The sequence below is a fragment of the Achromobacter arsenitoxydans SY8 genome (genome assembly GCF_000236785.1).
Taxonomy (GTDB): Bacteria; Pseudomonadota; Gammaproteobacteria; order Burkholderiales; family Burkholderiaceae_B; genus Achromobacter; species Achromobacter arsenitoxydans.
This window is the reverse complement of the sequence record NZ_AGUF01000007.1, coordinates 1-55,559: the sequence shown is the minus strand read 5'-3', so window position 1 is coordinate 55,559 and position 55,559 is coordinate 1. Positions and strand designations below refer to the sequence as shown.

The 55,559-nt window shown below is 65.1% G+C and carries 55 protein-coding genes and 1 pseudogene (1 of these 56 running past the window's edge); 35 read left to right on the top strand and 21 right to left on the bottom strand.

Features of this window, described 5'->3' with window-relative positions:
- The 7 genes from KYC_RS28525 to KYC_RS01230 all read left to right on the top strand — a co-directional run.
- Positions 1-490 carry the 3' portion of a fimbrial protein gene (locus tag KYC_RS28525; protein WP_081477965.1) on the top strand. The gene continues 53 nt to the left of window position 1, outside the view, so only the last 490 of its 543 coding nucleotides appear in the window; the start codon falls outside the window, past its left edge; the stop codon is at positions 488-490.
- Between the two features lie 98 nt (positions 491-588).
- A complete protein-coding gene (locus KYC_RS01255; protein WP_008158022.1) occupies positions 589-1,329 on the top strand; it encodes a fimbrial biogenesis chaperone in 741 nt (246 codons plus the stop codon).
- Positions 1,326-3,827, top strand: a complete 2,502-nt coding sequence (locus KYC_RS01250) for a fimbria/pilus outer membrane usher protein (protein ID WP_238531867.1) — start codon at positions 1,326-1,328, stop codon at positions 3,825-3,827. Before KYC_RS01255 ends, KYC_RS01250 begins: the two co-directional genes overlap by 4 nt.
- Positions 3,818-4,987: a fimbrial protein gene (locus KYC_RS01245; RefSeq protein ID WP_008158018.1), complete on the top strand. Its 1,170-nt coding sequence runs from the start codon at positions 3,818-3,820 to the stop codon at positions 4,985-4,987. Before KYC_RS01250 ends, KYC_RS01245 begins: the two co-directional genes overlap by 10 nt.
- A gap of 40 nt (positions 4,988-5,027) precedes the next feature.
- On the top strand, positions 5,028-5,459 hold the full coding sequence (locus tag KYC_RS29800) for an acyl carrier protein (RefSeq protein ID WP_008158016.1): 432 nt from the start codon (positions 5,028-5,030) through the stop codon (positions 5,457-5,459).
- Between the two features lie 15 nt (positions 5,460-5,474).
- Positions 5,475-6,692 (top strand): beta-ketoacyl-[acyl-carrier-protein] synthase family protein, encoded by a 1,218-nt coding sequence (locus KYC_RS01235; RefSeq protein WP_008158015.1) that lies wholly within the window; start codon positions 5,475-5,477, stop codon positions 6,690-6,692.
- 54 nt (positions 6,693-6,746) lie between these two features.
- Complete coding sequence (locus KYC_RS01230) at positions 6,747-7,829, top strand: flavodoxin family protein (RefSeq protein ID WP_043517259.1); 1,083 nt, start codon at positions 6,747-6,749, stop codon at positions 7,827-7,829.
- Between the two features lie 15 nt (positions 7,830-7,844).
- On the opposite strand, the gene KYC_RS01225 is transcribed toward KYC_RS01230, so the two are convergent.
- Positions 7,845-8,756 (bottom strand): DNA/RNA non-specific endonuclease, encoded by a 912-nt coding sequence (locus KYC_RS01225; RefSeq protein WP_081477964.1) that lies wholly within the window; start codon positions 8,754-8,756, stop codon positions 7,845-7,847.
- A 213-nt stretch (positions 8,757-8,969) separates the two neighbouring features.
- On the opposite strand from KYC_RS01225, the gene KYC_RS01220 reads away from it, so the two are divergent.
- Positions 8,970-9,296 (top strand): hypothetical protein, encoded by a 327-nt coding sequence (locus tag KYC_RS01220; RefSeq protein ID WP_043517229.1) that lies wholly within the window; start codon positions 8,970-8,972, stop codon positions 9,294-9,296.
- A gap of 29 nt (positions 9,297-9,325) precedes the next feature.
- Here KYC_RS01220 and KYC_RS01215 read toward each other — a convergent pair whose 3' ends face one another.
- Both KYC_RS01215 and KYC_RS01210 read right to left on the bottom strand, forming a co-directional pair.
- Entirely contained in the window at positions 9,326-9,664 is a 339-nt protein-coding gene (locus KYC_RS01215; RefSeq protein ID WP_139026483.1) for a hypothetical protein, read from the bottom strand.
- 168 nt (positions 9,665-9,832) lie between these two features.
- On the bottom strand, positions 9,833-10,759 hold the full coding sequence (locus tag KYC_RS01210) for a LysR family transcriptional regulator (protein ID WP_043517254.1): 927 nt from the start codon (positions 10,757-10,759) through the stop codon (positions 9,833-9,835).
- A gap of 119 nt (positions 10,760-10,878) precedes the next feature.
- Between KYC_RS01210 and KYC_RS01205 the strand changes: the two genes are divergently transcribed.
- The 3 genes from KYC_RS01205 (at position 10,879) to KYC_RS01195 (ending at position 14,208) form a co-directional block, all read left to right on the top strand.
- A complete protein-coding gene (locus KYC_RS01205) occupies positions 10,879-11,835 on the top strand; it encodes a hydroxymethylglutaryl-CoA lyase (RefSeq protein ID WP_008157998.1) in 957 nt (318 codons plus the stop codon).
- Between the two features lie 33 nt (positions 11,836-11,868).
- The gene (locus KYC_RS01200; protein WP_008157996.1) at positions 11,869-13,092 is read left to right on the top strand and encodes a CaiB/BaiF CoA transferase family protein; all 1,224 of its coding nucleotides are present in this window, start codon (positions 11,869-11,871) and stop codon (positions 13,090-13,092) included.
- 123 nt (positions 13,093-13,215) lie between these two features.
- Positions 13,216-14,208: a Bug family tripartite tricarboxylate transporter substrate binding protein gene (locus KYC_RS01195; RefSeq protein WP_043517225.1), complete on the top strand. Its 993-nt coding sequence runs from the start codon at positions 13,216-13,218 to the stop codon at positions 14,206-14,208.
- Between the two features lie 18 nt (positions 14,209-14,226).
- On the opposite strand, the gene KYC_RS01190 is transcribed toward KYC_RS01195, so the two are convergent.
- Complete coding sequence (locus tag KYC_RS01190; protein ID WP_008157991.1) at positions 14,227-14,451, bottom strand: HP1242/YdcH family protein; 225 nt, start codon at positions 14,449-14,451, stop codon at positions 14,227-14,229.
- 252 nt (positions 14,452-14,703) lie between these two features.
- Between KYC_RS01190 and KYC_RS01185 the strand changes: the two genes are divergently transcribed.
- The gene (locus KYC_RS01185) at positions 14,704-15,852 is read left to right on the top strand and encodes a sterol desaturase family protein (RefSeq protein ID WP_008157989.1); all 1,149 of its coding nucleotides are present in this window, start codon (positions 14,704-14,706) and stop codon (positions 15,850-15,852) included.
- 93 nt (positions 15,853-15,945) lie between these two features.
- Here KYC_RS01185 and ycaC read toward each other — a convergent pair whose 3' ends face one another.
- Entirely contained in the window at positions 15,946-16,572 is a 627-nt protein-coding gene (gene ycaC / locus KYC_RS01180) for an isochorismate family cysteine hydrolase YcaC (protein ID WP_008157986.1), read from the bottom strand.
- A gap of 130 nt (positions 16,573-16,702) precedes the next feature.
- Positions 16,703-17,674 carry a LysR substrate-binding domain-containing protein gene (locus KYC_RS01175; RefSeq protein WP_008157984.1) on the bottom strand — a complete coding sequence of 324 codons (972 nt, stop codon included), beginning with the start codon at positions 17,672-17,674 and terminating at the stop codon, positions 16,703-16,705.
- A 208-nt stretch (positions 17,675-17,882) separates the two neighbouring features.
- On the opposite strand from KYC_RS01175, the gene KYC_RS01170 reads away from it, so the two are divergent.
- On the top strand, positions 17,883-18,698 hold the full coding sequence (locus tag KYC_RS01170; protein WP_008157982.1) for a 2-keto-4-pentenoate hydratase: 816 nt from the start codon (positions 17,883-17,885) through the stop codon (positions 18,696-18,698).
- 26 nt (positions 18,699-18,724) lie between these two features.
- On the opposite strand, the gene KYC_RS01165 is transcribed toward KYC_RS01170, so the two are convergent.
- Entirely contained in the window at positions 18,725-19,684 is a 960-nt protein-coding gene (locus KYC_RS01165) for an AraC family transcriptional regulator (protein ID WP_008157980.1), read from the bottom strand.
- A gap of 321 nt (positions 19,685-20,005) precedes the next feature.
- On the opposite strand from KYC_RS01165, the gene KYC_RS01160 reads away from it, so the two are divergent.
- Positions 20,006-21,052, top strand: coding sequence for an aldo/keto reductase (locus KYC_RS01160; RefSeq protein ID WP_008157978.1), 1,047 nt, complete (start codon positions 20,006-20,008; stop codon positions 21,050-21,052).
- 12 nt (positions 21,053-21,064) lie between these two features.
- Here the strand turns inward: KYC_RS01160 and KYC_RS28355 are convergent, their stop codons facing one another.
- Entirely contained in the window at positions 21,065-21,715 is a 651-nt protein-coding gene (locus KYC_RS28355) for a hypothetical protein (RefSeq protein ID WP_008157976.1), read from the bottom strand.
- A gap of 101 nt (positions 21,716-21,816) precedes the next feature.
- Here KYC_RS28355 and KYC_RS01150 point away from each other — a divergent pair, with 101 nt between their 5' ends.
- The 3 genes and pseudogenes from KYC_RS01150 to KYC_RS01140 all read left to right on the top strand — a co-directional run.
- A complete protein-coding gene (locus tag KYC_RS01150; protein WP_008157974.1) occupies positions 21,817-23,046 on the top strand; it encodes an SMI1/KNR4 family protein in 1,230 nt (409 codons plus the stop codon).
- Positions 23,043-23,723: a lysozyme inhibitor LprI family protein gene (locus tag KYC_RS01145; RefSeq protein ID WP_008157972.1), complete on the top strand. Its 681-nt coding sequence runs from the start codon at positions 23,043-23,045 to the stop codon at positions 23,721-23,723. The genes KYC_RS01150 and KYC_RS01145 overlap by 4 nt, the downstream gene beginning before the upstream one ends.
- Before the next feature lie 78 nt (positions 23,724-23,801).
- A pseudogene (locus KYC_RS01140) lies at positions 23,802-24,539 on the top strand (YoaK family protein); the annotation flags it as partial.
- Positions 24,540-24,556: 17 nt separating this feature from the next.
- Here KYC_RS01140 and KYC_RS01135 read toward each other — a convergent pair.
- On the bottom strand, positions 24,557-25,339 hold the full coding sequence (locus KYC_RS01135) for a hypothetical protein (protein ID WP_008157968.1): 783 nt from the start codon (positions 25,337-25,339) through the stop codon (positions 24,557-24,559).
- 198 nt (positions 25,340-25,537) lie between these two features.
- Between KYC_RS01135 and KYC_RS01130 the strand changes: the two genes are divergently transcribed.
- Complete coding sequence (locus tag KYC_RS01130) at positions 25,538-26,197, top strand: thiopurine S-methyltransferase (RefSeq protein ID WP_008157966.1); 660 nt, start codon at positions 25,538-25,540, stop codon at positions 26,195-26,197.
- 54 nt (positions 26,198-26,251) lie between these two features.
- Here the strand turns inward: KYC_RS01130 and KYC_RS01125 are convergent, their stop codons facing one another.
- The 6 genes from KYC_RS01125 to KYC_RS01100 form a co-directional block, all read right to left on the bottom strand.
- Entirely contained in the window at positions 26,252-27,019 is a 768-nt protein-coding gene (locus KYC_RS01125; protein WP_008157964.1) for an SDR family oxidoreductase, read from the bottom strand.
- Positions 27,016-28,011, bottom strand: coding sequence for an NAD(P)H-quinone oxidoreductase (locus KYC_RS01120; RefSeq protein ID WP_043517223.1), 996 nt, complete (start codon positions 28,009-28,011; stop codon positions 27,016-27,018). The genes KYC_RS01125 and KYC_RS01120 overlap by 4 nt, the downstream gene beginning before the upstream one ends.
- Before the next feature lie 19 nt (positions 28,012-28,030).
- Positions 28,031-28,735 carry an ABC transporter ATP-binding protein gene (locus KYC_RS01115; RefSeq protein WP_008157960.1) on the bottom strand — a complete coding sequence of 235 codons (705 nt, stop codon included), beginning with the start codon at positions 28,733-28,735 and terminating at the stop codon, positions 28,031-28,033.
- On the bottom strand, positions 28,728-30,509 hold the full coding sequence (locus tag KYC_RS01110) for a branched-chain amino acid ABC transporter ATP-binding protein/permease (protein WP_008157958.1): 1,782 nt from the start codon (positions 30,507-30,509) through the stop codon (positions 28,728-28,730). The genes KYC_RS01115 and KYC_RS01110 overlap by 8 nt, the downstream gene beginning before the upstream one ends.
- A 22-nt stretch (positions 30,510-30,531) precedes the next feature.
- Positions 30,532-31,398 carry a branched-chain amino acid ABC transporter permease gene (locus KYC_RS01105; RefSeq protein WP_008157957.1) on the bottom strand — a complete coding sequence of 289 codons (867 nt, stop codon included), beginning with the start codon at positions 31,396-31,398 and terminating at the stop codon, positions 30,532-30,534.
- A 139-nt stretch (positions 31,399-31,537) separates the two neighbouring features.
- Entirely contained in the window at positions 31,538-32,737 is a 1,200-nt protein-coding gene (locus KYC_RS01100; protein ID WP_008157955.1) for an ABC transporter substrate-binding protein, read from the bottom strand.
- A gap of 331 nt (positions 32,738-33,068) precedes the next feature.
- Here KYC_RS01100 and KYC_RS01095 point away from each other — a divergent pair, with 331 nt between their 5' ends.
- The 3 genes from KYC_RS01095 to kce are packed head-to-tail and all read left to right on the top strand — an operon-like array spanning position 33,069 to position 35,735.
- Positions 33,069-33,851 carry an SDR family oxidoreductase gene (locus tag KYC_RS01095; RefSeq protein WP_008157953.1) on the top strand — a complete coding sequence of 261 codons (783 nt, stop codon included), beginning with the start codon at positions 33,069-33,071 and terminating at the stop codon, positions 33,849-33,851.
- Complete coding sequence (locus KYC_RS01090) at positions 33,851-34,807, top strand: 3-hydroxyacyl-CoA dehydrogenase (protein ID WP_008157951.1); 957 nt, start codon at positions 33,851-33,853, stop codon at positions 34,805-34,807. The genes KYC_RS01095 and KYC_RS01090 overlap by 1 nt, the downstream gene beginning before the upstream one ends.
- Positions 34,800-35,735: a 3,5-dioxohexanoate:acetyl-CoA acetone transferase gene (gene kce / locus KYC_RS01085; RefSeq protein WP_008157949.1), complete on the top strand. Its 936-nt coding sequence runs from the start codon at positions 34,800-34,802 to the stop codon at positions 35,733-35,735. Before KYC_RS01090 ends, kce begins: the two co-directional genes overlap by 8 nt.
- Before the next feature lie 62 nt (positions 35,736-35,797).
- On the opposite strand, the gene KYC_RS01080 is transcribed toward kce, so the two are convergent.
- Both KYC_RS01080 and KYC_RS01075 read right to left on the bottom strand, forming a co-directional pair.
- Positions 35,798-36,868 (bottom strand): glycerol dehydrogenase, encoded by a 1,071-nt coding sequence (locus tag KYC_RS01080; protein WP_008157947.1) that lies wholly within the window; start codon positions 36,866-36,868, stop codon positions 35,798-35,800.
- 9 nt (positions 36,869-36,877) lie between these two features.
- Complete coding sequence (locus KYC_RS01075; protein ID WP_008157945.1) at positions 36,878-37,582, bottom strand: GntR family transcriptional regulator; 705 nt, start codon at positions 37,580-37,582, stop codon at positions 36,878-36,880.
- A 123-nt stretch (positions 37,583-37,705) separates the two neighbouring features.
- On the opposite strand from KYC_RS01075, the gene KYC_RS01070 reads away from it, so the two are divergent.
- The 9 genes from KYC_RS01070 to KYC_RS01030 all read left to right on the top strand — a co-directional run bounded on the left by KYC_RS01070 (position 37,706) and on the right by KYC_RS01030 (position 45,608).
- Complete coding sequence (locus KYC_RS01070; RefSeq protein ID WP_043517220.1) at positions 37,706-38,563, top strand: transketolase; 858 nt, start codon at positions 37,706-37,708, stop codon at positions 38,561-38,563.
- A complete protein-coding gene (locus tag KYC_RS01065) occupies positions 38,564-39,547 on the top strand; it encodes a transketolase family protein (protein ID WP_008157942.1) in 984 nt (327 codons plus the stop codon). It begins immediately after the preceding gene.
- 14 nt (positions 39,548-39,561) lie between these two features.
- Positions 39,562-40,365, top strand: coding sequence for a shikimate dehydrogenase family protein (locus KYC_RS01060; protein ID WP_008157940.1), 804 nt, complete (start codon positions 39,562-39,564; stop codon positions 40,363-40,365).
- Positions 40,366-40,402: 37 nt separating this feature from the next.
- The gene (locus KYC_RS01055) at positions 40,403-42,001 is read left to right on the top strand and encodes a GMC family oxidoreductase (protein ID WP_008157938.1); all 1,599 of its coding nucleotides are present in this window, start codon (positions 40,403-40,405) and stop codon (positions 41,999-42,001) included.
- Positions 42,002-42,067: 66 nt separating this feature from the next.
- Entirely contained in the window at positions 42,068-42,778 is a 711-nt protein-coding gene (locus KYC_RS01050) for a glutathione S-transferase (protein WP_008157936.1), read from the top strand.
- Positions 42,779-42,904: 126 nt separating this feature from the next.
- On the top strand, positions 42,905-44,248 hold the full coding sequence (locus tag KYC_RS30025) for a methyl-accepting chemotaxis protein (RefSeq protein ID WP_050814817.1): 1,344 nt from the start codon (positions 42,905-42,907) through the stop codon (positions 44,246-44,248).
- 139 nt (positions 44,249-44,387) lie between these two features.
- Positions 44,388-44,612 carry a DUF1653 domain-containing protein gene (locus tag KYC_RS01040; RefSeq protein ID WP_008157932.1) on the top strand — a complete coding sequence of 75 codons (225 nt, stop codon included), beginning with the start codon at positions 44,388-44,390 and terminating at the stop codon, positions 44,610-44,612.
- 3 nt (positions 44,613-44,615) lie between these two features.
- The gene (locus KYC_RS01035) at positions 44,616-45,227 is read left to right on the top strand and encodes a 3'-5' exonuclease (RefSeq protein ID WP_008157929.1); all 612 of its coding nucleotides are present in this window, start codon (positions 44,616-44,618) and stop codon (positions 45,225-45,227) included.
- A 24-nt stretch (positions 45,228-45,251) separates the two neighbouring features.
- On the top strand, positions 45,252-45,608 hold the full coding sequence (locus tag KYC_RS01030) for a nucleotide pyrophosphohydrolase (protein WP_008157927.1): 357 nt from the start codon (positions 45,252-45,254) through the stop codon (positions 45,606-45,608).
- A 38-nt stretch (positions 45,609-45,646) separates the two neighbouring features.
- On the opposite strand, the gene KYC_RS01025 is transcribed toward KYC_RS01030, so the two are convergent.
- Positions 45,647-45,937, bottom strand: a complete 291-nt coding sequence (locus KYC_RS01025; protein ID WP_008157925.1) for an antibiotic biosynthesis monooxygenase family protein — start codon at positions 45,935-45,937, stop codon at positions 45,647-45,649.
- A gap of 76 nt (positions 45,938-46,013) precedes the next feature.
- Here KYC_RS01025 and KYC_RS01020 point away from each other — a divergent pair, with 76 nt between their 5' ends.
- The 3 genes from KYC_RS01020 to KYC_RS01010 all read left to right on the top strand — a co-directional run bounded on the left by KYC_RS01020 (position 46,014) and on the right by KYC_RS01010 (position 48,003).
- Positions 46,014-46,427 carry a hypothetical protein gene (locus tag KYC_RS01020; protein ID WP_008157923.1) on the top strand — a complete coding sequence of 138 codons (414 nt, stop codon included), beginning with the start codon at positions 46,014-46,016 and terminating at the stop codon, positions 46,425-46,427.
- A 370-nt stretch (positions 46,428-46,797) separates the two neighbouring features.
- Positions 46,798-47,274, top strand: coding sequence for a hypothetical protein (locus tag KYC_RS01015; RefSeq protein WP_043517217.1), 477 nt, complete (start codon positions 46,798-46,800; stop codon positions 47,272-47,274).
- A gap of 45 nt (positions 47,275-47,319) precedes the next feature.
- Entirely contained in the window at positions 47,320-48,003 is a 684-nt protein-coding gene (locus KYC_RS01010) for a hypothetical protein (protein ID WP_008157919.1), read from the top strand.
- 8 nt (positions 48,004-48,011) lie between these two features.
- On the opposite strand, the gene KYC_RS01005 is transcribed toward KYC_RS01010, so the two are convergent.
- The gene (locus tag KYC_RS01005; protein ID WP_008157917.1) at positions 48,012-50,426 is read right to left on the bottom strand and encodes a DUF3772 domain-containing protein; all 2,415 of its coding nucleotides are present in this window, start codon (positions 50,424-50,426) and stop codon (positions 48,012-48,014) included.
- A 225-nt stretch (positions 50,427-50,651) separates the two neighbouring features.
- A complete protein-coding gene (locus tag KYC_RS01000) occupies positions 50,652-51,578 on the bottom strand; it encodes a LysR family transcriptional regulator (RefSeq protein WP_008157916.1) in 927 nt (308 codons plus the stop codon).
- 244 nt (positions 51,579-51,822) lie between these two features.
- On the opposite strand from KYC_RS01000, the gene KYC_RS00995 reads away from it, so the two are divergent.
- Positions 51,823-53,340 carry an acetyl-CoA hydrolase/transferase family protein gene (locus KYC_RS00995; protein WP_008157914.1) on the top strand — a complete coding sequence of 506 codons (1,518 nt, stop codon included), beginning with the start codon at positions 51,823-51,825 and terminating at the stop codon, positions 53,338-53,340.
- A 140-nt stretch (positions 53,341-53,480) separates the two neighbouring features.
- On the opposite strand, the gene KYC_RS00990 is transcribed toward KYC_RS00995, so the two are convergent.
- A complete protein-coding gene (locus tag KYC_RS00990; RefSeq protein WP_008157912.1) occupies positions 53,481-54,410 on the bottom strand; it encodes a LysR substrate-binding domain-containing protein in 930 nt (309 codons plus the stop codon).
- Between the two features lie 124 nt (positions 54,411-54,534).
- On the opposite strand from KYC_RS00990, the gene KYC_RS29390 reads away from it, so the two are divergent.
- Positions 54,535-54,837: a DUF1127 domain-containing protein gene (locus tag KYC_RS29390; protein WP_139026482.1), complete on the top strand. Its 303-nt coding sequence runs from the start codon at positions 54,535-54,537 to the stop codon at positions 54,835-54,837.
- Positions 54,838-55,559: the final 722 nt, after the last annotated feature.

Here is a 55,559-nt window from a genome sequence, read left to right as displayed (position 1 = left end):
ATGTGTTGCGCACGGCCAGACGGCAACCTTGAACATCACGGGGCGTATCACCGCCACGCCATGCTCCATATCGGTGAACGCGGTCGCCATGGGTGATGTGCCGATTTCGGAGTTCACGGCTTCAAGCACCCCGGCCTCGCAATACTGGAAGCCGTTCACGGTGACCCTGAATGCTTGCGACATCACCACGCTGCAGTCGGCGAACCTTAAGTTCAATGGCACCCTCGCGTATGGAAGCAACACTTCTCTTGCGTTGACGGCGGGCGCGGGAACCGCTACGGGATTCGGCGTACAGGTTCGCACGAATGACAGTGTGCATGGTTCGGGAATCACCGTGCGCATGGATGGCGGGGCGTCATATCCCTTCAATGTGAACTCGACGCAGAACACATTCACGTTCACGAGTCTTTATGTCAAGCCTGTAGGCGCCCCGGCGATGCGATCCGGAACGGCCAATGCCACCGCGACGATAACGCTGACGTACTCCTGATTCCCGTTTGCGCCCGTTCTGGCCGGCTTGCCTGGGCGCACGCCTTCTTCACTGCAAACTTTGGCGGGGTCGCTTTACGCGAGCCGCTAGACAGACTCATGAACAAATTCCTCAGAAATCTGCTCCCCGTTATCGCCGCGCTCGGGACGTTGGCGGCCGGTTCCGCGGAGGCGGCCGTGCAACTGTCCAGCACTCGCGTCATCTTCAACGAGAAGGACAAGAACGTATCTGTTTTCGCAAAAAACCATGGCGGTGATCCCTTTGTCGTCCAGGCATGGATCGACGGCGAGTCCGAGGAAATGGAAACGCCGTTCTTCGTGACCCCGCCCTTGAGCCGCTTCGATGGCGGCGCCGAGCGCAGCCTCAGCATCTCTCGCGTCGGCGCGGACCTTCCGGGCGACCGAGAGAGCTATTACTGGCTGAACGTGCTGGAGATTCCGCAAAAGAAGGCGGGCGCCAATGAAAACAGCCTGACGCTTGCCACGCGCACGCGCATCAAGCTCTTCTATCGTCCGGAAGCCATCCGGGAATCGCCGCGCGGCGCGTCATTGATGCAATGGTCGTGGGTGAAAGACGGCTCGGGTTGTCAGCTCGCGGCCAGGAATGCGTCGGTCTTCACCGTCAATTTCTCGGCGATCGAGGTGGCCGGCGAAGGCGGCGGGTTTGGACGCACTGTCGTGGCTAAGCCGCTAGCCACGACCAGGCTGCCGCTTGCCAAATGTCCGAATGGGACCTTGGCCGTGCGGGCGAAAGTCGTCAACGACTACGGTGTGGTGGAAGATTGGCCGGAGGCCTCCGCACAGTTTGAGGCAGAGGCTTCCGACGGGCGCAAACCGTGAAACAGAATCTGATCCGTACTGCCGTTGATGTATCGGCAGTCGCGATCCTGGCCGTAAGCGCCAGCTGCAGCATCGCGGCTGAGACAACCCAGGAAGCGGCCACATTCGACAGCAGCTTTTTGCACCAGAAGGCAGGTTCAACCGGTGTTGACCTGTCTGTGTTCGCATTCTCGAATCGCGTGCTTCCGGGCAGGAAGTCGGTACTTATCAGCTTGAATCGCCAGACCTTCGGTGTGCGTGAAATCGAATTCACCTCCCAAGAGGGCAAGGAAGACGCGCAGCCTTGTTTCACCGTGGCGCTGTTGAAGGAAATGGGAGTCAAGGTCGAGGCCTTTCCCGCGTTGCAGGATCTGGATCCGGCGAACTGCGCCGCCGTGTTGCGGGCTCTGCCGACGGCCGAAGCGCACTATGACCAGGACAAGAACGTACTGAACTTGTCCATTGCGCAGGCCGCTATGGACCGCAAGGCCCGTGGAGCCATTGCCCCCGAACTCTGGGACAACGGCACGACTGCATTCTGGTCCTCGTACCGCGTTTCCCATAACGCGGCCAGGTTCTCTGGTGAAGCGGGCGGCGGGGCCAGCAATTCCACCTTCGCGAGCTTCCGGAATGGATTCAATCTTGGCGCGTGGCGTCTGAGGGCCAATGGCAGCTACTACGGTAGCGCGGCGCGTTCCGAATGGGACCTGAGCGATTTGTACGCCGAGCGCGACATTGCGCGGTGGCGAGGCTGGCTGCGCGTGGGCGATAGCTCGACGCCCGGGAATATTTTCTATGCCTCGCGGTTCCGCGGAGTGCTCCTGCAATCCGACGATGGGATGCTGCCGGACAGCCAGCGCGGTTACGCGCCGGTGGTGCGGGGCGTAGCGCCCTCCAACGCCAAGGTCACCATCCGGCAGAACGGCTATGCGATCTACACGACCTTCGTGCCGGCGGGCCCTTTCGTTATCGACGACTTGTTCTCCACGCCGGGCGCCGGCGATCTCGAAGTGACGATTGAAGAACTGGGCGGCCGCACTACCCGCCTTTCCCAGCCGTTTTCGGCATTGCCCACGATGCTGCGCGAGGGAACGTGGAACTACAGCTTTGCTGTGGGCCAGCATCGCCAAGCCTATGTTGACGATCGTCCCTTGATGGCGCAGCTGACGTTGGCGCATGGCCTGCCGCTGGGCATGACTGCATATGGCGGGCTGACGAGCGCGCAGGGGGGATATCATGCAGGCGCCGCGGGCCTGGCCCTGAATCTCAGGGAACTGGGTGCGGTGTCTGCCGACGTAACGTCCTCGCGCACGCAAGCGGCGGATGGCGGGAAACTGGTGGGCGCCGCGGCGCGGATCCAGTACGCCAAGGCGTTTCCCGAAATGGGAACCGACCTGACGCTGGCTGGATACCGGTACAACTCCGACGGCTACCGGAGCCTGGATGAGGCGGTGCGGGAGCGCAGCGAGATCGGCCGCTTCAGGGGCTACGAGCGGATGCACGAGTACCAGCTGTGGCTATCCCAGCGCATCGGCAAGGCGAGCTCATTGTCGTTCAACTATTACGGCATTACTTATCGGAACGCGCCGCGCAATGCATCCTTTGCGCAGTTTTCCTTTTCCAGCGCGGTTGGGCAAGTGGGTTATGCGCTGAACTATGGCGTCAACACCAGCCCGTGGCAGAAGCGTCAGTCGACAGTCATGCTGACGCTCAGCCTGCCATTGGGCGGCAGGCACAACGCAAGCTACACCATGAGCCGCATCCAGGGCCAGGGGACCGCCCACGACGCCAACTTGAGCGGCGCGTTAACGGACGACTATGCCCTGACCTATGCGGTGCAGGCAGGCGTCGGCGGCGGCTCTCAGGGCGGCGGGCGGGGCTATGCCGCGGTGGGCTACGCGTCACCGGTGGGCCAGGCGAACCTGAGCCACGGCTATAACGCCGGGGCGTCCAACACAAACGTCGATTTCAGCGGCGCGGTGGTGGTCGACAGCAAGGGAGTGCTGTTTGGGCAGAACATCGGCGAAACAGCCGTCATCGTGGAGGCCCCCGGCGCCGCCAACCTGATCGTGGAGGCCTATCCGGGCGTCCGGACGAATAGCGCGGGCAGGGCGCTGGTGCCTTCAGCCACGCCTTACCGGGAAAACCGGATTTCGTTACGCCCCGATTTCGACAATATCGAAGCGATGCTCGGGCGGAACGTGGCGACGGTCGTTCCCACGCGCGGCGCGATCGTGGTCGCGAAATTCGAGACAGAACTGGGCCGGACGATTCTGGTGGTGCTCAAGAGTCCTACGGGCGCCACCATCCCGTTCGGTTCCGCCATCCACGAGGCCGATGGGAAGCAGCGGGGCATTGTTGGTCCCGTCGGCCGCGCCTGGCTGACCGGCCTGCAGGGGGTGAGCCGGTTTACCGTGAAGTGGGGCGGAGCCAGCGAGCAGCATTGTTCATTTGAAATCGACACTTCCGCGCAGGAGACTGGCGCTGATGAGGCGGGCAAGGAGCTGATATGCGCCTGAATGCAATGATTCCGGCTGCGACGCAAGGGGCGGGGCCACGGAGATCCTGCCGCGCGATTGCCGCGCTGTGCTGCGCAATGTTGGGCGTCATGGGCGCCGTTCAGGAGGTGTCGGCGGGGCCGCTGGATGGTCGGGCGGTCAGGTGTTCAGTCAACACCAACGGCGGGCGCGGACCCAGCGGAACATGGTACGACGCATTCACGAGCAATCAGCATTGGCTGCCGATCGGGCGGTCCTCGTGGGCGCCGACCGAGCCGAAAAGCCGTGGCGAAGTGCTGTTTGCAGCACAGACGTCGTTATACAGTTTGGACGGCGGGGCACAAGGGCAGGTCTCGCCGTTGTACAACTGTCCGCCCGGGGTCATGGAGCAATTCCAGGGCAACGGATCGCTGTTGTCCGGGTCCACAGATATCTACAAGACCAATATTCAGGGGATAGGCTATCGCGTCTACTACTACTACATCGACGCTAACGATAATCAGCTTGCGCCCGTAACGTACTCGAATCCTTATGCCTCCGGGGTGTTGGCGTTTCCGTTCGACTCCGACCGGTCGCGGGGCGCCATGGCGCGGATTGAATTCGTCGCCACCGGAGAAGAGATCGTCCCGGGCACATTAAGCACGGTGAATGTCTATGGCTCGACCACGGTGACGGGCGCGGGCGTGACGCTTCCCGCAGGCCTGTACCGGATAGGAGTCCTTGGCAACGTCGCGATTACGCGTCCGACCTGTGCGGTTACGAACACAGCAGCACTAAACCTGACGTTGCCGGATGCCACGATTGCTGCAGTGAAAGGCGGCAACGCCGGGTTCAAGTCCACCACGTTGCAGGTTCGCTGTACCGCCAAGGGAAGCGCCGCGCCCACCATGTCAATCTCCGGCACCACGATAAGCGGCTATCCCGCGACACTATCCAATGTGGACGCGTCCGGCACGCGCGCGACAGGCGTGGGAGTCAAGCTGTGGGTCTATGACGTTACGTCGGGTGTTTTTCGTGTACCCACCATGGGGTTGGCGGAGCGCAACCTGGGATCGGCGGTCGGCGCGCTTCCCACGACTGACTGGACGTATCAGGTCGGCGCCAGCTACCAGCAGGTGAACACCACCCTCACGGCGGGCCCTGTGCGTGCGACGGCGACTTTGACTTTCACCTATAGTTGAACAGAGGTATCCGGACATGCCGACTCCCCCTGAAATTCCTATGCTGCCCGATGACGCCGTCTTGCGCGCAAGGCTCGCCGCCATCATTGCCAACGTGTGCCGGTGCGAGCCCGCCCCGTTGCTCGAGGACCAACCGTTTTACGCAGTGATTACGCAGTTCGATTCCCTGGCCATTCTGGAAATCCTGCTGGAAATCGAAACCGAGTTCCATATCCCGACCGACGAAATGCTGCCCAAGGATCATGCATCGGGCGCGCAGGAGATCACCAGTGCGTTCCCCGGCGATCTATCCGAGTTGATGGCCTACATGCGTATCGTGGCCGGGCGCCTTGCGTTGGGGCCTGAAGAGGGCAGCGTCGCGGCGCGGATGGCGCTTGCGGCTGAGCGCCGCGCCGCGCAGGCCGACGGCAAGGCTGCCCGCGCAGCGGCGCCCACGGTAGCGGCAGACCCGGGCGCGGCGCCGAAGGATTAGCGGGAACGGACCATCATGGAACGCAGGAAAGTCGTGATCACCGCCATCGGCATGGTGACGCCCGTCGGCGGCACGGCCGGCCAGACATTCAGCGCGCTGCTTGCGGGCAACTGCGGCGTGGATCGGCTGGACGGCAGCGGCATTGATCGTCGCGTCGGTTACGTGCGGGAGGACGTCAGCGCCGGATTGCATCCGGCCCAGGTGCGTATGATGGATCGCGTTACGCTGATGGCGCAGCATGCGGCAGGCGAGGCAATGGCGCAGGCCGGTCTTGACGACTCCCAGAAGGTCCGTTGCGGCGTGTTCGTGGGAACGGGCATAGGCGGGGTCTCGACGTTGTGCGAGGCGGTCGAGGCCTATCACGGTGTCGTCCCCAGGCGCACCGTGCTGGTCGTGCCCGCAACCATGCCGAATGCCCCGGCGGCGCACATCGCGCAGCAGCTCAGGACACAGGCGGAAGCGCAGACCTACACAACCGCCTGTTCGGCGGGGGCGGTCGCCATCGGCGAGGCCTTCCGCCGTATTCGAGACGGCTATCTGGACGTGGCGATTGCCGGCGGAACCGAGTCCATGCTGACGCCGATCATCATGGCGGCCTGGGCCCAGTTGCACGTGCTGTGCGCGGATCCCGACAACGCGCATGACGGAAGCTGCCGGCCCTTCAGCCTTCGACGCACCGGATTCGCGCTGGCCGAAGGGGCGGCGATGCTGGTGCTGGAATCGGCCGAACACGCCGCCGCCCGTGGGGCCACGCCCATCGCGGAGATCTGCGGCTACGGCGTCAGCAACGATGGCACGCACCCGCTGCGTCCGGATCCGGACGGGCAGGCGTTGGCGATGTCGCGCTGCCTGGCGGACGGTGGTCTTGCGCTGGATGATGTGGGGTATATCAACGCCCACGCGACGGGGACCCTGGTCGGCGACCGCATCGAGACCGCCGCGATCAGGCGGGTGTTCGGCCCAAGGGCAAGCGACCTGCCGGTCAGCAGCATCAAGGGGGCGATCGGCCATGCGATCGGCGCGGCGGGAGCCATCGAAGCGGCGGTGACCGCCATGGCCGTTTCCCGAGGCGTCGTGCCGCCCACGCTGTTTTTCGAGCCCGGAGACGCGCATTGCGATCTGGACTGCGTGCCGGGATCTGCGCGCGCGCTGCCGGGGTTGAGGCTGGCGCTCAGCAACTCCTTTGGCATGGGCGGCAACAACGCGACGCTCGCTGTCCGCCGGCTGGATTAACCGCAGGAACGAGATTTGCTGCTGGCACAGGCCCGTGTCCGCAGGCAGATCACCATGGCCAAATCCACGCTCGAAGTCCGCACCGGACAATATGCCGGCGAGTTGGCGCGCGATGCCTTCCGGCTGCGCTTCATGCGCCGTTTTTACGATCCCGCCTTCCAGGCCGAAAGCGAAGCGCTGGAACGGCTGGAGGCCATTGCCTGGGACGCCTATGAGCAAGGGCGCAAAGCCCCCCTTACCGAAAAGGCTGGTCCCGGTTATGCCGACCCGGCCTACGATCTGTCGGTGGAGTGGAAGGACGCGCACGACCGCCTTGAACGCGCGGCCCAGATCCAGCGCGAGCCTGGCACGCGAACACGTGTGCTGGTGATCATCGGCTCGGCGCGCAACGACGGCACCTGTCCCGGCGAAATCTCGAAAAGCTGGAGGCTTGCGCACATCGTGCGGGAAGAGATCGAATCCGCCGGGATGCATGCGGACATGCTGGACCTGAGCCGGCTGACTTCCGAGTACCAGTACCTCATCCATCCCTGCAAAGGCTGCGTGTCCACGGCGATGCCGCTTTGCCATTGGCCCTGTAGCTGCTATCCGAATCATTCGCTTGGGCAGGATAACGATGCGATGAACGGCATCTATGAGCAATGGGTGGCGGCGCACGGCGTGGTGCTGGTGGCGCCGACTTACTGGTACCAGTCCCCCAGCCCCTTGAAACTGATGATAGACCGGCTCGTATGCGCCGACGGCGGCAATCCTGATCCCACCACGACCTCGGGCAAGGACCCTCTGAAAGCCAAGCGGCTTGAATTGGACGGATGGCCGTATCCGAAGCACTTGGCCGGGCGGGCGTATGGCTTGGTCGTGCATGGCGACGTGGCCGGCATCGAAGGCCAGCGGCGGGCCCTGAGCGATTGGCTCGATTGGATGGGCCTGGTCGACGCCGGAACCGCATCCCGGTTGGATCGCTACATCGGCTATTACACCCCCTACGCCACCAGCCATGCGGACCTGGACCGGGACAAGGCGGTCCAGGAAGAGGTGCGCAACGTGGCCAGAGCCATGGTGCAGTGCCTGCCGCGGCTGCGTGCGGGCGAGTGGCCCGCAGTGGACCAGGGCTTGCCGTCGCCGCGGCCTAAGTAGTCCGGCGGCGGGTTGTCAGTTCGTGCTGGCGGGCAGCAGCTGCATGCCCGTGCGCCGCACGAATTCCTCGTAGCTGATGGGCGCGCCGGCGCTGGTGTGGGCGCTGTTGGCCTGCCAATGCACCCAGGATCTTCCCGTCGTCGCGTCATAGACCACCTTGAAGATGTGGCTGGGCACCGCCACGCCCGACCCGATCGCCTTGGGCTTGTCGCCATAGTAGGGGCCGGTGAAGACGTACACGTCGCCGGGGGCGCGCATCGCGTACTTCCGGGTGTCCTGCTCGATCTGGCTCCAGGGGCCGGCGTTATGGGTCTGGTCCTGCGGCACCATGTTGGCTAGCGAGAAACTCTGCGCCATGGCCTCGCGGGTCGACATGTCTCCCGCCGGCGCCATGTGTCCGCGCGAATAGCCGGACCCGCGGTAATCCACCAGCTCGGCGCGTTCCGCGCGAGGCACGCGGGCCTCGGCATAGAACTTGTCCGTTCGGGGCATGCCCTGGGCCTGGGTCAGCAACTTCCGGTTCAGCCGCTCCGCCACGAAGACCGGCGTCTTTGTCTGGCCATTGTGCAGAATGGCAAAGGTGGAAAAGCAGAGCTCGCGCAGCGTCTGGCTGGCGGGCACGACGGGCGGGCGCTCCTTCGGGAAAAACTGCGGGCATTCGGCGAACCGGGTGTGCGCCATGCCGCCAGTTGGCGCCGCGGCGGGCGCGAATTGTTCCTCGCTCGGCCACTTAAGGCGCGCCAGGATTTCGTCGGGGGAAAAGTGCGCGCGCCATTGCGGATTCAGCGCGTACGTGGCTGCGCCAAAACTGGCCAGCGACGTAAGGACGAATGTACGCAGGAACCGATAGATGCCGCTGGAGCTTCCTGCCTTGCTCCTGCTTGCCGGGGCTTTCCTTCTGGGGGCTGATTTCTTCGCGCGGGTCATGCTGCCTGTGTGTTGCTGGCCGGCGCCTCTTCGCGCACGGCAACTGGCCGCATTGTAGATGACCAAAAAATGACGCCGGCCCGGCCAGGCCCCCGATGGGCCGTTCCCTGGAAGGCGCGCAACGGGCGGGCGAGGTCAAGGTATTCTTAGGGGCATCCGGAATTCGCCAACAAGACAGCCGCTGATGGCGGCCCACAGGATCGGGGAAACTGAATGAGATTGCCCTTGCTTTTCGCGGCCGCCATCGTGACGGGCTGCGCCGCTCCCGTTTCGGGGGACCTGGTCACCCAGGAGAAGGTGGAAGCCATCAAGATCAACGTCACCACGCTCGACGAGATGATCCGGCAGTTCGGGCCGCCCCGGTCGCAGCACGTCAATGCGCAGGGCCTGCAGACCGCGACCTGGTTTTATTTCAACAACAGCGAATTCGGGGCGATGCAGGATCAGCGCACGCTGACGGTGATCTACAACCGGGACCACACCGTCAAGGAATACATGAATTCGTCCGCCGGCGAAAAAGCCTCCGCCCCCGGGCGTTAGCCGGGGGCGCGAGGCACGCCTGGTCCTTCCTACTGCGCCGTCGACTTTGCGGCATTGGCCCGGATCTGCTCGGACCGTTCACGCTGTTCCTTGCGAATGGGAAGGCAATCGACCAGCAGCACCTCTTCGCCGGTGCGCAGGTCGATGACCTTGGTGGCGCGGTAGAGATTGCTGGGCGGGCCTCGGTCCAGGCAGGCGCGCTTGGCGCCGGAACTTGCCCGGAACAGCTCCGGCACGCCCGGGTAATGAGGATTCGGCACGCTCCATTTGCCGCCCATGTCCTGGGTCTGCACCACATACTGGGCGCAGGCCGCGCCGCTCGATAGCAAGGCGGCAAGCGCGCAAGTGGCGGCTAGGGGGATTCTCATGGCCGGTATCCCGTTGCTGAGTGGCAGGCCAGCGTATCAGCGGGAATGGCGCAAGGGCGTCCGTCGTACGGATGACGGCGGCTAAGTCACAAGCCTTACGCCGATGGCGACGATCAGGCTCGGGCCCGGCAGAAATCCTGGAATGGCGGCGGTGGGCATGCAGGAAAATCAGGAGGGCGGGGCGCTAAGGCTACTGGCCGCGCCTGCCGCGGCCAGGTGTTCCAGCAGCAGGGCCGCGGCGGCGGGCAGGCCGGTTTCGCTGCGCATGCAGATGGCAAAGCGGCGGCGGCTCCAGTCGTCCTTGAGCGGCAGCACCCGCAGGCCGTGCGCCAGAGCGTAGGGCGTGGCGACTTCGATGGGCGCGACGCTGATCGCCAGACCGGCCAGCACCACCCGGAACGCGGAATCGAAGTTGCTGACCGTGACACGATGCCGCAGCGTCCTGCCGCTGTGGCTCGCCGCTGTCTGCAGCATGCGCAGCACTGCGCCGGCCGCGGGCATGCTGACGTGTTCGTAATCCAGCGCTTCTTCGAACCAGACCGCATCGCGCCGCGCCAGCGGATGTCCAGGCGCGGTGACGACGGCCAGGCGGTCGCCGCGGTAGGGGCGGCGGGCCAAGCCATGAAAGTCGGCTGCATCCCAGCAGATGCCCAGGCTGGCGATGCCCTCCTTGACGCCGCGCACCACCTCGTGGCTGACCCTTTCTTCCATGTCGACGCTGATGTTGCGGTGTGGGGCCGCCTGCAGGAACGCCGCAATGTCCTCGGCCAATGATTCGGCCAGCACTGATGCCGTCGCCAGTATCCGCACCTGGCCCTTTACGCCGCTGGCGTACGCGGACATGTCGCGCTCGATGCGTTCCGAACTGGCCAGGATGGCGCGCGCGTGCTCCAGCAGGGTCTCGCCGGCCTCGGTGGGTTCCACGCCGCGGCGCTTGCGCGTGAGCAGCTTGGCGCCGACGGTGTCCTCCAGTTGGGCCAGTCTTTTGCTGATGGCCGACCCCACGATGTTGGCGCGCTGCCCGGCTCGGGCGATGTTGCCGGTTTCGCAGACGGAGATGAACAGCCGCAGGGTGGTGATGTCGAGATCGCGCATGTTGGCGTGCTGGCTCAAGATATTCCAGTTGGGAATTTTAGCGGTTCCAAAATACCGCTTGTGGCGATTTTGAGAATATCTAAAACTGGCAGCTCCCGATCACGTCCGTCCAGTTCGCCATGCCCGCTTTCCCCCTGTCCAATCTTCCCCGTGTCGCCACCGTCCGTGAAGTCGGCCTGCGTGACGGCCTGCAGAGCCTGCCCGTTGTGCTGCCCACGCAGACCAAGCTGGCGTGGATCGACGCGGCTTATGCGGCGGGACAGCGCGAGATCGAGGTTGGCTCTTTCGTGCCTGCCGCCTTGTTGCCGCAGTTGGCGGACACGGGCGATCTGGTTGCCCATGCCCGCCGCCTGCCCGGCCTTTCTGTGTCTGTGCTGGTGCCCAACATGAAGGGTGCCGAACGCGCCCTGGCCAGCGGCGCCGATTTGATGCTGGTGCCGCTGTCGGCCAGCCACGCGCACAGCCTGGCGAATCTGCGCAAGACGCCGCAGGAGGTGGTCGCCATGGTCGGACAGATGCGGGCCGCGCGCGATGCGGCTGGCTCGGCCATGCTGATCGAGGGCGGGGTGGGGACGGCCTTTGGCTGCACCTTGCAGGGCGAGGTCCGGCCGGATGAAGTGCTGCGCCTGATGCAGGCGCTGCTGGACGCAGGCGCGGACCGCGTGAGCCTGGCCGATACCGTGGGCTACGCCGATCCGGCATCGGTGAGCCGCTTGTTCGGGGAGGCGAGGCGCATCGCCGGCGACCGTTTGTGCTGTGCGCATTTCCATGACACGCGCGGCCTGGGGCTGGCCAATGTGCTGGCGGCCCTGGAGACCGGCGTGTCGCGGTTCGACGCCTGTTTGGCCGGCATCGGGGGATGCCCCCATGCGCCGGGCGCCAGCGGCAACGTCAGCACGGAAGACCTGGTGTTCATGCTGGAAAGCATGGGCATCGGCACCGGTATCGACATGGCCAGCCTGCTCGCGCTGCGCGAGGAGGCTGGCCGCTGGCTCCCCGGCCAACCCTTGCATGGCTCGGTATGGCGGGCCGGCCTGCCCAAGACCTTTCATGCGCGCCCAGCTGTCCCGGCCTGAGCGCACACCCCCGATTTTTCAACGAGCATTGCCATGCAGAACACGTCCGACGTTCCCGTTTCTCCGTTCTCCCGCCCGTTGCCGCTGGCCGGCCTGCGCGTGGTGGAATTCACGCACATGGTCATGGGGCCCACTTGCGGCATGGTGCTGGCCGACCTGGGCGCCGAGGTCATCAAGGTCGAGCCGGTGCAGGGCGACCGCACTCGCCACCTGCTAGGCGTGGGGGCGGGCTTTTTCCCGATGTTCAACCGCAACAAGAAGAGCATCGCGCTGGATATACAGAGCCCTGCGGGCGCCGAGGCCGCGCGCAGGCTGGCGGCAAGCGCCGACGTGGTGGCCGAGAATTTCCGGCCGGGCACGATGGCGAAGTACGGGCTGGACTATGCAACCCTGTCCCGCGAGAATCCGCGTCTGATCTACGTCAGCCACAAGGGCTTCCTGCCCGGCCCCTATGCGCTGCGCACGGCGCTGGACGAGGTTGTGCAGATGATGGGCGGATTGGCCTACATGACCGGGCGGCCGGGCGACCCGGTGCGCGCCGGCACCAGCGTGAACGACATCATGGGCGGCATGTTCGGCGCCATCGGCGCGATGGCGGCGCTGATCCAGCGGGGCATCACGGGCCGGGGCCAGGAGGTGCAGTCGGCGCTGTTCGAGAACAATGTGTTCCTGGTGGGACAGCACATGCTGCAGTACGCGATCACCGGCCAGCCGTCGGCGCCAATGCCGGAGCGCGTGTCGGCCTGGGCGCTGTATGACGTGTTCACGGTCAAGGACGGAGAACAGATCTTCCTGGCTGCGGTAAGCGATTCGCAGTGGATCACGTTCTGCGACGCCTTCGGCTACGACGACCTGAAGAACGATCCGGCGCTGGCCACCAACAATGACCGGGTGCGGCAGCGGCCCACGCTGCTGGCCGACCTGCGCCGCCGGCTGGCGGACCACGGCGCGGCCGAGCTCGCCGCGACGTTCGAACGGATCGGCCTGCCGTTCGCGCCGATCGTCAAGCCGGAAGACCTGTACGACGATCCGCATTTGCGCGCCACTGGCGGGTTGGCCGACATCCGCCTGCCCGATGGCGAACGCGCGGGGCAGATGGCGGGCGCGGCGCTGTTTCCGCTGATGATGGACGGCCAGCGGCTGGGCGTCAGGCAGCATCCTCCCGTCCTGGGCGCGGACACCGATGCGCTGCTGCAAGGGCTGGGCTACGACAGCGGACAGATTGCCGCGATGCGCGAACAGGGCGCCGTGGCCTGATCCGGGCAGGACGCCTGCTGGGGCGCCGGCAGGTGGCGTTCGCGGGAAGTACTGAATTCGCTGTACCGCTGTAGATAAACGGCCGCGTCAGTCGGCCGATACAAGAACCACTAGGAGACAGACATGAGCAATCAATGTGGAGGCGGGCGCTGGAGCCGTCGCCAATTCCTGGGCGCAATGGGCGCCGCGGCACTGGGCGCGCCGGGCATGGCTTGGGCGCAGTCAGACCGGCCGGTGAAATTCATCCTGCCCGTGGGGGTGGGATCCGGGGTGGATACGATTACGCGCGCCGCCGGGCCGGCGCTGTCCGCGGCATTGGGACATACCGTGGTGATCGAGAATCAGCCGGGCGCGGGCGGCATCGTCGGCACGTCGGCGCTGGTGCGGTCGGCGCCGGACGGCTACACGCTGAGCATGCTGTCCAACAATCACGTCATTTTTCCCAGCGTGTACAAGAGCCTGCCCTTTGATCCGCTGACAGACATCACGCCGATCAGCATGGTGGGCATGACGCCCTTCCTGTTGGTGGCCAATCCGCAGAAGATACCGGCCAATGACATCAAGGCGCTGACCGCGCTGCTCAAGAGCCAGCCGGGCCGCTACAACTATGCCTCGTCGGGCAACGGCACCATCTTGCATCTGGCCGCTGAAATGTATGTGCAGCAGGCGGGCGTGAAGGCCAGGCACATTCCCTACAAGGGCGTGGGACCGATGATGTCGGACCTGATCGGCGGCCAGGTGGACTTCGGCGTGCTGTCCCTGCCTTCGGTCCTGCCGCAGGTCAAGAGCGGCGCGCTCAAGGCGCTGGGAGCCTGTGGCGGCGAACGCATGGCGGCGCTGCCCGATCTGCCTACCTTGCGCGAGCAGGGGCTGGCGGACTATGAAATCGGAGGCTGGTTTGCGGCGGCCGGGCCGGCGAAACTGCCCGCGTCCGACGTGCGGCGGATCCATGATGCGCTGGGCCGCGCGTTCAATTCGCCCGACGTGAAGCAGGCGATGGCGGCGCAGAACAACCGGATCGTCCTGATGCCGCCCGAGCAGACGGAGGCATACTTCCGTTCCGAAATGGCGAAGTACGCAGTCGTCGTCAAGGGCGCGGGTCTGGAACTGATGTAGTCCCGCGCCGGCGCGCAGCTAGCTGCCGTTCTTTTCCGCCGCCTTCAGCAAGCCGTACAGCTTGTCCTTGAGGTGCAGCTTCTCTTTCTTGAGCACTTCGATGTTGGCGCCCGAGGACGGCACGATGCCGTCCTCCATATTCTTGATCTCCTGATCCAGGTCGTTGTGCCGCTGGAACAGGGCCGAAAAATGGGCATTTTCGGACTTCAGCTGGGTGATGAGTTGGCGGTATTCAGGAAACATAGGGGCCTCTTAAGGAACCGGTTGACGGGACCGATGATGCGCCTGGCAAGACGCTTCCATCAGCGTCTGCTCCATGACACGCCAACCCCTGCGCCTTGTCAACCTTGCCGCCGCGCGCCATTTGCCGCCCGTTGACCGCGCGCAAGCGTGGGTGCGACTGGAGCGATTCTGTCGCGCACGCTCACGTTTCATTACAAGGCCATCTGTCCCCGGCGATACACTCCGCTTCCCTTGGACAGCCATGAAACTGAAATGAACCAGCGCGTGCCCATCTATCGGAAAATCGTCGAACTCTTCAGGCAGGATGGGCGCATCCACCGGGGGACGGGGATGATGAGCGGCGTCATTGCGCTGTTCCTGGCGATCCTGGCGGTGCTGGGCGTCCTGGCCTTTCACTTTCCGGCCTATCTGACTACCCCGGAGCTGCGTGCTTTCTATTCGGTGGATGCGATGCGCACCCTGCTGTTCAGCGCGCTGCTGGTGTCCGGGTCGATCTCGCTGGCCAATACGGTGCTGGGCCGCCAGCGCTGGCTGAACATTTCGGCGTTCTTCCTGGTGTGCTGCGCGGTGGCCGCCGGCGGCAGCCAGGTCGCCGTGACGCCGTCCGCCGCCGGCAGCCATCCCTATCTGGGCCTGGACTGGTTCATCCTGGACCTGCTGGCGTCCAGCACGGTATTCATCATTTTTGAAAAGCTGACGCCGCTGTATCCGGGGCAGCCGGTGTTTCGCGGCGAGTGGCAGGTGGACATGAAGCACTTCCTGTTCAATCACCTGTCGGTGGGCGCCGTGCTGCTGTGCATCAACTTCTTCATCCACCGCCTGTTTTCCTGGGCCGCCTACGAGCCGCTACAGCAGGCGATCCAGTCCATGCCTTACGTGCTGGAACTGTTCGTGGCCGTGCTGGTGGCCGATCTGGCGCAATATGCGGCGCACCGGATTTATCACGAGGTGCCTTTCATGTGGCGTTTCCACGCCGTGCATCACAGCACGCGCACGCTGGACTGGCTGGCGGGATCGCGCCTGCACATTGTCGAGCTGCTGATCACGCGTGTGGCGGTGCTGGGCGTGCTGTTCGTGCTGGGTTTTTCGAAGCCGGTGCTGGACGCCTACATCATCATCGTCGGATTCCAGGCCGTGCTGATTCACTCCAACGTGAAGCTGCCTTGGGGCTGGCTGCGCTACATCATCGTGACGCCCGACTTCCACCACTGGCACCATTCGTCGGACACCGAGGCGATCGACAAGAACTACGCGGCGCATTTCTCGTTTATTGATTATCTGTTCGGCACCGCCGTGCGCGGGGCGGGCAACCGCCTGCCGCAGAATTACGGCATCCTGGACAACGACATGCCCGGGACATTCCTGGCGCAGCAGGCATACCCCTTCGCCCGCAGGAAGTAAAAGACAAACGCCCAAAGACAAAGGCCCAGGCTGCTTGCCTGGGCCTTATCGTTTCCGCAGCCGGGCTGACCGGCCGGGAACCGCCGCATGGGCTTACTTGGCGTTCTTGACCGTCGAATACGACGCCATCAGGTTGCGGTAGTCAGGGATGTGGTTGGCGAACAGGGTGCCCAGGCCCTCCACGTCGTTGCGCCAGTCGCGGTGCAATTCGCACGCCACGCCAAACCACGACATCAGTTGCGCACCGGCCTGCTCCATGCGGCTCCAGGCGGCGTTGCGGGTCACTTCATTGAAGGTGCCCGACGCGTCCGTCACGACGAATACGTCGAAACCTTCTTCCAGGGCGGACAGCGCCGGGAAGGCGACGCAGACTTCGGTGACCACGCCGGCGATGATCAGTTGCTTCTTGCCGGTGGCCTTGACGGCCTTGACGAAGTCTTCGTTGTCCCAGGCATTGATGTTGCCCGGGCGGGCGATGTAGGGCGCCTTGGGAAACTTGTCTTTCAGTTCCTGGACCAGCGGGCCGTTGGGGCCGTCTTCGAAGCTGGTGGTCAGGATGGTGGGCAGCTTGAAGTATTCGGCCAGGTCGGCCAGGGCCAGCACGTTGTTCTTGAACTGGTCGGGCTGGAAGTCGCGCACCAGCGACAGCAGGCCTGCCTGGTGGTCCACCAGCAGAACGGCGGCTTGGGACTTGTCGAGCTTCACGTAGGGCTTGGTCATGGCTGATTCCTTAGGGTTGTGCTGTCCGCCGCGCGGGGTGCGTGGCGTTGAAAAGGACGCTGAGTGCGTAGACAGAATCCTAAATTCAGGAGCATTCGACCGCTAGACTGCCATTTCGCATCTCAGAGTTCTATAAATCGGACAATGACGCGAGGGGTTGTAGAGAGGGGATGCCGTGGCGAGCCTGCGTCTCGGCTTCGCAGCGCGCGTTTTCACGATACTCCGCCGCCATGAAATCCAATAGCTCGCGCACCGCGGGCAACAGGCCGCGGCGCGACGGAAACACGGCATGCACGCTGCCGGGTTCCGGCTGCCAGGGCGCGCCCACTGGCACGAGCAGGCCCGCAGCCAGTTCCTCGCGGATCATCAGCAGGGGCAGGGCGACCACGCCCACGCCCCGCAAGGCGGCCTGTTTCAGCGCCAGCATGTCGTCCGTCACCAGCCGGGGCAGGAAGGGAACGGCAAGGCGCGCATTGTCGGGACCCCATAGGCGCCACTGGCATTCGCGCTGCTCCGTGCCCAGGGCCAGGGTGGGCTGCTGGCCGATCCGGTGCAGGTCGGAAGAATCGGGCAGGGCGCGCGCCAGCGCCGGGCTGGCCACCAGGCTCTGGCAGCTCATGCCCAGGTGCTTCATGACCAAGTCGCTGCTCTCGATCTGGCCGAAGCGCACGCGCACGGCCAGGTCGAAGCCTTCGCGCAGGACGTCCACCGGCCGGCTGAAGCTCTTCAGGTAGACGTTGACCTTGGGGCATTTCTCCATGAAGCGCGCCACCACATCGCCCAGGAAGTAGTAGATCAGCGCGGGGGGCGCGGCGATGCGGATCGTGCCCTGCGGTTCCGCATGGGTGCGGTCGATGACATCCTGCGCGGCCTCGGCGCCCGCCAGCATCGCCAGGCACTGGTCGTAGTATTCCTGGCCCAGCTCGGTCACGGCAAACGTGCGGGTAGAGCGCTGGATCAGTCGCACGCCAAGGCGCTCCTCCAGCAGGGCGATGCGGCGGCTGAGGCGCGACTTGGGGATGTCCAGGGATCTTCCGGCCGGGGCAAACCCGCCGTGCTTGACGACCTGGACGAAGTAATAAAGGTCATTCAGGTCGTGCATGCGTAGTCCTCGTCGTTTCGGGTAGGGGCGTCAGGCCGAGCATATTACGGTCCGGCCCGGCAGCGTGGACAAGAATGCGCCAACGGACGCGGCCGGCTGGGCGCACGGGGGCGGGCACTCAGCGCGCCGGCGTGCCACGCCGACGCAGCGCGCCGACGCTTTTCCCCGTAAAGTCTGTGGATCGAAAAAACGCAAAGGAGCCGTCGTCATGTCATTCGATCCGCTTGCGCTTGCCCGCGAAATCAAGGCGGCGCAGGACCATGCCTTGGCCATCGCGCCGGTTACCGCAAGACATCCCGCCTTCGGCCTGAGCCAGGCCTATGAGGTGGCGGCCCGCGTGCACGAGGCGCGCGTCGCGGAGGGGGCTCGCATGGCCGGCCGCAAGATCGGCTTCACCAATCCGGCCATGTGGGCCGCGCTGGGCGTGGACTTTCCCGTTTGGGGCCGGGTCTACGACAACACCTTGGTTCAGTGCGACGGCGGCGAAGCGCTCTGCCGGCTGGACCGCTATGTCGAACCGCGCATCGAGCCGGAGATCGTGCTGCATTTCCGGGAGGCGCCGCCGCAGACCCGGGACATGGCCAGGATCCTGGACTGCGTGGACTGGATCGCGCATGGATACGAGCTGGTGCAGTCGCACTTTCCCGCCTGGCAGTTCCAGGCGGCCGACACCGTGGCGGACAACGCCTTGCACGGCGCACTGTTCATCGGGGCGCCCGCGGCGCCGGACAGCTTGGGGCCGGACCTTATCGACCGGCTGCGGCGGTTTCGCATCGAGCTGTCCTGCAACGGAGTCCGGCGCGAAACCGGCTGCGGCGAGAACGTGCTGGGGAGCCCGCTGGCGGCGCTGGCGCATCTGCTCGACGTGTTGGCCGACCGCCCGGCCGGCGAGGCGATCCAGGCGGGCGAACTGGTCACCACCGGCACCCTGACCAAGGCCTACCCCGTGCATGCGGGCGAGACCTGGAGCACCGCGCTGGACGGGCTGGAACTGCCGGGGCTGCGGATCGAGTTCGACGCCTAAGGGGGACCTGAGGCGGGGCTTGGCCGTCAGGCGGCCAGGGCCGTTTCGTCCTTCCAGCGCTGTTTGTCGCGCAGGGGCGGAGCGCCGAACAGGCGGCTGTATTCGCGGCTGAACTGCGACGAGCTTTCGTAGCCCACCGCGTGCGCGGCCAGCGCCACGCCCGCATCGTCCGTCAGCATGAGCCGGCGCGCTTCCTGCAGGCGCAGTTGCTTCTGGTATTGCAGCGGGCTCATGGCGGTGGCCTGCTTGAAATGATGGTGCAGCGACGACACGCTCATGTGCACGTCGCGGGCGATTTCCTCTACCCGCAGCGGCTGCGCGTAGTTGTCGCGCAGGATGCGGATCGCCTTGGCCACTCGGTTCAGCTGGCTGTCCTGCAGCACCGTCTGGCGCAGCACGACGCCCTGGCCGTTCATCAGCAGCCGGTACAGGAGCTCGCGCTTGATCATGGGCGCCAGGATGGGGATGTCGCGCGGCGCGTCCAGCAGCCGCAACAGGCGCAGCACCACGTCCAGCAGCGTGCCGCCCAGCGGGTTGACACAGAGTGCGCGCGAGGCTTCGGCCGGCACCAGGGGCGGCAGGTTCTCGTCGCTGATCAGTTCGGTGATTTCCTCGGGGTTCAGGTCCAGCCGCAGGCCCAGGTAGGGCAGGGTGGGGCTGGCCACAGACACCTTGGCCACCACCGGCAGGTCCACCGAGGAGATCAGGTAATGGAAGGGATCGTACTCGTAGGTGTCGTCGCCGATGAACAGGCGTTTGGATCCTTGCGCAATGACCGCCAGCGCGGCCTTTTGCAGGCCGGGCTTGGCGCCGGTGGGCTGGGACAGGCGGTGCAGGTACAGGCCTTCGATAGGCGTGTCCAGGGAGCCTTCCAGGCTCCCGGTCATCCGTTCCAGGGTGAAGAGCAGCTCGGCCCGTGCAAGCTCGCAGGCGGCGTCCTGGTTGGCGGCGGCGTGGCCGTCGGAATGGACTGAGGACAGTGTCATGGGGGACTCCCGGGGGCGGGCCGCCCGCGCGCGGGGACCGGCGGAGCAACGGAGGATTGGGTGCCTGCAAGTGTATTGCGGACGGGCGCTGCGCGTGGGGGGCGGGTCCGAAGTTCTGGACGATTAGGCAGGAATTTCGGAGAAATCGACGCCTGGGCCCGCTGCGGAAGGGCAGGCCGGAGAATCAGGCAAAAAAAGGGCAGGATCAAGCAGCGCCCGCGCCCGCTGCCGGACGCATACTGTGTCCACAGCCGGCAGGCTGTCGCAGCGTAGGCCCATCCCGGGCCCGGCGCGCCCGCCACGCCTCGAAGGAGCGCAAACATGCGATACAAGAAATTCGGCAGCACTGGCCTGTTCGTCTCGGAACTTTGCCTGGGCACCATGACCTTCGGCGGCGAGGGCGAACTCTGGAGCAAGATCGGCAACCTGCAGCAGGAAGACGCCAACCGGCTGGTCGGGCGTGCGCTGGACGCCGGCGTCAATTTCATCGACACGGCGGACGTGTATTCCGAGGGCAGGTCCGAGATCATCACGGGCCAGGCCCTGAAGGACCTGAAGGTTGCGCGCGACGACGTGGTCATCGCCACCAAGGTATTTGGGCAGACCGGCGCGGGCGTGAACGCGCGGGGCAACTCGCGCTTCCACATCATGGACGGCATCAAGAAGAGCCTGGCGCGCCTGCAACTGGACCACATCGACCTCTACCAGATCCACGGCTTCGATCCGGCGACGCCCGTGGAGGAAACCGTGCGGGCGCTGGACAATCTGGTGCAGCACGGGCACGTGCGCTATGTGGGCGTGTCGAACTGGGCGGCCTGGCAGATCATGAAGGCGCTGGGCATTGCCGAACGCCTGGGACTGGCGCGCTTTGAGTCGCTGCAGGCCTATTACACGATCGCGGGCCGGGACCTGGAGCGGGAACTCGTGCCCATGCTGCAGAGCGAAGGCGTCGGGCTGATGGTGTGGAGCCCGCTGGCGGGCGGCCTTCTCAGCGGCAAGTACGGGCGCGACGGCGCGGCCGAGGCCGGCAGCCGCCGGGCGGCGTTCGACTTTCCGCCTGTGGACCGGGACCGCGCCTACGACAGCATCGACGCCTTGAGGCAGGTCGCCGACGCGCGCGGCGTGTCCGTGGCGCAGGTGGCTTTGGCCTGGCTGCTGCACCAGCAGGTGGTGACCAGCGTCATCATCGGCGCCAAGCGCGTGGACCAGCTTGACGACAACCTGGCGGCGACCGGCATCAGGCTGACGCAGGACGAACTGGACGCGCTGGACAAAGTCAGCGCGCTGCCGCCGGAATACCCAGGCTGGATGCATGTGCGCCAGGGCGAGTTCCGGCGCCGGCAGCTGAGCGATGCGGGGGCGGAGTAAGCCGCCTGACCTTCAGAGCGGGACGGCGGTCCAGGATTCCTCGAAGGTGGCCAAGTCCAGCGGCCGCTGATGAGGATCGCCACCCTGGAACAGGCCGACGATGCTCAGATCGTTCATGGCCGCCGTGAAGCCGCCGTACGACGCCTTGCCCCACGCGCGCTCCTGGTGGACGGTCAAGGGGCTGTCCAGCCCGCGCGCCACGTCGACGACCGCCTCGCGCAGCCGGTCCCGCTGGTCTTGCGGCGCATCGCAGGCCAACGCCACCAGGATCTTGCCGCCGAATCGCAGCGGCTTGTCCCGCAGCCCGGTGCCGGGCGTGGTCAGGGCCACAAAGAAGTCCGGCGCCTGATTGTCCCTTTCGCATTGCGTCCACGACGGCGCCCAGGCCTCCGCGCCCAGGAAGGTCCATGGCGCCGTTTCCGGCACGTCGTGCGTCCACTTGCGATGCGAGGCCTCGTTCCATCCCAGCCTGCCGAAACTGGCGCGCTTGCGCGTGACCTTGTCGATCTGGCTGCATCGCACTGCAGCCTTGCCGCGCGCTGAGCCGGCAAAGGGCGCCAGCGCCTGCGCCGCTGTCAGCCAGGCCCCAGTGGTCCAGGGGGAGGGCGCCGAGGGACCCGTCAACACCACGTAGGTGTCATACGTTCTCGTGTGAAAGGCCAAGGACATTCTCCGTACATCAACTGGGGGGCGGCCATCTTATCGCGCCGATCCGGCCCCGACGGCTAGTAGAATCGCAGCAGCCTAGTTCCTGAAGATTCACCATGAGCGAGTTTTTTACCTCCGGCGAACTGCACGCCTTGCGCGAGCATGGCGTTGCGCTGTTCGCGGATCGCGTGCTGATCGGCGTGCAGCCCCCGTTGTCCGATGCACGAATCGCCGAGATCGAAGCCGTCTGCGAGGGCCCCTTGCCGCAAGCCCTGGTCGAGCTCTGGCGCCTGACCGCCGGGGGCGAGCTGGCCTATGACCTGCGCGCGCAGATGGACGGCAACGAGGAAGCCCTGAGCTGGTCCGAGCTGTTCTACGACGGCAGCGACCAGTATCGCGACCTGCAAGGCTGGATCGAACACGAGCAAGAATGCGCGCAGGAGGCCGCCGCCGAAGATGGCGCCGCCTGGAATGGCAAGCTGCGCTACCTGCCGATCGGCGGTTTTGAATACTGCGACCGCATCTACGTGGCGCTGGAACCCGGCCCGCGCGCGGGCAGTGTCGTTGCCTGGAAGCAGGGCCTGCCGGGCTGGACGCACGCCTTGCAGCAAGATGGCATTGCCACCGTCGCCGAGGACTTGTACGGCGCCTTCGCGGCGCTGTGCCTGGAAACGGACCCGCAAGAGGACAAGGACAGCACCGGCATACGCGTGCTGGAATATCTGGACGAGCGCGTGTCGGACTACGGCATGTCCCAGGCGCTCGCCGACAAGCTGACTGCGTTCTATCGGCGCGCGCTGCTCGACTGGCGTGGTCCCCTCGAAGCCGGAACGCTGGCCGATACGCCCAGCCTGGCCGGCCTGGCCCTGCAGCATGCGCTGGCCCACGATGATGCCTTGCTGGTCCGCCGGCTGGCGGCGGCGGGCGTGCGCTTCGATGTCCCGCTGCGCGGCAGCGCCCAGCCGGTGGATGTCGCGCTGATGCAGCATGCCTATGCCGCAGCCCAGGCCCTGCTGGACGCCGGCGCGCCCGTCAGCGCCACGGCGATTCACCGCTTCGACCGCAATCCCTCTGTCGAACTGGTGGAGCGTTTGCTCGAGCGCGGCGCGGTCGCGGATGCGCTGGGCGTGGCGCGCTGCGTCGCCTGCGGGGCGCCCGAAGCCGCGCGCCGGGTGGCGCAGGCGTGCGGCGACGGCATCGCCGCCGCTTACGCGGAGGTCCGCGATTCCATGGCCAGCCGCTACCAGGAAGACCTGCGCCGCGTGCGCACGGGCAAGCTTGGCCACTATCTGGGCGCCGATGGCCTGGCCGCGCGCGTCGCAAACCTGCAGGAGTTCTCGCTATGAAATGCCTTGCCCGCGCGTCGGTCCTATTGATTGCGTTGTGCGCTCAGACTGCCTGGGCGGCAAACAAGCCGTCGTTCGACTGCGCCAAGGCCCGCAGCGCCGTCGAAAAGGCCATCTGCGCCGACGGCGCGCTGGCGGCGCAGGACGCCAGCATCGCCAGCCATTACAGCAAGGCCCGAAAATCCTTCGACGCCGCTGCTGCCCAGGCGCTGGCGCAAGACCAGCGCTACTTCCTGCAGGTGCGGGACGAGGGCTATGCGTCGCCTTCCGGCGGAGACACGCCGCAGAAGGAACTGGCGGATCGCATGAAGTACCGCGATGCCTTCCTGGCGTCCCTGACGGCCAAGCGGCGTCCGGGATTTGAAGGCGAATGGGAAAACCTGGCCGGCGGATTTTCAGTCAAGAAGCTGGCCGACGGCCGCCTGGCGTTCGACGGATCCGCGGCGCATCCCCTGAATGGCCGCTGGCTTTGCGCCGTCGAAGGCATCGGCACCGTCAAGGGAAACACCCTGGTCGTCGAAACGACGGACGCGGATGGCTGGACGCTGACGCTGGTGCGCAAGGGCGCGGGCGTCGAACTGGCCGAATCCTCGCCCACCGGGGCGCCCGCGAGCCGGCCGTACTGCGGCATGAACGGAGGCATGCAGGGCGTGTACTTCCCCGTCATCAGGCCCTGAGCGGCCCCGAGGCCGAGGCCTGGGCCTAGAATGTCAGTCGCATCGCAGTGAGTACGTTCTTGTTTTGAAGGGACAGGCGTGACCATTCCGTATCTGCGCAGGCTGACGGCCGTCAGCCGCAGCCCGCAAGCCAACCGGCACCTTGCCTATCTGCTGACCTTCACGGCCGGCGCCGTCAATGCAGGCGGTTTCCTGGCCGTCCAGCAGTACACCTCGCACATGTCCGGCATTGTGTCGATGATGGCGGACCACATGGCGCTGGGCGGTGTGGTGGTCGTGCTGCAGGGCCTGGCGGCGCTGCTGTCCTTCATGGCGGGCGCGGCAAGCTCCGCCTTCCTGATCAATTTCGGGCGCCGGTCGCGGCTGGCCAGCGAATACGCGCTGCCGCTGCTGCTCGAGGCGGCGCTCCTGCTGGTCTTCGGCCTGCTGGGCGCCAATCTGGAAACGCTGCGCTGGTTCTACGTGCCGGGCACCGTGATGCTGCTGTGCTACATCATGGGGCTGCAAAACGCCATGATCACCAAGGTATCGCGGTCCGAGATCCGTACGACGCACGTGACCGGCATGGTGACCGACATCGGCATCGAATTCGGCAAGTTGTTCTACTGGAACCTGGCCAAAGGCGATGCCCAGGCCATGCCCCCCGTGCTGGCCGACCGCGGCAAGCTGATCGTGCTGAGCCTGATGGTCACGCTGTTTTTCGTGGGCGGCGTGATCGGGGCATATTCGTTTTTCAACTTCGGCTTCGGTTCGACCTGGCCGCTGGCGCTGCTGCTGACGGTGCTTGCGGCGGTCCCCATCGCGGACGACATCCGCAATCTCCTGCACCGCGCCTAGCTGGCCGGTTGTTCGGGCGTCGCCTGGCGCTTGCGTTGGGCGGGGACAGAGTGGCTCAGGAAGACCTGCAGCGCCGCCAACGTCTCGTAATGCAGGCGTGCCAGGCGCGCGTCCTTGGCGGAATCGGTGATGGCGTAGCCCTTGGCGTCCAGCGGGTAGGGCTCGCCCAGCAATTGCGCCATGTCGACCTGGTAGTAGGCGGCGTTGCCGTAGGGACGCTTGCCGTCGACATAGGGCATGGGCCAGTAGCGGTCGCCTTCGCGCAGGACTGCCCGCAGTGCGGCCGCGTCCGCTTCGCGCCAGACGGCGGCGCGCAGCAGGATCAGGTGTTCCTTGCGCAGTGTGAAGACGCCGGCGGCATCCACGCCGCTTTCCGGAAAATCGAACGCCTCGCGCATCTCTGCCGGCACGGCATGGCGGCCCGGCTGCAGCCTGCCGATGGATTGCACATAGCGCGGGATCAGCCGGCATACCTCCGCCAGCCTGCGGACGGCCAGCGCGTCGTCGGAGGTGTTCAGGGCCGCGCGCGCGATCGCGAGCGTGTCCGCGCCGCCGAGCAGCGGCTGTTCGAAATCGACGGCGGGCGCGCCGGACTCGATCGGCATCCATTGCACGCGCAGCAAGCGCAGCAGCGCTGCGTGCTGCGCGGAGTACGCAAGGCCCGCAGGCGGGGCCGCGAACACCTCGCGAATGATGGCATCGCGACGGGACGAGGCCAGGGCGGTCAGCGGCGCGGCGCACATGCCGCCAAGCGCCATGAGCAGGGTACGGCGTTGCATAGGGTCTCCGGGGGCTGCAATGCAGGCCGTAACAATACCGGATCTGATGCCCGGGGCGGGTAATACAATCCCGCTACCGGCAGCCGCGCGATCAAGCGATCCCGCGACTGCCGGGACTACGCTGGGGGCGCCACGGCGCCCCGCCGGACGCGAGACAACACGCTGAATGCGACACGGATTCAAAGGAGCAGACAAGGTATGGACGCCGAATTCTGGCTGGAACGGTGGCGCGAGGGGCGCACGCACTTTCACCAAACCCGGGTGACGCCGCTATTGCAGAAGTACTGGCCGGCCCTGGCCGTGCCGCAGGGCGGCAAGGTCCTGGTCCCGCTTTGCGGCAAGTCGCTGGACATGGTCTGGCTGGCGGCGCAGGGTCACCAGGTGCTGGGGGCCGAACTCTCGCAGCTGGCGGTGGAGCAGTTCTTCGCCGAGAACGAACTGCGCCCGGTGACGCACGACTCGGCCTACGGCAAGCATTATGTCGCGGGCAATATCGAGATCGTCTGCGGCGACATCTTCAAGATGGATGCGCAGGTGCTGTCGCATTGCGTCGGCGTCTACGATCGCGCGGCGCTGGTGGCGTTGCCGCAGGCCATGCGCGCCGATTACGTGCGCCACGTCTACGGGCAGTTGTCGCCCGCCTACCGGGGGCTGCTCATCACGCTGGACTACCCGCAGGAAGAGATGGCGGGACCGCCGTTTTCGGTGGTGGACGCCGAGGTCCAGGAGATCTTCACCGGCGTGTCGCCCGCCACGATCATCGACCGCCGCGACATCCTGGAAAAGGAACCCAAGTTCCTGGCGGCCGGGGTGAGCAGGCTGGATACCGTCGTGTACCGCCTGGGTGTCCAGGGCTGACAGCCGAAGCGCCCGCAAGCAAAAGGCCCGTTCGATGTGTGAACGGGCCTTTTGCTATGTCATCAGCCATCCGCCGGCCACGTCCAGGACCTGCCCGGTCACGAACCGCGCCTGGTCGGAAGCGAAGAACAGGCAGGCATCCGCCACTTCCTCGGGTGTGCCCAGGCGGCGCAGCGCGGTCACGGCGGCCACGGCGTCGTTGATTTCCTGAGGCACGCTCTTGAGCAACGGCGTGCTGATCCGGCCGGGCGCCAGTCCGTTCACGGTGACCTGGTGTTCCCCCAACTCGGCGGCCCAGTGGCGGGTCAGGCCGATCAGCCCGGCCTTGGTCGCCGCATAGTGCGCGGCCACGATATCGCAGTACGCCTTGCCCGCCACCGACGACATGTTGATCACGCGGCCGCGGCGCTCCTGCACCATGTGCGGCGTGGCCAGGCGCGTCATGTAGAACACGCTGTTCAGGTTGACCGCGACCACATTATTCCATTCGGCCGGCGGCATTTCCCAGACCTTCAGCGCCCGGCCGCTGGTCTTGGGCGAGATGCCGACGTTGTTGACCAGGATGGTCGCGGCGCCGAGTTCGGCCGTAATGCGGTCGTAGGCCGCCTGGCATTGGTCGAAATGCGCAACGTCGGTCTGGACGAAGCACACGTCGTGGCCCCGCTTTCTGAGCGCTTGTTCATAGGCCTGGCCGGCCTGCGAATTGAAGTCGACGAGGCCGACGCGCGCGCCCTCGGCCAGGAAGCCATCGACGATCGCCGATCCGATGCCGCCCACCGCGCCGGTGACGATGACGGTCTGGTCCTGAAAGCGCGAGCTCATGGCCGCACCTGCAGCATGATCTTGCCGATGTGCCTGCTGCTTTCCATGAGTTCATGCGCGCGTGCCGCTTCCGCCAGCGGAAAGACCTGATGGATAAGCGGCAGGCACTGCCCCTTTTCCATGAGCGGCAGAACCTTTGCAGCCAGCGCCTGCGCGATGGCGCCCTTGTCCTCGTCCGAGCGCGGGCGCAAGGTGGATCCGGTGAACTGCAGGCGCTTGGTCATGATGGGCAACGCGTCGATCTCGGCCTTGCTGCCTTCCAGGAAGGCGATCTGGACCAGGCGGCCGTTCAGCGCCAGCAGTCTCAAGTTCTTGTTGATGTAGGACCCGCCCACCATGTCCAGGATCACATCGACCCCGGCGCCGCCGGTCGCCTGGCGCACCTCGGATTCGAAATCCGTGTCGCGGTATTGCACGGCGTGGTGCGCGCCGGCTTTCAGGCAGGCGTCCGCCTTCTGCGCGTTGCCCACGGTGGTGCTGACCTGCGCGCCAAAGGCGCGCGCCAGCTGAATGGCGGTCAGGCCGATGCCGCTGGAACCGCCATGAACCAGGAATTTCTCTCCTGGCGACAGGCGCGCGCGGTCAAAGACGTTGGTCCAGACGGTGAAGTAGTTCTCGGGGATGGCGGCGGCCGCCAGCAGGTCCAGGCCGCGCGGCACGGGCAGGCAATGGCGTTCGTCGGCCAGGCAATACTGGGCGTAGCCGCCGCCTGGAGTCAGCGCGCAGACCTGGTCGCCCACCTTCCAGTCATGGGCGTCGGGGCCCGTGGCGACGATGGTGCCCGACACTTCCAGGCCCAGATAGGGCGAGGCGCCGGGGGGCGGGGGGTAGGACCCCGAGCGTTGCAGCACGTCGGGGCGGTTGACGCCGGCGTAGGCAACCTCGATCAGCACCTGCCGGCCCGTTGGCGTTTCCATGTCGCGCTCGGCAACGCGCATGCAATCAGGAGCGCCGCCCTTGCCGTGGTCGATGAATGTGCAGCGTAGAGACATAAGACTGTGGTCCTTGGATTCAATGGCCCAGGTAGGCCTTCTTGACATGCGGGTCGCTGAGCAGCTCGGCGCCGGTGCCGGTGCGCACGATGGCGCCGTTCTCCAGCACGTAGCCGCGATCCGCCAGACGCAGCGTGCGGAACACGTTCTGCTCCACCAGCAGCACGGTGACGCCGTGCGAGGTGACGTCGCGGATGATGTCGAACATCTGCTGCACCAGCAGCGGCGACAGGCCCAGAGAGGGTTCGTCGAACACCAGCAGCTTCGGGTCGGCCATCATGCCGCGCGCAATCGCCACCATCTGCTGTTCGCCGCCCGACAGGGATCCGGCGTACTGGGCAAGCCGCTCCTTCACGCGCGGGAAGATTCGCAGCACTTCTTCCAGCTTGCGTTCGACGATGGGACGGGCCGCGCGCTTGTACGATCCCATCAGGAGGTTGTCGCGCACGGTGAAGTGCGGGAAGAGCTGCCGGCCTTCAGGAATCATGGTGATGCCGGCGTCCACGATGTCGTAGGGCTGCCGGTTGGTCAGGTCCTGGCCTTCGAATTCCACCTTGCCCTGCGTGGCGTTGATGACGCCGCACAAGGTCTTGAGCGTGGTGGTTTTACCCGCGCCGTTGGCGCCGATCAGCGTTACGATCTCGCCGGCGTTGACCTCGAAATTCAGGCCATTGAGCACCTGGCTCTTGCCATAGCCCGAGGACAGATTCGAAACCTTAAGCATCCTGATACTCCTTGCCCAGATAGGCTTCGATGACGGCGGGATTCTCGACCACGTCCTTCGGCGCACCGCTGACCAGCACGCCGCCTTCATTCAGGACGATGATGCGGTCGGACAGCGCCATCGTCGCCTGCATCATGTGTTCGATCAGCAGCACCGACACGCCGGAGTCGCGGATGCGGCGGATCATCTGGATGGATTTTTCGATGTCGGTGGGGTTCAGGCCCGCCATGACTTCGTCCAGCAGCAGGATCCGCGGCTTGATCGCCAGCGCGCGGGCAACCTCCAGCCGTTTCATCCCGCCCACGGTGAGGCTGCGCGCCTCGGTGTTAAGGTACTTGACCAGGTCGGTCTGCTCGGCCACCTTGAGCGCGATCTGTTCAGCCTCGTCGCGGTTGGCGGTGCGGATGAACGCGCCCAGCATGATGTTCTCCAGCACCGTCAGGCCCGTGAACGGTTTGGCGATCTGGAAGGTGCGGCCCAGGCCCTTGTGCGCAAACGCGTCGGGCGTCTTGCAGTGGACCCAGTTGCCGTCGGCATCCAGCATCGAGATGTCGCCCTTGTCCGGCGACAGAAAGCCCGACAGCAGGTTGAACACCGTGGTCTTGCCGGCGCCGTTGGGGCCGATCATGCCCAGGATTTCGTTCTGGTTCAGCGTGAGCGACACGTCGTTGGTGGCGCGCAGCCCGCCGAAGCTCTTGAACAGCTTGTCCGCCTTCAGCACGGGTTGATCGCTGCGGGTGGCGTTGCGCAGACGGATCTCGTCAGCCAGCTTCAGCTTGGGGCGAGGCGTGCCCAGATAGGGCAGGCGCGCCAGCATGCGCTCGACGAAGGGCCCGAAGGCGCCGGCCAGGCCACGCGGAATCGTCAGCACCACCGCCACCAGGATCAGGCCGTAGATCAGCCCATGCATGCCGTTGCCCACGCTGCTGAGCCAGCCGCGCGCGAGTTCGGCAATGGGCAGCACCAGGAAGGTGCCGGCGATCGGACCGGACACGGTGCCCAGCCCCCCGATCAGGGCGAACATGGCCACCTGGATGGACAGCTCGAGCGAAAACGCCGAGCTGGGGTCCACGAAGGTCAGGTAGGTGATGTGGAAGGTGCCGATGATGCTGGTCAGCATGGCTGACACCACCGCGGCGATGATCTTGACGCGCACCGTGTGGATGCCGACCGCAAGCGCGGCGTCTTCGCGTTCGCGGATGGCGATCAGGTAGTGCCCGATGCGCGACTTGCGGATGTACCAGGACACCCATGTCACGAACAGGAACAGGCCGAAGGCGATGATGACGTAGTTGATCTTTTCGCGGAAGACGATCCAGGTCCAGCCGATGTTCAGGGGCAGGCTGATACCGCTGGAGCCGCCGGTCCAGCTTTCTTCGTGGATGACCAGCAGGCGCACCACCTCCAGGATGGCGATGGTGGCCAGCGCAAAGAACGGCCCGCGCAGGCGCAGCGTGGGATAGCTGATCAGGATGGCCACCGCGCCGGAAATGGCGGCGCCGGCCAGCATGCCGATCCACGGCGAGATGCCGAAGTTCTGCGTCAGCAGTGTGGCCGTGTAGCCGCCGATACCGTAGAACACGGCATGGCCCAGGGACAGCTGGCCGGCGTAGCCGCCCACGATGTTCCAGGCGACCGAGAGCGCGGAAAAGACGAACAACAGGACGAACAGGTTGGTCCAGAAGGGCGTGCCCATGACCGCTGGCACGAGGAACATCACGATCAGCAGGATCAGGCTGACGTAGGCTTTGGGGTGTCTAAAGTCGGGAAACACGTCTCGCTCCTTGTTGTTCTGGTCACTCTGTGCCGACGCCGAACAGGCCGTTCGGTTTCAGGACAAGGATCAAGAGGAAGATCCCGAAGTACACGACCTCTTTCAGGTCGGGAGCGATGTAGAAGCCGGCCAGCGTGTCGACGATGCCGATGATCATGGATCCGGCGACCGCGCCGTAAAGGCTGCCCAGCCCGCCCAGCACCACGATGACAAAGGCCGTCAGCACGAAATAGGTGCCCACCGTCGGGAACACCGGATACTGCGGCGCCAAGAGGCCTGCGGCGATGCCGACGAAGGCCGTGCCCAGGCCGAAGGCGATGGCGTAGACGTTGTTGACGTTTACGCCCATCAGGGTGGCGGCATAGCGGTGCTGGGCCACGGCGCGCAGCGCGCGGCCCAGGTAGGTGCGGTGCATGAACAAATGCAGCAGCACTGCCAGGCTCAGGCCGATCACGAAGGTGACGATCTGGCCGGTCACCATCGAGAACGGGCCGACGTCGATGGCGTTGGTACCCAGTTCGACCGGCGCGCGGTACACGTTGGCGCCAAAGATCACCAGCGCGAGGTTCAGGAGAATGGTGGACACGCCCACCGTGGCGAAGATCTGGATGTGCTGGTCGGCGTGCAGCAGCGGCTGGATGATGCCCTTCTGGGTCAGCGCGCCCAGCGCGAACAGGATGACGGCGACAGGGATCAGACCCGCGTAGGGGTGGACGCCAAATTGCGCGGCGATCAGATAGACCATGTACATGCCTATCATCAGGAACTCGCCGTGGGCGAAATTCACGACGCGCACGACGCCGAAAATAAGCGTCAGCCCAAGGCTGATGATTGTGTATGCGCCGCCCAGCAACAGGCCATTGATGACCAGTTGAATGAATAATTCCATGGTGCAACCTCTAAGTGCGGGAGACGCCCCGTCCCTGGCCCGCGGCGTGCAGGGACGGGGCGCGCAGGCCCCGTGTTAAGACCGGGCGCGCGGTAGGGGCCGTCAAGCGGCCCTGGCGCCCGGCTGCCGGCGTCGCGTTTTATTTCTTGAAAACCGGCTTGCCAAGCGCGAGGTTGCCCGGAGCAATGGTGACGAGCTTGCCGTCCTGCCACTGCATGACGTAGAACGTGGACGCATTGTTCTGTCCGTCTTCGCCGAATTCGAAGGCCCAGCCGTTGGCGGTCTGGCCGGCGGGCTTCTTGTAGGCGAGGACCGCGGCGCGGATCTTGTCCTTGTCGGTGGACTTGGCGTTGCCGATTGCTTCGAAGAACGCCTTGGCTCCAACGTAGTTGGTCAGGCTGTGGCCGGATTGCGGATCGCTCTTGTAGGTGGCCTTGTAGGCCTCCAGGAACTTGTCCAGGCCGGGCGCGCCGGCCGGGTTGATGGACGCCTGGGGGAAATCCAGGTCGAACACGCCGTTCATGTCGGCGCCCACGGCCTTGGCGGTGTCGGCCAGCGAGTAGCCGCCGCCCGCGCCGATCACGACCTTGGGCTTGAAGCCGGCCGCGCGCGCCTGGCTGAAGAACAGGATGGCGTCATTCTGGTAGGCCGTCTGCAGAACGACGTCCGCCTTGGCGCCCTTGAGACGCAGGATCAGGGACGACAGGTCGACCGTCTTGGCCGAGTACGGCAGCACTTCGACTACGTTGTAGCCCAGCTCCTGCGCGCGCTTCTTCTCGGTGGCGGCCACGTCCGTCCCGTAAGGACCATCTTCGTGGATGATGCCGATCTTGATGTCCTTGGGATTCAGGCCCATGCCCGGGGCGATGGATTCATGCAGCGCATTCACCACCGACACGCCGTACAGCGCCGTATTGGGATTGCTGCGGAACAGGTACTTATAGCCGCGCGTGGTGATCTTGTGCGCGGTGGCGCCGAGCTCGAAGTACGGCACGCCGGCAAGCTCGGTGACGGGCGAGGCCGCGTACGAGATGCCGGAGGCATAGCTGCCGAACACGCCCACCACGTTGGCGGAGATCAGGCGTTTGGTTTCCGACACGGCCTGCGTGGGATCCACGGCGTCGGCCTTGATGATTTCGATCTTCTCGCCGTTGACTCCCCCTGCGGCGTTGATCTCGTTGACGGCCAGTTCCAGGCCGCGGTAGCTCTCTTGTCCAAGAAGCGCAAGCGCGCCGCTGAACGGGTAGAGGGCGCCTACCTTCATGTCGGCCGCCGCTGCGCCGCTCGCCAGCGCGCCGCACACGCCCAGCGCCAAAACAATTTTGTTGAACTTGAACACTGTCTACGCTCCTTTGTGGGTATCGGGATGCGGACTGGCTGTTGAGTGCCGCCCGTCTTTTATATATATGATATATGTGCCGGCGAGGCGCAAAACCCTCGTCTTGGATTCTAGTGTCGGTCGCATCACGCCGAATCAGGGAATTCCCTGAAACCGCATGAATAAAGCCTTAGCGGCCGATATTAGGGAAAAAAGCGGCTTTGATTCCGCCAGACGGACGACACCTTCAGACTGATTTCCGGGTCCTCCTCCGGGCCGAAGGATAGCTGGTTTTATCATATATCGTATATGATGAATTGCGCTTATCAGAAAAATCCAAGGAGACAGAAGCATGTTCGAGGAAGTGGATTTCACCGGCAAGAAGGTCCTTATTACTGCCGGCGCGGACGGGCTGGGCCTGGAGATGGCTAAGGTGTTCCGCCATGCCGGCGCAACGGTGTTCGTGTGCGACGTGAACGACGAACGGCTGGCCGCGCTGCCCGCCGAACTGCCCGGCGTGCATGCCGTCCGTGCGGACGTATCGGACGAAGCCAGCGTCCAGGCGCTATTCGCCGCAGTCAAGGACACCCTGGGCGGACTGGATATCCTGGTCAACAATGCAGGCGTCGCTGGCCCCACCGGATATGTCGAAACCCTATCCAAGGCGGATTGGGACCGCACGCTGGCCGTGAACATCACCGGCCAGTTCCTGTGCGCCAGGCAGGCCATTCCGCTGCTCAAGGAATCCCGCGCCGGCGTGATGATCAACCTGTCGTCGGCGGCTGGACACCTGGGCTTTGCCGGACGCTCGGTCTATTCGGCGTCCAAGTGGGCCGTGATCGGCTTCACCAAGTCGCTGGCCATCGAGCTCGGCGGCCACGGCATCCGCGTCAACGCAATCCTGCCGGGCGCGGTCGAAGGGCCGCGCATCCGCGCCGTCATTGCGGCTAAGGCCGGTACGCTGGGGCGTCCGGTCGAGGAAATCGCAGCGCAGTACGAGAACCAGGCGGTGCTCGGCCGCATGGTGACTGCGCGCGATATCGCGAACATGGTGCTGTTCAACGCCAGCGAAGCCGCCCGCAGCGTCACGGGCCAGGCCATCGTGGTGGACGGCTTCACGCAGAAGCTCTACTGATGGGCGCCGGGGCCACGGCGCGTTGCGCCGCCATCATCGGAACGGGCTTGATCGGCCAGGGCTGGGCCATCGTATTCGCGCGCATGGGCTGGGAAGTGCGGCTGTACGACGTCAATGCCGCCATGCTTGCCGAGGCGCGCACGCTCATCCTGCAGCAACTGCGCGAACTCGAAGCCCAGGGCCTGCTTGACGGCGCGCAGGCCATCATCCAGCGCGTGCATGCGGCAGGCAGCCTCCAGGACGCTTTGGCGGGCGCCAGCTACATCCAGGAGAATTCCCCCGAAAAGGTCGAGGTCAAGCGCGCGCTGTTCTCGGAACTGGATGCCCTGGCCGAACCGCACGCAATCATCGGCAGCTCCACATCCAGCATTCCCGCCAGCCAGTTCACCGAGCATCTGGCCGGCCGGCAACGCTGCCTGGTGGCGCACCCCGTCAATCCGCCTTACCTGATCCCGGTCGTGGAGCTGTGCCCCGCACCGTGGACCAGCGAAGAGGCGCTGCAGGGGGCTCGCGCCGTCATGACCGCCATCGACCAGAAGCCTGTGCTGGTCCGCAAGGAAATCGAAGGCTTCATCCTCAACCGCCTGCAGGGCGCCTTGCTCCAGGAAGCCTTCCGGCTGGCCGCCGAAGGCATCGCCAGCGCCGAAGACATCGACACCACCGTCAAGGACGGGCTGGGCCTGCGCTGGTCTTTCATGGGGCCATTCGAAACCATCGACCTCAACGCGCCCGGCGGCATTGCTGACTACTGCGCGCGCTACGGCGGCCTTTATCAATCCATCGGCGCCACGCAAGGCGAATGCGTGGCCTGGGACGGCCAGCTGGTTGCCGCCCTGTCCGACGAGCGGCGCAGCCTGCTGCCGCAGGAAGACCTCGCCAAGCGCCGCTTCTGGCGCGACGAAAAACTGATGCGCCTCATGCGCCACAAACAAGACAACGGAGACATCAATGGCTAAGCCCAAACCCAAAGTCGTCATCACCTGCGCCGTGACGGGCGCCATTCACACCCCCAGCATGTCGCCGCACCTGCCGGTCACGGCCGACGAGATCGCCGAGGCCGCCATCGGCGCGGCCAAGGCGGGCGCCGCGGTGCTGCACCTGCATGCGCGCGATCCGCAGACGGGCAAGCCGTCGCAGGATCCAGCACTGTTCAAGCCGTTCCTGGAACGCATCAAGCGCGAGACCGACGCCATCATCAACATCACCACCGGCGGCAGCCCGCACATGACGGTGGAAGAGCGCATGCGTCCGGCCACCACCTTCAAGCCGGAACTGGCCTCGCTGAACATGGGTTCCATGAATTTCGGCCTGTTCCCGATGCTGGACCGCTTTAAGGAGTTCAAACACGACTGGGAGCGCGAGCACCTGGAGAACAGCCGGTCGCTGATCTTCCGCAATACCTATCAGGACATCGAATCCATCCTGAAGCTGGGCAACGCCAACGGCACGCGCTTCGAGTTCGAGTGCTACGACATCAGCCACCTCTACAACCTGGCGCACTTTGTGGACCGCGGGCTCGTCAAGTCGCCGCCGTTCATCCAGTCGGTATTCGGCATCCTGGGCGGCATCGGTCCCCATCCCGAAGACCTGATGCACATGAAGCGCACTGCGGACCGGCTGTTCGGCAACGACTATGAATGGTCGATCCTGGGCGCGGGCCGCAGCCAGATGCAGCTGGCGACCATCGGCGCGGCCATGGGTTCCAACGTGCGGGTGGGCCTTGAGGATTCGCTGTGGATCGGTCCCGGCCAGTTGGCGGAATCCAACCGTGTCCAGGTGGAGCGCATCCGCGGCATCCTCGAAGCCCTGAACCTGGACATCGCGACGCCGGACGAGGCGCGTGCCAAGTTGGGCTTGAAAGGCAAGGACAACGTGGAGTTTTGATGGCTGAAGGGCTGGCGCGGCGGGCCGATAGGGCAGGCCGCGCCCCGCCGGCGGCGGCGCAATCAGGCGTGGCGCCGCAACGCGTCCGCCAGCGTGGCCACGTCCAGCGTGCGGTCAAAGTTGGCCGCATGGCGCGCCTTCAGGCTCAGGTCCGCCGCCAGCGTCAGTTCGGCGTCGGACGGCGTGGCGGCCGCGCCCAGGTCACGCAGGGTGGTGGGCAGTCCCACCTGCGCGTACCACTGGGTCAGGTCGGCCAGCATGCTGTCATTGCGGCTTTCAAGGTCCAACTGCACCAGCAGGCCGACGGCGACCTGCAGTCCGTGCAGGGCTGTGGCCACGCCGCTGATCTTGGGTAGCCCGCGCGTCAGGGCGTGGGCGATGGATAGGCCGCCGCTTTCGAAACCGAGACCGCTCATGAGAATCATCGCTTCCACCACGCGCTCGAACGCCGGAGTCGGCTTGCCGGTTCCGGCGACGGCGACCGCTTCGGCGCCGTCGGCCAGCAGGGTGCGCAGGCAGCCGTCCGCAATGAGCTGGGCGGTCAGCAGCGGCGTCCCGTCATACATGTTCTTGCCGCCGTTGCGCTGGCACTGCTCGGCCTCGAATTTCTTGGACACCGCGTCGCCCAGGCCCGCACGGAAGAAATGCAAGGGGGCGGTCGCGATGACGGCGGTATCCACCAGCACGATCGTCGGGTTGAACAGCATGTGCTCAACCGCCAGGAGATTGTGATGCGCGTCGTACAGGACGTAATTCTTGCTGGTGGGCGCATCGTTGGACGCCACCGTGGGCACGGTGATCAGGTGGCAGTGCGAAGACTTTGCCACCGCCTTGCCCGCGTCCAGCGACTTGCCGCCGCCCACCGCGATCACCATCTCTATGTCCGCCGGGCGGGTCTGCGCACGCAGGCCGTCAATGACTTCCGGCGTCAGGTCGCCCTCGACGATCAACGGGGCGAGCGACACGCCGTGCGCGGCGCACAGCGCCTGGATTTTTGGGCCCAGCACGCCATGAACATAGCTGTCGATGACGAGCGCGGCTCGGCGGCCGAACAGCGCCGCGTACTGGCCGACGGCGTCCAGGGCGCCGGGGCCCTGGATGTAGCGACTGGGGGCTCCAAAAATCTTCAGCATGAAGTCATCCTATTTACGGGCGCCCGGGGGGCGGTAGTCGAGTTCTTTCTCGCGTTCGACCAGCCAGTCGATCATGATTTTTCCGCCCCAGACCAGATCGGCCTGGATGGCCTTGCGGGCCGCTTCCGAGTCACGCGCTTCCAGGGCCTCGAGGACCGCCTCGTGGCGGTGCTCGTCCTGCGAATAGTCCAGCCCCGCCGTCTTGATGTGGAACACCTTGAGAATCGGCCCGGTGATCACCCAGAACGACTCCACCGTGTTGCGCAGGATGGGTTTGTTGCTGGCTTCCAGGATGGCGAAATGGAACTTGCGGTTCAGGTAGCTCGCGCGCTTGGGATCGGTGGACGTGCAGGAAATGAAGTCGCGCTGCAGGGCGATCAGGTTGTCCAGCTGTTTGCGCGTGATGTGCTGGGCGGCCTCGGCCGCGCCCATGCCTTCCAGATGGAAGCGGATCTGCTGGATCTCCCGCAGTTTTTCCGAATTGACGTAGGGCACGTACACGGCGGTGGCCGCCTGCATTTCCAGGCCTTGCTCGCTGATCAAACGGAAGATGGCCTCGCGCACCGGCGTGATGGAAACGCCCATTTCCTGGGCAAGCTCCCCGATGATCAGGCGCTCTCCGGGCTCGTACTGACCGTTGATGAGCGCATTGCGGATCTCGTTATAGACCTTGACGGAAAGGTTCTCTTTTTTTACCGGTTTGAGGCTGGGCATGGCGTATCTGGCTTGCTGGTATAGGAAGCAGGGGGAATCCAGGATGAATTCTAGCCCGGCATAGCCAATTCTAGCGGGATGGGTATATTATATATCATATATCCAAAAACGAGAGGAGGCGCGATGCGCAAGGACCAGGAGACCCCCTCTGCAGGGGAAATCGCGATGCTGCGGGAAAAGGCCCGCCACATCAGGCTGGAGACCATCCGCCTGATCGAAATCGCCAAGGTGGGACACTACAGTTCGGTGTTCTCGTGCGCGGAGATATTCGCGGCGCTGTACTACGACGTGATGCGCCTGCGGCCGGGCGAGCCGCACTGGCCCGACCGGGACCGCTTTCTGATGGGCAAGGGCCATGCCGCGGTGGGCCTGTTCCCCGTGCTGGCGGATCACGGCTTTATCGAACGCGAATTGCTGGACGGCTATACGCGACTGGGCAGCCCCCTGGGCGACCATCCCGACATGAGCAAGGTGCCGGGCGTGGACTTCAGCTCCGGCTCCATCGGCCACGCGCTGTCCAACGGCGTGGGCATGGCTGTCGGCGGCCGCATGGCCGGCCGGGATTTCAACGTGTTCGTCATGCTGGGCGATGGCGAGATGCAGGAAGGGCAAGTGTGGGAAGCGGCGCTGTTCGCCGCGCACAATCGCCTGTCGCGGCTGATCGCCATCATCGACCGCAACGGCTATCAGCTTGACGGCAAGGTAGACGACGTCATGGGCGTGGAATCGCTCAAGGAAAAATGGCTGGCGTTCGGCTGGGAGGTCCACGAGGTCGACGGCCACAATCTGGCCGAACTGACCGCGCTGCTGCGCCGCCTGCGCGCTGACGGCGAACGCGCCCGGCCGGCTTGCGTCATCGCCAAGACGATCAAGGGCAAGGGCGTGTCCTACATGGAAACCGAGCCGGGCTGGCACCTGGGCTATCTGGCGCCGCAAGATGCGCAAAGCGCCATCGACGAAATCCTTTCCCGCGAGATCTGAATGGCACAGGCACAAGTCCTTTCCCCCGACTCCTGGCAATACCGCGCACTGAACGCGGTCAACCCCGGGCTGTCCTATCTTTCCGACGCGTTGATCGACCTGGCCAAGGCGGGGCATCCGGTCGTCGCCGGTTCCGCCGACCTGCAATACTCCAATGGCCTGAACCGTTTTGCGCAGGCCTATCCCGACCGTTATGTCCAGTTCGGCATTTCCGAGCAGAACATGGTGTCGGCGGCGGCGGGGCTGGCCACCACGGGCATGATGCCCTTCGTGGCCACCTTCGCGTCCTTCCTGGGCCTCTTGTGCTGCGAGCAGATCCGCATGGACGTGGCCTACACCCGGTTGCCAGTGCGCCTCATCGGGCACCACACCGGCATCAGCCTGGGTTTCTACGGCACGTCGCACCACGCGACCGAAGACATCTCCACCATGCGCGCGCTGGCCGGCCTGACTGTCGTGTCTCCGGCGGACGGGCCGCAACTGGCGTCGGCCATCAAGGCGTCGGTGGACTGGCCCGAGCCCATCTACTTCCGCATCGGACGCGGCCGCGATCCCCAGGTGTACGAAGACGGCGCGCCATTCGAATTCGGGCGCGCCATCGTGCATGGCGCCGGCAGCGACCTGAACATCATCGCCTGCGGCATCACGGTGCATGCGGCGCTGGCCGCGGCGGAACAACTGCGCAGCGAGGGCCTGTCGGTGGGCGTGATCGACATGCCCACCATCAAGCCCCTGGATCGCGACGCCGTGCTGGCGGCGTCCAAGTCGCGCCTGCTGATGACGGTGGAAGAACACAACGTGCTGGGCGGACTGGGTTCGGCGGTGGCCGAGGTCCTGGCCGATGCGGGTTCCGGCGTGCGCCTGCGCCGTCATGGCATCTATGATGAATACAGCCTGATCGCGCCGCCCACCACCCTGTATGCACACTACAAGCTCGACGCCGCCGGCATCGCCGATGTGGCGCGCGAGTTCATCAAGACTTGATTCCGGAGACAACAATGCAAGAAATCAGCGGCAACACGCGCCTGTTCGGCATCCTGGCCGACCCCATCCACCACGTGAAGACCCCGCAGCGGATGAACGAATACTTCGCCAGGATCGGCTTCGACGGCGTGTGTGTGCCGTTCCATGCCCGGCCCGACAATCTGGCAGCCGTGGTCGAGGGACTGCGCCGCCTCGAGAACCTGGGCGGCGTGATCGTTACCGTTCCCCACAAGACCGCCATCCTGGAACTGGCCGACGACGCCACGCCGGTCGCGCGCAAGATCGGCGCGGCCAATGTGCTGCGCCGCGAGGCCGATGGCCGGCTGGTCGCCGATATGCTGGACGGCGAAGGCTTCGTGCGGGGCCTGCGCAGCTGCGGCGTCGCTCCCGAGGGCAAGAGCGCTTACCTGGCGGGGGCGGGCGGCGCGGCCAACGCGATCGGCTTTGCGCTGGCGCAGGCCGGTGTGTCGCGGCTGACCATTGCAAATCGCACGCCGGCCAAGGCCGAGGACTTGAAGGCCCGCATCCTTTCCCTGCACCCCGGCGCCGACATCGTCGTCGGCACCTCTGATCCGTCCGGTCATGACCTGGTCGTCAACGGCACTTCCTTGGGCATGAAAGAGGGCGATCCGCTTCCGCTGGACGCCAGCCGCCTCACGCCGGACCAACTGGTTTGCGAAGTCATCATGCAGCCCAAGGAAACGGCTTTGCTGCAGGCTGCGCAGGCGCGCGGCTGCAAGGTGCACTATGGCGCGCCGATGCTGGCGTGCCAGATCGAACTGATGGTTGAGATGCTGGGCGTGGCGGCCGCGCGCTGACGCCGCGCAGGCATTCTTGGGATTCGACGGATAAAAGATGGGCGACTACGATTTCATCATCGCCGGCGGCGGTACGGCCGGCTGCATCCTGGCCAATCGCCTCAGCGCCGACGGCAAGTACCGGGTGCTGATGCTGGAGGCCGGCCAGGAGGCCCGCAGCATGTGGATTCCGATACCGGCGGGCTTCTCCAAGCTGCTGGTGGATCCCAATTACAACTGGCGGTTTTCGACGGAGCCGGAAGACAACGTGTACGGCCGGACCATCGCCGTGCCGCGCGGCAAGGGCGTGGGCGGCTCGTCGCTGATCAACGGCATGATCTACGTGCGCGGCCAGCCCCAGGACTACGACGGCTGGGAAACCGCCGGCGCGACGGGCTGGGGCAGCAGCGTGGCCGAACGCATCTTCCGCAAGATCGAAAACTACGGAGCGGGCGGACAGAATCGGGGCAAGGACGGCCCGATGTTCCTGGAAGAAGTCTCCGAGCGCTTCCCGGTGTCGGATGCGTTTCTGCAGGCGGCGGCCCAGGACGGCCAGCCCTTCAATCCCGATTACAACAGCGGCAGCCAGGAAGGCGTGGGTTACTACCAGGTGCTGCAGCATCGGGGCCGGCGCTGGAGCGTGGTCGACGGTTATATGAAGCCCGCGGCCGGGCGCAAGAATCTCAGCGTGGAATGCGGCGCCCATGTGACGCGCCTTGTGTTCGAGGGCAAGCGCTGCGTGGGCGTGGCCTACCGCAAGAACGGACAGGAGCACACGGTGCGCGCCCGCCGCGAAACGCTGCTGTGCATGGGCGCGGTGCAGTCGCCGCAACTGCTGGAACTGTCTGGCGTCGGCAATCCGGCTTTGCTGAAGTCCCAAGGCATTGCCCTTGTGCATGCGCAGCCGCAGGTGGGCGAGAACTACATCGACCACTTCGCCACGCGCATGAACTGGCGCGTGAAGGGCACCGTGACGCTGAACGAAATGTCTCGCGGCTGGCGGCTGGCGCAGCAGGTGGCGCGCTACTACCTGAGCCACAAGGGCATCCTGACGCTGGGCACGGGACTCGTGCATGGATTCGTGAAAAGCGCGCCGGACCTGCCCACGCCAGACGTGCAGTTTTTCTTCGTACACGCCAGCTACGCCAATGCCGCCGAACGCATCCTGGACCGGCATCCCGGCATGACCATCGGCGTGGCGCAGCTGCGGCCGGAGTCCGTGGGGTCTATCCACATCAAATCCGCGGATCCGCTGGCGGGTCCGTCCATCCGGCCCAACTTCCTTTCCGCGCAGGTGGACCGGGACAGCCTGGTGGGCGGCATGCAGGCCGCTCGCCGCATCGTGGGCCAACCCGCGATGCAGCGCTATATCGAGGCCGAGGTCAGCCCCGGCGCGGCCGTGGACGGCTATGACGCATGGCTGGATTTCGCGCGCCGCAATGGGCAGACCATCTATCACCCCATCGGCACCTGCCGCATGGGTTCGGACGCCGCTGCCGTCACCGATGTGCGGCTGCGCGTGAACGGCTTGTCCGGCCTGCGCGTGGTGGATGCATCCGTCATGCCGAAAATGGTGTCCGGCAACACCCAGGCCGCCGTCATGATGGTGGCAGAGCGCGGCGCGGAGATGATCCTGGAGGATGCGGCGCGGGAGTAGGACTTGTGTGTACGGGGATGTGCCTTCAGACTGGAGTCCAAGCTGGACCGACTGAAAGGAGACCGTATGACGTACGACCTTTGGTATTGGAATGGCATTCCCGGACGCGGAGAGTTCGTGCGCCTGGCGCTGGAGGCGGGCGGCATCCCTTACCGCGAGCGGGCGCGCGAGCCCGGCGCCGATGAAGACGCCCTGATCGGCGACATGCAATCGGCGCGCAAGCACCCGCCATTCGCGCCGCCTTACCTGGTGGCCGGAGAAATGACGTTGGGGCAAACCGCCAACATCCTGCTCTTCCTGGGCGAAAAGCACGGGCTGGCGCCGGACTCGCTGGAAGGCCGTCTGTGGGTGAACCAGTTGCAGCTCACCATCGCGGATATGGTGGCCGAGGCCCACGACACGCATCATCCTATTTCCGCCAGCGAATACTACGAAGACCAGAAGGAAGAGGCGGCGCGGCGCGCGCGCGTATTCCGCGAAGAGCGCATTCCGAAGTTCCTGGATTATTTCGAACGGGTGCTGGACGGGCCTCAGGCGTGGCTGGCCGGGGGCAAGGGCTGGACCTATGTCGACCTGTCGCTGTTTCATCTGGTCGACGGCTTGCTGTACGCCTTTCCCAAGCGCATGGGCACGGTGGCCGCGAATTATCCGAACATCTTTGCGCTGCATGAGCGTGTCACCGGCCTGCCTGAATTGCAGGCCTACTTCGAGAGCGGACGGAGGCTGCCGTTTGGCGAGGACATCTTTCGCCAATATCGCGAACTGGATGCCCCCTAGGTGCGGGTTTGCCCTAGCCGCCGGCGCCAAGAAAGTCATTGAGGGCGGTTCATTTTTAGGATTAAATAATTTCAATTAGATACATAAGCACTACACGCGCGGCAATTTCACCCCCCGGAGGTCACCATGCTTGGTCTCACCCTAGACCGCATTTTTCGTGGAAGCGCCGCGTTGCGCCAAGCGGACCGGGACGGCCAGATCGCGGCGATCCATAAATGCCAGGCCGTCATCGAGTTTGACCTTGACGGCCGCGTCCTGATGGCCAACCAGAATTTCCTGGACACCATGGGCTACGCGCTCGAAGAGATCCAGGGCCGGCACCATCGGATGTTCATCGCTGCGGCCGAGCGCGGGTCGGCGGCCTATGCGGCCTTCTGGGAAAGGCTGGGGCAGGGTGAGCATGACTCCGGACGCTATCGCCGGATACGCAAGGACGGATCGGACGTCTGGCTGCAGGCGTCCTACAACCCCATCTTCGACAAGCGCGGACGGCCGATCAAGATCGTCAAATATGCGACCGACATCACCGGCCAGCAGCAGCGCCAGGCCGACTTCGAAGGCCAGTTGGCGGCGATATCCAAAGTGCAGGCGATCATCGAATTCGAACTCGACGGCACCATCATCCGCGCCAATGACCTGTTCCTGAACGCCGTGGGCTATCGCGCCGACGAAGTGCTGGGCAAGCACCACAGCATGTTCGTGCTTCCGGACGAAGCCCGGGGCGCGGCGTACAAGGAGTTCTGGCGCAGGCTGCGCAACGGCGAACATGACACCGGCCAATACCTGCGCGTGGGCAAGGGCGGCCGCCAGGTCTGGATCGACGCCAGCTACAACCCCATCTTCGATGCGCAGGGGCAGCCGTTCAAGGTCGTTAAGTTCGCCACCGACATCACTCGGCGCTTTACGGCCGCGCAGACACTGCGCGTTGCCGTCCAGGGCCTGACCGAGAACGCCGAAAGAGCCGGCCAGGCCAATAATCTGGCGAAGGACGCCAGCAGCATTGCGGAAACGGGCGGCCAGACGGTGCGCGACGTCGTCACGACCATGGGCGCGATAACCGCGAGTTCGCGCCGCATCTCCGAGATCATCGGCGTGATGGATGGCATCGCCTTCCAGACCAACATCCTGGCGCTCAACGCCGCCGTCGAGGCGGCGCGTGCGGGGAACCATGGCAAAGGATTCGCGGTCGTGGCCGCAGAGGTCCGCAGCCTTGCGCAGAACAGCGCCGCCGCCGCCAAGGAGATCAAGGGCCTCATTACGGAATCGGTCGAACAGATCGAAAACGGCGCAGTGCTGGTCCAATCCGCCGGCGACACGATGGAGGGCATCGTGTCGTCGTCGCGGCGCGTCACGGAAATCATGGCGCAGGTCGTGGAGGTATCGCTGGCGCAATCGGCCATGCTTGGGGGCGTCACGGAAGACATTACCCAGACGAGCGCCGCCCTCGTTGAGAAGCGGCGGGCCGCATAGCGCGCATCTGGCGCTGGGCGGCAACGGACGCCGGCAACGAATGCCGACGTTAGTGCGCTATAAAGACGGCATTGTCTGAATCCATGGCTCGGGGCAGGAGTCCTCCCATCCCGGGCCGCGCCATTTGCAGCAGCCGTCCATGACTGAATCCGAAGCCCTCGCCCTTGCCACGCACCGCCACTACAAGGGGGGCCTTTACCGCTATGTGGGATTGGCCCGCCATTCCGAAACCGAGGAATCCATGGTGGTGTACGAACATCTCTGGCCGCATTCGCGCGGCCTGTGGGTGCGGCCAGAGGAACTGTTCTTCGGCAAGCTTGCCGATGGTTCGCCCCGGTTCGCAGCGCTGCACCCGGCGGAGTAGGCCGTGAGCTTCTTCTACCGTCGCACGCGCGCCAACGGCGCGGCGCCCGCCAGGCCGGCCCCACGGGCCCAGGCCGCCTTGTCGGATGCGCTGCAAGCCCTGGGCGGTCCCTTCATCGTCGCCGACCTGGAAACCACCGGCCTGTCGACCGCCAGTTGCGAAATCCTGGAGTTCGCGGCGGTCAGGGTGGGTGAGGGCGGGGCGCTGGAAAGGGAATACACCCAGGTTGTGCGTACGCGCGGCTCGGTGCCGCCGTTCATTTCGCGGCTGACCGGCATCACGCAGGCGGAGGTCGACCGCGACGGCGTGCCGGTCGCGCAGGCGTTTTCCTCGTTCCTGGCTTTCGTGGAGGACCTGCCCGTGTTTTTTCACAATGCGTCGTTCGACCGGCGGTTTCTCAGCGCTGCGGCGGACCTGACGGGCCTGCCGTTCTCGAACGCCACGCATTGCACCCTGGCGCTGGCGCGGCGGGCGTGGCCGGAGCTGCCATCGCACAAGCTCGATATTCTGGCGCGTCACGTGGGCGCATCGCAGCCCACCCACCGGGCGCTGGCAGACGTGCGGACCACGGTAGCCGTGGCGCTGGCGGCCAGCGCGCGTCTGGCCGCGTCCTGATGCGCTGCTGAGCCAGGAGTTCCGATGTCCGACCTTCAAGAGATCAAACTCGCCTTGCGCCAGTTCACGGCGGAACGTGAATGGCAGCAATTTCATTCGCCGAAGAACCTGGCGATGGCGCTTGCCGGAGAGACGGGCGAATTGGTGGCCCTGTTCCAGTGGCTCAGCGAGGAGCAATCCCGCAATCTGCCCGCCGAACGGCTGGCCGATGCCGCCGACGAAATCGCAGACGTGCAGATGTATCTGGTGGCGTTGGCGGATCAACTGGGCGTCGATATTGCGCAAGCCGTCGCGCAGAAGATGGTCAAGAACGCCGGAAAGTATCCGGCCGACCGTTTCCGGCGCAGCGCGCGCAAATACGACGACCCGCCGCAAGACTAGAGCGCACCGGCGCGGTAGCGCCGGATACGCCCGGCGCTTCAGATCACCTTCTGCTCGTGATGCACCTGCGGCGGCTCGACAAAGAAGCCGGCCACGAGTTTGCGCCATTCCTGGAAGTCGGTGGACTCACGAAAATCCACCATGTGGTTTTCGACCGTTTCCCAATCCACCACCAGCGTGTAGCGCTGAGGCTGTTCGATGCTGCGGTAAAGCTCCATGCCGTGGCATCCGCGGGCGCGCAGAAAGAGCGGTTTTGCCTGGGCGACGCCCGCTTCGAACAGCGCCTCTTGTCCCTCGCGGACATGGATGCTGGCAATCTCCTGGATCATGGCTGTGTCTCCAAATTCGGGTGGGGGCCGGAAGGCCGGAGTAGTATGGCTGAAAATTCCGCTTTCCGCGTCTTCAATGAATCACCGAGCTGTCAACCTGACTCGTCTTATTTCCGTTCGCCTGGCCTGGTACGCGGGCGTCGGCGCCATCGCCCTGATGTCCTTGTACCTGCACACGCAATTCGGCATCGCCGTGCTGCTCTCGGCCATCGCCATCTACATACCCTTGTCGATGCTCTGCCTGCCGCTCTTGGCCTGGCTATGCCTTTCCCGCTCCGTTCAGGCCCGGGAACCAGGCATGCCGCCCGCCTGGCCCGGCTACCTGGCTGGCGTCGTGGGCATTGGCTTGCTGGCCAGTCATCAGGTGCTTGCGAACCTGGCGCTGGCCGAGTGCGGATTCCTGCTGCTCCTGGTGGCCGTGGACCTGTTGCTGGCCAGGCGCGAGGCCGTGCAGATCTGGCGCATCGCGCAGGCGTGCGGCGGATCCTGACCGCCGCCGGGCGCACCCGCGTGCGCGCTAAGGATTTTGTGCGAGCCGCACGCCCCTGCTCCCATCCTTAGAGTTGAATTTCCCCATCCGGGGACTCGATCCCGCGCTTTTCTCCTCGTCCATATGCATGGCCGCGTGTGCGCCGGATCCACATATTCAGGTTCGCGTAATACGGTGCGCCATCGTCCACAAAGACCCGGTCATTCGTTTAACCGATACCGACCTGCCTAGGACGGCGCAATCATTCCGTACCAATACGAAAGTCCCACGCTCCTATACCCGGACGGGTTCAGTCGATGGGCGGTAACGGTCCGCGCCGGTCGGCCTCCGGCACCTGTGCATCCGTGCAGACGGAGCAGGAGGAGCTCAAATGAAAAAGCTCGCAGCAGTCGCAGCATTGTCGTTGTTCGCCGCATCGGCATACGCCACCGGCCCCGGCCAGGTGGGCGGATCGGTGACCGTCCACGCAGGCGCCATCAATGGCACGGCCACATCCATCTCCACGGGCAGTTCGGTGGTGGCCACCCAGGTCAACGGCTACGGCTCTTCCAGCCAGACGTCGTTCGGCAGCACGGGCGGCATCGCGGAAGTCGGCGGAACGTTCAGCCGCGATGGAACCCAAGTCGTGACCAGCACGCGGCAATACGCCAACAGCGAGTCCTATGGCCATGTTTCCGGCAATGCGCCCATCATGGTCGGCGACAGCATCGCCAATGGCGGGGCCACGTTCGGCAACACCGAGACAAGCGCGTCGGCGACGGGATCGTTCCACGCAGCGAACATCGGCGCATTCGGGTCGATACACGGCATCGGCTCGGTGGGCCATGTCGGCGGGTTCAATCGCTGAACCCAATTATCCGGACGGCTTCGGCCGTCCGGGCGAGGGGACATTATGAAGACCATCGTTCTAGCCATCTCCCTGTCGCTCGCCGCGGTGTCGGCCGGAGCGCAGACCAGCACCTCCAATTCCACGACTTCAGCATCGTCCGGGTCGACCAATGCCGGAAACAACCAGGGCATCACGCTGAATTCCAGCAACAGCGGGACCAGCACGCTACGCAGCGCGCCGCCGGTCGGCGGGCAGAGCTTCTATGGATCGTTTTCTTCGGACAGCTGCATGGTGTCCGCCGGCGGCGGCGGCTCCGTGGTGGGCTTCGGCATGAATGTGGCGATTCCGATCGAAGACCAGAAGTGCAGCCTGCGGCGCAACTTCGAGCGCACCATGCAGGCCGCGGCGTCCACCAAGGACGCGGACCGTTCGCGTCGCCTTGAGACGGCGGCCATCGACATTCTGTGCCAGACCGATGACCGCACCAAGGCGGCGCTGGTGGCGCAGGGGCTGTGCACCAATCCCGCCTTGACCACGGCCGATCATCGTTTTGACAGCGGCGCCGTCGCGCAGGTCGCGACGCCGACGCCTGTCCAGACCGCGCGGACCGTGCCCGCGGCGCCACAGGCGCCGGTCGTGCAGGGCTACCCGGTGCTGTCGGCCCGGAGCGCCGCGCTGTCCGCCCCGCCGCTGCGCAATCCGCGCCTGGAGCAGCAGCGGTTCGCGGACTTCTACTCGCCGGGCTGAACCGGCAATCAGGACGATGCGGGCGGCGGGACCGCGGCGGGCGTCGCCGCCTGCGCGGGTTCCGGCGCTGAAGCCAGCAGCATCGTGGGCGGAGAGGACACTTCGAGCCCTGCATCGTTCAGGCGCTTGAGCACCGTGAACAGCAGGGCGCTGCGCACGCCATACGCCGCGCGGGGCGAAGATACGTAACCCTTGGCATTGAAAACCAGATGGCCCGCGTCGATGCCGTCAAGAAATACGTTGGGTGCCGGCTCGTCGAGCACATCCTCGTGATCGGCGAAGGCCTGAAGGATCAGTTCGCGCACTTGCTCGGCGTCGGTGGACAAAGGCATGGGCAGCTTGATCTGGACCAGGCCCAGCGGATTGGAACGGGTGACGTTGCGGACGGTCTTGGTTACGAACTCGGAGTTGGGAACGATCACCGTGGACCGGTCGCCCATCTGGATTTCGGTCGCGCGTACGTTGATCCGCAGGATGTCGCCCTCCACGCCGCCGAGGGACACCCAGTCGCCCACCTTGACCGGACGTTCGGCCAGCAGGATCAGGCCCGACACGAAGTTCTGGACCACCGCCTGCAGGCCGAAACCGATACCGACCGATAGCGCGCTGGCGATCCATGCCACCCGCTCCAGGCCGATACCGGCCGCGGACAGCGACAGCGCAACCGCCACCACGAAGCCGCCATAGCCGAACAGGGTCGCCGCCGACAGTTGCATGCCGGGATCCAGTTCCGTGGTCGGCAGGTAGCGGTTGGACAGCCAGCGCTTGAGCATCTTCACGCCCAGCAGCGACAGCGCCAGCACCACCAGCGCCTGCAGCACCGCGCCGGGGCGGATCTGCGCCTCGCCGATAGCCAGCCCCTTGCGCAACTGGTCGAAGCGCTGCACAAGGTCCATCGGCGCTTCGCCGAACGGGGCCAGCAGCAGGATGATGGCAAGCAGGGCAATCGCCACCCGGCCCAAGCCGGACAGCAGCACCGCGGCCTGGTCGCGCATGCTGGGCCCCTCGCCCCCGCTGCTGTCGCGGTGCGACGTGCCCAGCAGGGTGCTGAATCCGTCTTCGATCAGCGTGGACGCCAGATAGGCCGAAGCCAGCACGATCAGGACCCACAGCACCTGCTTGACGAGGAAACTGCCAAACGCGACGTAGCCCGCCAACAGGCTGGCAAGGCTCACGATGAGCACGGTCCAGACGGCGGCCAGCAACAGCGACACCCACAGCGGAATCGGAGTTCCGTCTTCCTGCATGGCCTGGCGCCGCAGCCGGCGGCTGATGGCCAGCACCGCGCCCAGCATCGCCATGGTCAGCACGGCCACGATGCCCGTCAGCGTGATCGTCGTGGTCAGGCTGGCATTGAGCAGGACAGGCAGCCTTTCGGCCAGCCAGATCATCACGACCAGCACGCCCAGCACGCCGGGCAGCCAGCGCAGCCGGGAAGCGACGACATCGCTGATATGCGGCAGCCGCCAGGAGGGGCGGTTCGTGGACAGCAGCGCATAGCCCAGCCCGGAGACGAACCCGCCGAAACAGACCGTCGCCACCAAATTCGTCAGCAGGGAAGACGTGCTGTCGGACAGTTGCGACTTCCAGTCGAGGCCGGCCTGGATCAACAGCGCGATTACGCCGGGCGTGGCCACCGACAGGATCACCAGCGTCACGGCCAGGAACGATCGGCGCAGACGCCCTGGCGGCACGCGGGTGGAGGTCAGCTGCAGCAGGAAACGGCCCACCCATACGCGCAGCGCGATAGCCAGCGCGGCCACGCCGGCCAGGAGCAGCCAGCCCCATTTGGGCGTCTGGCCAACGGCGGTCCAGAGGTCGTCGCGCAGGGCCTCCAGCCGATTCAGGTCCCGCGGAAACTCTTCGTGAAATTCCGACCAGAACTGGCCGGACAGGAACGAGTCGCGCCGTTCGCCCAGTCGCGCCTGGAATTGTGTGCGCCGCTGCGCCGATATCTGCTCCGCCGTCTGCCCGGCATCCACCGACAGCAGCCTGGCCAGCTTGATTTGCGCGTCCAGCGCGCGGCTGTTCTTTTCCAGCTGTGCGCGCTGCGCCGCCACGTCCGGCGCTTCCTTCGCGCCTTCCGGAGGCGTGCCCAGTTCGCTCAGCCGGGCCGTCACGCTGGCCAGCTGGGGCGTCAGGGCCTCCGCTGCCGCGTCCGCCTTGGACTGGATGTCCAGGGCGTCTCCGCGCTGCTCGACCAGCACGGCGTCGTCGGTTTCGTCGGCGATCCGCTTGCGCATGTCGTCGATCTGCTTGCGCGCGGCGGACAGCACGGCTTCGGTGTCCGCGGGCGCGGCAGGCGGCGCCGCGACGGCGGGCATGAAGCAGAAGGCCAGCAGCAATGTGGCGACCAGAGCCGCCAGGTTGAGGGCGACGGCGCGGTGAGCGCGCGTAAGCAAGGTGTGCAGAGTCGGGATCATGTTCTTGGGCGAGTTGCTCGCGTCGAGGCGGCAGCATAGCAAGCAGCCGCCCTGGCCGTTGCAACAAAAACTGGTGGCGCGTCCCTTATTTTTTTCGTGTTGTTTTTCTGGGTAAACGGGAAGGGCTCGGGCCTATAAAACGGGGGCGGATTGTGTTGCGAGGCCTGGGAGGGCGCTGAGACGGCGGCCGGCCGAAATCCAAGTTTACGAGGCCAACGTTTGGATTCAACTCGCCTGACGTTTGGGGGAGGGCCGGCCCTGTATCCCGGGCCCGCCCAGGACGGCATTGCACACGTCCAGCCAGGCCCGTGCGGCAAACGACAGATAGCCGGACTGCAGCCAGATATGGCCCACTTCCCATTGCATGCCGGATTTGGCCAGCTTCGCCGTACTCAGGCCCCGGGTCTTCATGCGCTGCATCAGCGGCTCGGGCAACAGGGCGACCCCCAGGCCGGCGGACGCCATCGCCACCAGAAAGTCCCAGTGCGCGCTCTGGGCTGCGATGGCGGGCTGAAAGCCCGCATCGGCGAAGGCCTGGCGCAAGCGTCGCGTGATCGCGAAGTCGTCGGTCGGTATCAGCAGCCGCGCATCGCGCAGTGCGCCAAGCGGCAATGAGGTTTTGCCGGCCCACGGGGCGTCGGGCGGGCCGATCACCCAGATCGGATAGCTGCCGAACGCCTGGGCGGCCAGCCCGCCGTCGGGCGCGATGGGAAGGATCGTGGCGCCCACTTCCAGTTCGCCCCTGGCCACCAGGCCTTCCACGGTCTGGCCGGTGCCTTCGCGCAGGGTCAGGTGAATGCCCGGGTGCAGCTCACGGAACCGCTTCACGACAGGGGTGAATAGCAGATTGATCATCGGCGGAATGCCGACTTCCAGCGACCCGCGATGGAGCTCGGCGGTCTGGCGCATTTCTTCGGAGAGCTGGCGCATGGTCTCCAGCACCTGCAAACCGCGCTGGTACATGACCCGGCCGGTGTCGGTGGGACGCGCGGTATGCCCGTCGCGGATCAGCAGAGGGGTGCCGGCTTCCTCTTCGAGTTGGCGGATCATCTTGCTGACGGTCGACTGCGTCACGAAGAGCGCCCTGGCCGCCTGCGTGAAGCTGGCGTGCCTGACCGTTTCCACGAAATACCGCAACGCGCGCACATCCATGCAGGCAGTCTCCATTTGCGAAAGCGCAAAAAAACTCAAATTATGAAAAAAACGACTGATTTGAATGATTTTAAGTCATTACGAGATTTGCGCCCGGCTTCCTATACTGCCGAAAAATCGTCCCGCTGCCGGTTCGCGCCAGCACTGGGGCATCGGGAAACGCCGCGTCAGACGGCGCCTGGGCGCACAAGGCGGCATCGCCGCGTCCGGCCGCAAGCTGTAGGCATTCGAATTTGGAGACACCATGCATCTCGACCGTATCCGCAACCCTGGATTGCGCGCCAAGATCACGTCCGCCGAACAGGCGGCTTTGCTGGTTCAGGACGGCATGACCGTCGGAATGAGCGGCTTCACGCGCGCCGGGGACTGTAAGTCCGTGCCGGCGGCGCTGGCGGCGCGGGCCGAGCGCGAGCCGCTCTCCATCACGCTGATCACCGGCGCGTCGCTGGGCCACGACACCGACAAGCTGCTGGCCCAGGCCAATGCCCTGGCGCGGCGCATGCCGTTCCAGGTCGACACGACCCTGCGCCGCAAGATCAACCAGGGCGAGATCGCCTTCATCGACCAGCATCTGTCCGAAACCGTCGAGCAGTTGCGCGCTGGACATCTCGGGCCGATCAACGTGGCCATCATCGAGGCCGCCGCCATCACCGAAACCGGCGCCATCGTGCCGACGATGTCGGTGGGCAATTCGGCCACGTTCGCGCAGCAGGCCGACAAGATCATCGTCGAACTGAACATGAGCGTGCCTGCAGCCATCGAGGGCCTGCACGACATCTATGTTCCCGGTGATCGTCCTGGGCGCGAGCCCATCGGCCTGGTGTCGGTGGACCAGCGCATCGGTTCGGCCTGCATCGAAGTCGATCCCTCGAAGATCGCGGCCATCGTGATTACGCACGAGCCCGACAGCCCGTCCAATGCCCTGCCTCCGGACGGCGAAACCAACGCGATCGCCGGGCACATCAACGACTTCCTGCGCGCCGAAGTCGACGCTGGCCGCCTGACCAATGCGTTGCTGCCCTTGCAGGCCGGCATCGGCACCATTGCCAACGCAGTGCTGCACGGGTTCGAGTCGTCGGACTTCGAAAACCTGACGATGTACTCGGAAGTACTGCAGGACAGCGCCATCGAACTGCTCGACCAGGGCAAGCTCGCATTCGCGTCGGCGTCTTCCATCACGGTCTCCAAGCCCGTGTACGAAAAGATCCTGGCCAATATCGAGCATTACCGCGAACGCATCGTGCTGCGCCCGCAGGAAATCAGCAATGCCCCGGAGATCGTGCGCCGCTTGGGCATCATCGCGATCAATACCGCCCTGGAATTCGATATCTACGGCAACGTCAACTCCACGCACGTGGGCGGCACGCACATGATGAACGGCATCGGCGGATCGGGCGACTTCGCTCGCAATGCCCATCTGGCGATCTTCGTGTCCAAATCCATGGCCAAAAACGGCGACATTTCCAGCGTGGTCCCGATGGTCTCCCACGTGGACCACACGGAGCACGATGTGGACGTGCTGGTCACCGAGTGCGGCTTGGCCGACCTGCGGGGCCTGGCTCCGCGGGAGCGTGCTCGCGCCATCATCCGCAATTGCGTACACCCGTCGTACCGCGACGCCTTGCAGGACTACTTCGACCGCGCATGCGAACGTGGCGGCCAGACGCCGCATCTGCTCGAAGAGGCATTCTCGTGGCATCAGCGGTTCAATCAAACGGACTCCATGCAGCCTCCCGCTGCGTCGGCGCGCAAGGCCGCGTGAGTCCGCCCTGAAGGTTCACTGCCGCCGTGGCGGCGTCCGCCAGGCAATTCCAGCGAAGGGAATCCTGGCTGCGGAGCAGTATTCCGCCGGGCGCCGCATTTGGTAGAGGCAAGACAGCATTGCGCTGTCTTGCCTTTTTTTCATGTGTCGCTGCGCTCGCCGGGGGCGGGCGTGACGAGATTTTGGCGCGACATTTCCAGTTCGTCGCGCAGCCATTGCTTGAACGCGTCCAAAGGCGCCCAGTCTTTCAGGCTGGGCCGATACACCAGGTGATAGGTCTGGGCCAGCTCATAGTCCACGCGCACAGGCGAAACCTGCACCAGTCGGCCCGCGCACAGCGCGTCCGCAGCCAGAAGTTCGCGACCCAGGGTGATGCCGAGTCCCTGCTCGGCGGCCTGCAGCATCATTCCGGCGTCATTGAACGACGCGACCGGCGTAACCGGGACGCGTAGTCCAGCGGCATTGAACCAATGCTGCCAGACTTCGCGCTCTCCCAGCAGAGGCTGGCGCGAAAGGGTTTCCGGGGAGTTGTCGGGCAGGGCGGCCATGGTCTCGGGCGAAGCCAGCACGATGAGGGGCAGGGGCATATCAAACAGCGGCTCGGATTCCACCCCCGCCCACGGACCGCGTCCAAAACGCAGCGCCGCATGAAAACCGTCCCGCAGCAGGTCCACCACCTGTTGCGAGGTTTCGATCTCGAGTGCCAGTCCCGGGTGCCGTGCCCGCCAGCGCGACATGCGGGGCAACAGCCAGCGCTGCGCAAACGAAGGCAATACCGATACGCGCAATCGCTGCTCGCTGCCCGTTGCGGCCGCGCTGGCGGCCTGCGCTCCCTCTTCCAGCAGCGCCATTGCGCCTTGCACACTGCATAGCAGGGCGGCTCCCGCCGAGTTCAGCACGATGCCCCGGCCGCTGCGTTCAAACAAGGGAAAGCCCAATTGCTCCTCGAGCACCTTGATCTGCTGGCTGACGGCGCTGTGCGTGAGGTGCAGGCGTTCGGCTGCAGCGCGCAAGTTCTGCAGTTCGGCAACAACGCGAAACGCGGGGAGGGTATTGAGCGGCAGGCGCATCGGAAGGGTATGGGGGACTGGGATTGGTCATCGTAACTTACCGATAACGTCAAAACAATTGGATTTTCATTGGCTTATTGGGCGAATACGCTAACCAAACTGGCTAAGCCCAAGGAGCCTCATCATGACTACACAGACCTGCACCCCTGCTTCCCCCATCTATGGTCAGCCGCGCACGGCGGTTGAGGCGGCGCCCAAGCCCGCTCTTGCAGCTCTTGAGGCGGCGCAAGCGCCCGATCAGGGAATGCTTGCGATGATCTGGCGCTGGTATCGCAATTGGCGGCGGGATGCCCGGATGCGTAACCTGGCTGCAGAAATGGACGTGCATCAACTGCAGGACGTCGGCGCGCCGGAGTGGCTGGTGAACGAGGCGACCGTCAAGCGCGACCTGGAACGGCTGCGCAACACAGACTACATTCGCTGGTAATCGCAAGTTCAGACGGTTGCCCACCCAACCCGGGCTATCCCGATGGCTAGCTTCCCGTTCCTTCCCGTCTATATATGGCTGCCTCTCTCTATATATAGGTGGTTGGGCGGGCGGCGGGAAGGGGAAGGGAAAGCGGCCGTCCGTGCCGCATGCGAAATCTGTCGGGTAATTTGCTACCCCGGCATGACAACCCAAAAAACTGTGCTATAGTCTCGCTCCTTCGCAGTTCAAGCAGTTCTGAACCGCGAATCCAAGCAAGTGCAACAGGTTGGTCGGGTTTCCCGCACGGCCTGCCGCCAAAGCGATCAGAAATGAAAGCGGCGCGGTTATTGCAAGGATTGGTGCAAATCAGGCAGAAGCCAGTTGCAAGATCCGCAAAAATTGTGCTATAGTCTTGGGCTTGGCAGTTGCCGAAAAATTAGGGTTTACCCTGACATTTCGATAGCTGCTAGGCGGGGTGAAAGCCCCGGCGAGACCTGAAGGGGTCGCAGCAAGAAAGCGAAGTTAAAAACGACGCTGACTTGACAAGCGATAAAAACTTCTTCATAATCTCGTTTCTCTGCTGCAACAACAGCGACGACGCGAAAGCGAAGTTAGCCGAAGTTGAAAGCAGAAGCCAGTAGTACAGAATTTAGCAGTACCGCTCTTTAACAATTAAACAACCGATAAGTGTGGGCGCTTGATGCGAGTGCAGCGATTAGGCTTCGGTCTGATTGCAAGCA

Coding starts and splice junctions, on each gene's coding strand:
- KYC_RS01255 (WP_008158022.1), top strand. CDS start 589: ATGAACAAATTCCTCAGAAATCTGCTCCCCGTTATCGCCGCGCTCGGG.
- KYC_RS01245 (WP_008158018.1), top strand. CDS start 3,818: ATGCGCCTGAATGCAATGATTCCGGCTGCGACGCAAGGGGCGGGGCCA.
- KYC_RS29800 (WP_008158016.1), top strand. CDS start 5,028: ATGCTGCCCGATGACGCCGTCTTGCGCGCAAGGCTCGCCGCCATCATT.
- KYC_RS01235 (WP_008158015.1), top strand. CDS start 5,475: ATGGAACGCAGGAAAGTCGTGATCACCGCCATCGGCATGGTGACGCCC.
- KYC_RS01230 (WP_043517259.1), top strand. CDS start 6,747: ATGGCCAAATCCACGCTCGAAGTCCGCACCGGACAATATGCCGGCGAG.
- KYC_RS01225 (WP_081477964.1), bottom strand. CDS start 8,756: ATGACCCGCGCGAAGAAATCAGCCCCCAGAAGGAAAGCCCCGGCAAGC.
- KYC_RS01220 (WP_043517229.1), top strand. CDS start 8,970: ATGAGATTGCCCTTGCTTTTCGCGGCCGCCATCGTGACGGGCTGCGCC.
- KYC_RS01215 (WP_139026483.1), bottom strand. CDS start 9,664: ATGAGAATCCCCCTAGCCGCCACTTGCGCGCTTGCCGCCTTGCTATCG.
- KYC_RS01210 (WP_043517254.1), bottom strand. CDS start 10,759: ATGCGCGATCTCGACATCACCACCCTGCGGCTGTTCATCTCCGTCTGC.
- KYC_RS01205 (WP_008157998.1), top strand. CDS start 10,879: ATGCCCGCTTTCCCCCTGTCCAATCTTCCCCGTGTCGCCACCGTCCGT.
- KYC_RS01200 (WP_008157996.1), top strand. CDS start 11,869: ATGCAGAACACGTCCGACGTTCCCGTTTCTCCGTTCTCCCGCCCGTTG.
- KYC_RS01195 (WP_043517225.1), top strand. CDS start 13,216: ATGAGCAATCAATGTGGAGGCGGGCGCTGGAGCCGTCGCCAATTCCTG.
- KYC_RS01190 (WP_008157991.1), bottom strand. CDS start 14,451: ATGTTTCCTGAATACCGCCAACTCATCACCCAGCTGAAGTCCGAAAAT.
- KYC_RS01185 (WP_008157989.1), top strand. CDS start 14,704: ATGAACCAGCGCGTGCCCATCTATCGGAAAATCGTCGAACTCTTCAGG.
- ycaC (WP_008157986.1), bottom strand. CDS start 16,572: ATGACCAAGCCCTACGTGAAGCTCGACAAGTCCCAAGCCGCCGTTCTG.
- KYC_RS01175 (WP_008157984.1), bottom strand. CDS start 17,674: ATGCACGACCTGAATGACCTTTATTACTTCGTCCAGGTCGTCAAGCAC.
- KYC_RS01170 (WP_008157982.1), top strand. CDS start 17,883: ATGTCATTCGATCCGCTTGCGCTTGCCCGCGAAATCAAGGCGGCGCAG.
- KYC_RS01165 (WP_008157980.1), bottom strand. CDS start 19,684: ATGACACTGTCCTCAGTCCATTCCGACGGCCACGCCGCCGCCAACCAG.
- KYC_RS01160 (WP_008157978.1), top strand. CDS start 20,006: ATGCGATACAAGAAATTCGGCAGCACTGGCCTGTTCGTCTCGGAACTT.
- KYC_RS01150 (WP_008157974.1), top strand. CDS start 21,817: ATGAGCGAGTTTTTTACCTCCGGCGAACTGCACGCCTTGCGCGAGCAT.
- KYC_RS01145 (WP_008157972.1), top strand. CDS start 23,043: ATGAAATGCCTTGCCCGCGCGTCGGTCCTATTGATTGCGTTGTGCGCT.
- KYC_RS01135 (WP_008157968.1), bottom strand. CDS start 25,339: ATGCAACGCCGTACCCTGCTCATGGCGCTTGGCGGCATGTGCGCCGCG.
- KYC_RS01130 (WP_008157966.1), top strand. CDS start 25,538: ATGGACGCCGAATTCTGGCTGGAACGGTGGCGCGAGGGGCGCACGCAC.
- KYC_RS01125 (WP_008157964.1), bottom strand. CDS start 27,019: ATGAGCTCGCGCTTTCAGGACCAGACCGTCATCGTCACCGGCGCGGTG.
- KYC_RS01120 (WP_043517223.1), bottom strand. CDS start 28,011: ATGTCTCTACGCTGCACATTCATCGACCACGGCAAGGGCGGCGCTCCT.
- KYC_RS01115 (WP_008157960.1), bottom strand. CDS start 28,735: ATGCTTAAGGTTTCGAATCTGTCCTCGGGCTATGGCAAGAGCCAGGTG.
- KYC_RS01105 (WP_008157957.1), bottom strand. CDS start 31,398: ATGGAATTATTCATTCAACTGGTCATCAATGGCCTGTTGCTGGGCGGC.
- KYC_RS01095 (WP_008157953.1), top strand. CDS start 33,069: ATGTTCGAGGAAGTGGATTTCACCGGCAAGAAGGTCCTTATTACTGCC.
- KYC_RS01090 (WP_008157951.1), top strand. CDS start 33,851: ATGGGCGCCGGGGCCACGGCGCGTTGCGCCGCCATCATCGGAACGGGC.
- kce (WP_008157949.1), top strand. CDS start 34,800: ATGGCTAAGCCCAAACCCAAAGTCGTCATCACCTGCGCCGTGACGGGC.
- KYC_RS01080 (WP_008157947.1), bottom strand. CDS start 36,868: ATGCTGAAGATTTTTGGAGCCCCCAGTCGCTACATCCAGGGCCCCGGC.
- KYC_RS01075 (WP_008157945.1), bottom strand. CDS start 37,582: ATGCCCAGCCTCAAACCGGTAAAAAAAGAGAACCTTTCCGTCAAGGTC.
- KYC_RS01070 (WP_043517220.1), top strand. CDS start 37,706: ATGCGCAAGGACCAGGAGACCCCCTCTGCAGGGGAAATCGCGATGCTG.
- KYC_RS01065 (WP_008157942.1), top strand. CDS start 38,564: ATGGCACAGGCACAAGTCCTTTCCCCCGACTCCTGGCAATACCGCGCA.
- KYC_RS01060 (WP_008157940.1), top strand. CDS start 39,562: ATGCAAGAAATCAGCGGCAACACGCGCCTGTTCGGCATCCTGGCCGAC.
- KYC_RS01055 (WP_008157938.1), top strand. CDS start 40,403: ATGGGCGACTACGATTTCATCATCGCCGGCGGCGGTACGGCCGGCTGC.
- KYC_RS01050 (WP_008157936.1), top strand. CDS start 42,068: ATGACGTACGACCTTTGGTATTGGAATGGCATTCCCGGACGCGGAGAG.
- KYC_RS30025 (WP_050814817.1), top strand. CDS start 42,905: ATGCTTGGTCTCACCCTAGACCGCATTTTTCGTGGAAGCGCCGCGTTG.
- KYC_RS01040 (WP_008157932.1), top strand. CDS start 44,388: ATGACTGAATCCGAAGCCCTCGCCCTTGCCACGCACCGCCACTACAAG.
- KYC_RS01030 (WP_008157927.1), top strand. CDS start 45,252: ATGTCCGACCTTCAAGAGATCAAACTCGCCTTGCGCCAGTTCACGGCG.
- KYC_RS01025 (WP_008157925.1), bottom strand. CDS start 45,937: ATGATCCAGGAGATTGCCAGCATCCATGTCCGCGAGGGACAAGAGGCG.
- KYC_RS01020 (WP_008157923.1), top strand. CDS start 46,014: ATGAATCACCGAGCTGTCAACCTGACTCGTCTTATTTCCGTTCGCCTG.
- KYC_RS01015 (WP_043517217.1), top strand. CDS start 46,798: ATGAAAAAGCTCGCAGCAGTCGCAGCATTGTCGTTGTTCGCCGCATCG.
- KYC_RS01010 (WP_008157919.1), top strand. CDS start 47,320: ATGAAGACCATCGTTCTAGCCATCTCCCTGTCGCTCGCCGCGGTGTCG.
- KYC_RS01005 (WP_008157917.1), bottom strand. CDS start 50,426: ATGATCCCGACTCTGCACACCTTGCTTACGCGCGCTCACCGCGCCGTC.
- KYC_RS01000 (WP_008157916.1), bottom strand. CDS start 51,578: ATGGATGTGCGCGCGTTGCGGTATTTCGTGGAAACGGTCAGGCACGCC.
- KYC_RS00995 (WP_008157914.1), top strand. CDS start 51,823: ATGCATCTCGACCGTATCCGCAACCCTGGATTGCGCGCCAAGATCACG.
- KYC_RS00990 (WP_008157912.1), bottom strand. CDS start 54,410: ATGCGCCTGCCGCTCAATACCCTCCCCGCGTTTCGCGTTGTTGCCGAA.
- KYC_RS29390 (WP_139026482.1), top strand. CDS start 54,535: ATGACTACACAGACCTGCACCCCTGCTTCCCCCATCTATGGTCAGCCG.